The sequence below is a fragment of the Nocardioides imazamoxiresistens genome (assembly GCF_032378595.1).
GTDB classification, from domain to species: Bacteria; Actinomycetota; Actinomycetes; order Propionibacteriales; family Nocardioidaceae; genus Nocardioides; species Nocardioides imazamoxiresistens.
Genome location: NZ_JAVYII010000001.1, coordinates 168,150 through 225,820, shown reverse-complemented (window position 1 = coordinate 225,820; position 57,671 = coordinate 168,150). Strand labels below are relative to the sequence as shown.

The following is a 57,671-nucleotide window of genomic DNA, read 5'->3' as shown; positions in this document are numbered from 1 at the left end:
TAGAACTCGCCGTCGTGGCGCAGCGGCGCCTCGCGGGCCCAGGCGGCGCGGAGGATCTCGACGTACTCCCGCGTGCGGGCCAGCGGCTTGGGGAAGGGCCGGCCGTACCAGCCCTCCACGATCTGGGGGCCGGAGACCCCGAGGCCGAGACGCAGCCGGCCGCCGCTCAGCGCGTCGAGGGTCATCGCGGCCATGGCCGCGTTGGCCGGGGTGCGGGCGTCGATCTGGCAGATGGACGTGCCGAGCCCGATGCGGGAGGTGCGGGCCGCGTACCAGGTCAGCGGCGTCAGGGCGTCGGAGCCGTAGGCCTCGCCGACCCAGACCGAGTCGTAGCCCAGGGACTCGGCCGTCTGCACCGCCGCGGTGTCGTCGGCGGGGCGTGCCTGCCAGTAGCCCAGCCCGATCCCGAGCCTGAGGTCGTCGACCATCTCGTTCCTCCTGACACGACGCTGTGTGCGCCTCATTATGATCAGGGATCTCGGACCTAGGCAACCGTACGTTTGGTTGTGTAGCGTCGGCCGTACCGACGACGAGAGACGGGCGGGTGAGCGGGATGGACATCCTGACGGCGGTCACGCACTGGGCGCAGCGACGTCCCGACACACCGGCGGTGCGCGACGACGACGGCGAGCTGACCTGGCGCGAGCTGGAGCGGGCCGCGCTGCGGGAGGCCGCGGTCCTGGCGGGCCGGGGCGTCGCCCCCGGCGACCGCGTGGGCGTCGTGATGGCGAACTCGCGGGCCTTCTGCGTCGGCGTGCTCGCGACCCTGGCGGCCGGCGGCGTCGTCGTGCCCCTCAACCACCGCCTGCACCCGCGCGAGATGAGCGACCAGCTGGTCGACGCGGGAGCCCGCCTGCTCCTGCACGACGAGGCGTACGCCTCCGCTGCCGCCGACGCGGCCGTCGGCCCGGGAGCCCAGCTGCACCGCGTCACCGCGGACGGCGACGCGGCGGGCGCCGAGGGCGGTGCGGAGGAGGGGTCGCTCCGGGTCGTGCGCGAGCTCGACGACGTCGCCGCGATCCTCTACTCCTCCGGCACGACCGGGCGTCCTCGCGGCGCCGCCGTGACGCACCGCAGCATCTTCGCGATGGCCCACGACCGGATCGTCAACGACGCCTGGGGCCGTCACACGGTCACCTACGTGCCCTACCCGCTCGCGTTCTCCGCGGGCCTGCTCGCCTCGTGGTTCGCCACGACGGTCGCCGGGGGGCTGCTGGTCACCGACGCCGCGTTCGACCCCGGGCGCGCGCTGCGCCGCTTCGAGGAGGACCGGATCACCGTCTTCATGGCCGTCCCGGCGGTGTGGCAGGCGATCGCCGTGCACCCCGACATCGAGCGGACCGACGTCTCCAGCCTCGACACCGTCTCGGCGGGTGGGGCCATGGTGACCCCGGAGCTGATGGCCACCCTGCGGGCCCGGGGGATCCGGCTCTCGCAGGGCTACGGCCTCACGGAGTCCTCGGGCGTCGCGACGGCGCTCGCCCCCGCGGACGTCGAGCGCAAGGAGGGGTCGGTCGGACGGCCCATGATGCTGACCGAGTCGCGGATCGTCGCGCCGGACGGCAGCGACTGCGCCGTCGGGGAGCCCGGCGAGCTGTGGCTGCGCGGGCCGGCGGTGATGGCCGGCTACTGGAAGGACGGCGCGCCGGACCCGGACTCGCTGGTCGACGGCTGGTTGCGCACCGGTGACGTGGCCACGAAGGACGACGAGGGCTACCTCGCCATCGTCGACCGGCTCAAGGACATGATCATCACCGGTGGCATCAACGTCGTGCCGGCCGAGGTCGAGCGCGCTCTCGAGGCGCTGCCCGGGGTGCGCGAGTGCGCCGTCGTCGGGGCGCCGCACGAGCGCTGGGGCGAGACCCCGCACGCGTTCGTCGTCGCCGACGACCCCGCCCTGACCCCCGTGACCATCTCCGCGGCCCTGCGCGAGCGGCTCGCCGGGTTCAAGATCCCCACCCGCATCGACGTGCGGACCGAGCCGCTGCCCCGCAGCGCCAACGGCAAGGTGCTGCGCCGCCGGCTCCGCGACGAGGTCTCCGCACCGGCGCCCGGCCCGTCCGTCCCGTCCGCGGCGTCCGCGGTGGCAGACGTGACCGCGCTCGTCGAGCGCTACTTCGCGGCCGTCAACGCCCGCGACTGGGAGGCGTTACGCGCCACCCTCCACCCCGACGTCCGGATCCGGCAGGGCGACCTGCTCCACGCCGACGGCGTCGAGCGCGTCACCCGGCTGTACCAGGCCATCGTGGCCCAGTGGGACGAGCACGAGGACCGACCGACCCGCATCCTCGTCGACGGCGACCGCGCCGCGGTCGAGATCACCTTCACGGGTCGGCGCCCCGACGGCACGCCCGTCACCTTCCCGGCGATGGACGTGATCACGGTGCGCGACGGCCGGGTCCTGCACGTCTCGACCTGGTACGACACCGAGGTCGTCGTGCCGCTCGTGACCGGCCGGGTGCCCGACGCGGTGTCGTCGTGAGGACGGCGGAGGAGCTCGCCGACCTGGCCGACCTGGACGACCTGGACGCGCTGCTCGCCGACCGGCACAGCTGCCGCGCCTTCGCGCCCGAGGGGGTGCCGGAACCGGTGCTGAGAGCGGTCCTCGCGACGGCCCAGCGCACCGCCTCGTGGTGCAACACCCAGCCGTGGCAGGTCCACGTCGTCAGCGGCGCCGCCCGCGACCGGCTCTCGCGCGCGCTGCGCGAGCGCGTCCCGGCCGGGCCGCCGGCGCCCGACCTCGACGTCCCGCCGGGCTACACCGGTGTCCACGACGAGCGGCGGCGCGAGAGCGGCCTGGCCCTCTACGCCAGCCTCGGCATCGAGCGCGGCGACCGGGCGGCCCGCGACGAGCAGGCCCTGCGCAACTTCGACTTCTTCGGCGCCCCCCACGCGCTGGTGGTCACGACCGACCGGTCGCAGGGCACCTACGGCGCCGTGGACTGCGGCGGCTACGTCGCCACCCTGCTGCTCGCCGCCCGGGCCGCCGGGCTGGCCACCTGCGCGCAGGCCGCGGTCGCCATGTACTCCGACGTCGTGCGCACCCAGCTCGGCCTCGCCGAGGGCCGCGCCGTCGTCTGCGCGGTCGCGCTCGGCCGGGCCGACCCGACCCACCCGGTCAACGCGTTCCGCACCTCCCGCGCCGACGTCGACGACGTCGCCACGTTCGTCCGCTGACTGACGCGACCGGCCCGGGGTCGCACCCCGTCTACGAACCCAGGAGCTCCTCGGCGCGGAGGAGGAGGCCGGAGAGCACCGCGATGACGACCACGGCGCCGGTGCCGACGAGGATGACGCCCCGCTTCACGTCCGTACGCAGCTCGCCGCGGCCGAGGTCGCGACGCTGACGGCTGAGGAAGTCCGTCATCCGCGGATCCGACATCCTCAGCACGAGGTCGTCGACGAGCTCCCGCTGCCGCTGCAGTCGTCTCTCCGAGCCGGACGCGATCGACCTCCGGGACAGCAGGTAGACGCGGTCGCCCCGGATCTCCACGTCGTAGGACCGCCCCACAGCGCGGAACGCGCGCACGACGTCGGGGGTGAAGAACGTCCGGGCGAACTGCTCGCCGCCGTCGGCGACGAAGAGCGGGAACCGGCGTCCGCCACCGACGTCGACCCGTTGGGACCTGTGCCACGACGTCGGCACCACCCGCACGCCGAGGATCTGCCTGAGGTGTCCGAAGTCGACGACGAGGTGCGGCACGCGTCGGGGGAGACGGATCGCGACGTACGCGTTGAGCTTGCGCAACCCCGCCGTCTTGTGGGTGCTCAGATGGCCGACCTCGACGGCCACCCCCTGGTCCACGTAGTTGACCACCGCGAAGCAGTCCGTCCCCGCACTCTCCGTGAAGGGATGGGCGGTGTTGTCACCCACGCCCGTCCTCCACGGCGTGAACCGACCGCCGGTCCGGTCCGCGAGGCGCTCCAGCCGGGCCAGCACCGCGGGGGAGAAGGTGACGGCCTGGTGGATGCTGAGCGCGCAGACCATCAGGGCGATGGTCACCATCAACCAGAGGCCCGCGGCGACCTCGCCCACGTCGATCGCGGCGGCGATCCCGCCCAGCGCGGCGATGCCGCTGACCACCGCGGCCACCCTCGGGCCCCGTGAGATCTCGGACAGGCGCTGCTGCTCGTCGTGACCGCCGGGACCCGTGCGGCCGGTACTGCCTCGCGTCACTCGACACCCCCGTACGAGTGCTCGTGCGGTCCGGTCGGACCAGCTCGCGTCCCGATCACCCGAGGGCGATCCTCGCAGGGGCGCCGGGAACGCCGACGCGGCCCGTCCGGTGACCACGTCCCGGACGAGCCGCGCCGAGCCTCAGACCGCTGCCGCGCCGCCCAGGTACGCGGCTGACAGCTTGTCGTCGTCGAGGAGGTCGACGGCCGGGCAGGCGGTCACGACGTTCCCGTTCGCGATCACGACCGCCTGCTCGCTGATGCTGAGCGCCAGCCGGGCGTTCTGCTCGACCAGCAGCACCGTGACCCCCTGCGCGGCGATGTCCGCGATCGCGGTCGCGATCCGCTCGCCCATCAGGGGAGAGAGGCCCAGGCTGGGCTCGTCGAGCAGCAGCAGACGGGGCAGCCGCAGAGTCGCCCGGGCGATGGCCAGCATCTGCTGCTCGCCGCCCGAGAGGTAGCCCGCGCTGGTCGTCGCTTTGTCGCGCAGGGCGGGGAACTGCTCGTACGCCCGCTCGACCGCGTCGGCGACCTCGCGCCGCGGCAGGCCCTGGCCGCCGACGACGAGGTTGTCGCGCACGGTGAGGTCCGTGAAGATGTGCCGGCCCTCCAGCACCTGCGCGAGCCCACGGCGTACCAGCTGCCACGGGGGCAGGGCGGTGACGTCCTCGCCGTCCAGGGAGACGCTGCCGGTGCGCACCGACGCGCGGTACTGGGGGAGCAGGCCCCCGACGGCCCGGAGCAGGCTGGTTTTGCCCGCCCCGTTGCCGCCGAGGACCGTCGTGACCCGCCCCGTCGGGACGCTGAGGCTGACGCCGTGCAGCGCCTCCGCGCCCCCCGGGTAGGTGACCGTCAGGTCCGTGATCTCGAGCACGAGCCCGTCCTCACTGCAGCTCGACCGCGGAGGCGGCCTCGCTCTCGAACCAGTCGGCCAGCTGCGTCACGCCGTCGTCCTCGTCGGCGTTGACGCTGCACAGCTGGCTCGCCCGGAACGGGGTGCGGTCGTTGATGTCCTCGCCGAACGTCATGTCCGGCGTCAGCCCGTCGGTGCTGACGGTCGCGCCCTGCGCGGCCGCCACGATGCCCGCCGGGGTCGCGTCGCCGGCGTCGATGGCGTCGCGGATGAAGTCCTCGATCATCATGCCCGCGATCCAGCCGAGCACGATCGTGCCCTGCGGCTCGACGTCGTCGCCGAGCGCCTCGTGGAAGGTGGTGTTGCCCTCGCTCTCGGAGTCCCACAGCGGGTAGGAGCAGCTGACGATCATGTTCTCCTCCATGGCCGGGCCGACCGGGAGGTCGAGCAGTGCGCGGTTGTACGCGGTGCCCGGCGAGAGCAGCTGCGCGTCGTAGCCCAGCGACGACGCGGCGCCGACCGCCGCGATGGTGCCGCCGGGCCCGACGCCGAGCACGACCGTGTCGGCGCCGGCGCGGCGCATCGCGGTCACCTGGGCCGTGAGGTCGTTGGCGGTGGCGTCGGCGCTGGCCTCGGCGACGATCTCCGTCCCGGTGGCCTCCTCGACCGCCTCGACGCCGCGCAGGATCGCGTCGCCCATCGCGTCGGCCTGGTAGATCACGCCGACCTTGGCGCCGGGGTTCTCCTCGAGGGCGTAGGTCAGCAGGTTCGCCGTGTCGACCTCGAACGCGGTGCCCTGGGCGAAGGTGTTCGTCTCCTGGTAGGGGCCCTTGAAGCCGAGCGAGAGCACCTCGTCGTCGGCGGTGAAGGGCCGGATCGCGTCGGTGGTCGGCGTGCCGTAGGTGACCAGGGCGGCGATGTCGTTGCTGTGCGAGCGGTACTGCTGCACCGCCAGCTGCGGGTTGTACTGGTGGTCCTCGGTGATCAGCTCGACGTCGCGACCGTCGATGCCGCCGTTGGCGTTGAGGTGCTCGACGTACGCCTCCAGCCCGGCCTGCGCGGGACGCCCGCCGGAGGCCGCCGGCCCGGACAGGTCGGTCAGGGACAGCACCGTGATGGTGTCGTCGGTGACGCCGTTGCCCACGGCGAGGTCGCCGGAGCCGCCGCCCGGCGCGGCGGCGCAGGCGGAGCTGACGAGGAGGCCGGCGGCGAGGAGCGCGGCCGTGGTCGGACGGCGGGTGGGTCGCATGGTGGTTCCCTTCGAAGTGGTGCCGTGCGGTGGGGGTGAGCGGGGGGTGCGGGGCCGAGCAGGTGTCCGAGAGGGGACCGGCGGCGTCAGTCGACGCCGGCGGCCTTGTGGGCGCGGCCGGCGCGCAGGCGGCGGCCGAGCTTGCGGAAGCCGCCGGCGATGCCGTGCGGCGCGAGGACCATGACGAGGACGATCACGAGGCCGTAGGCGATCAGCGAGAGCGTCCCGGTGTTGAAGGTGCTGCTGGTGCCGCTGGCCTCCTCGACGAGGCCGAGCGCCGAGGTGAGCTCGCCCAGCAGCGTGGGCAGGGCCGTGATGAGCAGGGCCCCGACGACGGCGCCGCCGACCGACCCGAGCCCGCCGATGATGACCATCGCCAGGTACTGGATCGACTGCTCGAGCCCGAAGGACTCGGGGTTGAGGAAGCGGAGGTAGCCGGCGAGCAGGGCGCCCGACAGGCCGCCCAGGGCGGCGGAGATGGCGAAGGCCATGACCCGCGCGCGGGTCACCGCGATGCCGGCGGCGGCCGCCGAGCTCTCGTTGTCGCGGATCGCGTTCAGCGCGCGACCCCAGCGCAGGCGCTGCATCGCCGCGACCATCACCCCGACGAGCAGGGTGACGATGACCAGGAGCACGAACCACTTCATGTCGCTGGTGACCAGGCGGCCGCCGAGGGCCGAGTCGCGCGACATCTCGACCCCGAGGATCACGGGGGCCTCGACGATGCGTCCCGCGCCGCCGCCGGTCAGGCTGCGCAGGTTCACGAAGAGGTGCTCGCCGACGTAGGCGATCCCGATCGTGCCGACGGCCAGGTAGAGCCCGGACAGCCGCAGGGCGAGGGGACCGATCGTGAGGCTGGCGAGGGCGGCGACCGCCATCGCGGCGACCGCGGCGAAGAAGTAGGGGACGCCGTGGTCGGCGAGCACGGCGGCGGTGAACGCGCCGAAGCCGACGAAGACGCCGTGGCCCAGCGACATGATCCCCGTGGTGCCCATCGCGACGTTGAGCCCGATCGCCGCGACGGCGGCGATGAGACCGAAGTTGGCGACGGCGAGGATGCGGTCGTTCGCGGAGGCCAGCGCGGCGACGGCGGCGACCGCGACCACGACGGCGAGGATCCGCGACTCCCGGGTGCCGAGCAGCCGGGTGGCCGAGCGGACGTCGCGGGTCGTCGGGGCGGCGGGGGACGGGGCGGCCGACGGTCGGTCGGCGACGGAGGTCTCAGGCACGGATCACTCTCTTCGTTCCGAACAGCCCCTGGGGCCGCACGAGCAGGACGACGACGAGCACGAGCCACGGCACGATGACGTGGAAGTTGTGGCCGACGACGCCGGCCCAGGGGGCCTCGTAGCCGGCGACCAGGGTCTGCACGATGCCGATGGTCACGGCGCCGACGACGGCGCCGTTGATGGAGTCGAAGCCGCCCAGGACGGCTCCGGGGAAGGCGGCGAGCGCGATCAGGCCCATGTGGGGGTCGATGCCGCGCGGGTAGCCGGCCAGGAAGATGCCCGCGACGACCGCGAGCGCGCCGGCGATGGCCCAGACGATGACGGTCATGCGGCGGGTGTTCACCCCGAGCGCCGCGGCGGCCACCGGGTCCTGCGACATCGCGACCACCGAGACGCCGGCCCGGCTGCTGCGGAACCAGACGGTCAGCGCGCCGATGATGATGCCGGTGACGGCGATCGCCCAGAGGCTGGAGGTCGTCACCGAGACGCCGAGCAACGTGGTCGTCGAGCTGCCCCACGGGTCGCCGATGCCGAGCTTGTCGGTGCCGAACCCGGCGGTCAGGGCCGCCCGGATCAGGATGCCGAGCCCCAGGGTGCCGATGAGGACCGCCTCGTGGGAGTGCGCGGCGAGACGGCGCACGAGCGCGAACTCGACGAACACCATGAACGCGCAGGTCCCGACCAGTGCGAGCAGCACCGCGAAGGCGAACGAGAGCTCGAAGCGGCCGGGGCCGAACCAGTAGACGAGGAAGGCGCCCATGGCCATCACGTCGCCCTGGGCGAAGTTCAGCTGGCCGGTGGACTTGTAGATGAGCACGAAGCCGACGGCGATGAGGGCGTACACGGACCCGAGGGCCGTCCCCGTCACCGCGAGCTGGAGGAAGTCCTGCACGTCACGCCTCCCCGGTCGTCTCGGCGGCGGCCGGCGCGGCGGGGGTGCTGCGCTCGACGGAGTTGCCGAGGTACGCGTCGCGCACGCGCTGGTCGTCGCGGATCGCGGCGGGCGTGCCCTGGGCGATGACCTGGCCGAAGTCGAGGACCGTGATCTGGTCGGCCACCTCCATCACCATGGCCATGTCGTGCTCGACGACCAGGACCGACAGGCCGCGGCGACGCCCGAGGTCCTTGACGATGGCGGTGAGCTCGGCGGTCTCCGCGGGGTTCATGCCGGCCACCGGCTCGTCCATCAGCAGCAGCGTCGGCTCCATGGCCAGCGCGCGGGCGAGCTCGACGCGCTTGCGGGTGCCGTAGGGCAGGCCGCCCACCTCGACGTCCCACAGGTCCAGCAGGCCGAGCAGGTCCAGGACCTCGCAGACGGCCTCGCGGTGCGCGACGTCCTCGCGCCGCGAGCCCCGCCACCAGGCGAGGTTCGCGACCATCCCCGAGCGCATCAGCGAGTGGCGGCCCACGAGGGCGTTCTCGAGCACGGTGGCGCCGGGGAAGAGGGAGAGGTTCTGGAAGGTGCGTCCGATCCCGGCCCGGGGCACGGCGTGCCGCGAGGAGCGGGTCAGGTCGAGATCGCGGAAGCGCAGGGTGCCGCTGGTCGGGCGGGAGAACGCGCTCACGCAGTTGAACAGCGAGGTCTTGCCGGCGCCGTTCGGACCCACCAGGGCGACGGTCTCCCCGGCGCGCACGGTGAAGCCGACGTCGTTCAGGGCGGTCACGCTGCCGTAGCGGAGGGTGAGGCCCTCGACGCGCAGCACCACCTCCTCGGGGCGGCCGTCCGCCGCGGCGGGGACCGCGGCGGGAGTGGCGGCGGACGTGGGCATGGAGCTCCTTGGGCGCGAGGGGACACCGACCGGGTGCGGGAGGCACGGGGAAGCGGTCGCGGGGGTCCGCGCGGCTTCGTCGACTGCTGGCGACGGCGTCGCTGCGAATGATGCGCATCGTCGCCGGTGACCTGCATCACACCACAGTCAGGGCGGGTCGACAAGGCCCTTTCCAAACGAATGGTTGGCAGATTACGTTGCGCTTCATGTCCGCCACCACCCCCGCCGCCAGCAAGCGGATCCTGCAGTTCCAGCCGAGCGCGCTCCGGCCCCGCGAGGAGTCCGAGCGGCACTACCTCGAGGTGCACAGCCCGTGGGCGGTGCGGGTGTTCCGGGACCATCCGGGACTGCTGGCGTACCACACCAACCTGGTGCTGGGGCAGTGGGACATCGACGGTGGCTTCCGGCGCGTGCCCGACCTGTGGCGCTACGCGACGATGCGGTTCGGGCCCGAGGGCGGCGAGTTCTCGGCGTCGGTCGGCCGGATGCTGGCCCACGACCACCAGAACTTCCTGCGTGACCTGCGACGCTTCGACGTCACGGAGACGGTGGTGCTCGACCGGGGCACCGGGCAGCTGAGCTCGGACAAGTACGTGGTGGTCGTCGACCGGCCGGAGCGGCTCGACCCGCGGGCGGCCGCGACGGCTCTCGAGGAGCTCGTGGCACGGGTCGCGGACGCGTTCGCGGAGCAGTACGGCGCGCGGCGCCTCGTCGACAACCGGGTGCTGCGCGAGGGGGAGAACGTCGCGCTCGCCGAGCCCGGCCAGAAGCCGACCGGGCGCACGGTCGAGGGGTCGCGGCGGATGGCGTACCTCGAGCTCTACCTCGACCACCAGGTCTGGGGCGAGGAGCTGTTCGCGGGGCCGGCGCTGCGCGGTCTGCTCGAGGACTCCCCGTTCGCCCCCGACAGCGTCACCGCGTACCACCTCGCCGAGCGCGCCCCGCACGACCGCCGCTGAGCGGCCGGGGCGTGCCGGGGCGCGAGGTCAGATCGCGGCCCCGACGCTCGCGTTCCCGTCGCCGTCGAAGCGCAGCTCGCTGAGTCCCTCGCGCGGAGCGACCTCGATGCGCAGCGCGACCGACGCCTTCTGCTGGCTCCACTTCACGACGTCGAGCAGGATCTCCGCGATCTCGGACTCGGAGAAGTGGCGGCGCGCGTCCTCGCGCAGCCGGGCGTCGGCCGTCGTCGGCGCGAGGATGACCGCGTCGGCGAGCCGCAGCGCGACCTTGGCGCGCTCGGGCAGGTCGCTGGTCTCGTGGTGGTCGACCTTCGCCGCCAGCTCCTCGTCCACCTCGGTGGCGGCGACGTCGCGCACCGAGCGGCACAGGCGACAGTCGTGCACGCGTGCGCAGCGCAGCCGGACCAGCTCGGTGATGGTGGGGTCGAGCGCGTCGCGGCGCACGACGGCGGCGGCGAAGCGGGCCACCGCGTGGTCGATCGGGAGGCCGTACTTCGGCTGGGAGCGGTCGGTCGGCAGCGGGATCCGCGGCGCGACGGCGTCGCTGCCCCGTGCGCCTGCGGCGGCGTCCGCCTGCGCGCTCATCCGAGCACCACCCCGGCGACGTGGTCGACCCGGGCGCCCAGGTCGACCGCCCACACCGCGTTCGCCAGCTCGTGGACCTGCGCGGGCGAGCGGTCGACGAGCAACGCGTCCACCTCCGCGTCGCCCATGCTCGAGACCGAGAAGACGAACTGCTCCACGAAGGCCAGCACCGCCCGGTCCCGCTCGTCGAAGGCGGGGGAGGAGTGCCAGCTGTCGATGCTCGCGGCCCGCGCCCCGTCGAGCGCGTCGTCGGGGGCGGGCGCGGGCAGGTCGAGCAGGGCGGCGACGCGGTCGCGCACCATGGCGAGCGTGGCCGGCTCGACGCTGTCCGCCGCCACCCCCTCCACGTGCTCGAACGCCTCGACGACCTCGGGCGCCCGACGCCGTAGCGCATCGCGGCCGACGGTGAGAGGATCCATGTTCATGATCATCATCTCGGGGTGGTCGGGTGTCAACGACGGCGCCGGAGACTCAGGGCTGGGCTCAGGGCGGGGCTCAGGGCTGGCCGCCGTCGACGGTCAGGATCGACCCGGTGGTGTAGGACGAGAGGTCGCTGGCCAGGTAGAGCGCGGCGCCGACGATCTCGTCGGGCTGCCCCCCGCGCTTCGCGGCGAAGCCGTCGGCCCGCCGGGCGAACGCCTCCGCGTCCCACGACTTGCTGACGTCGGTGAGGAACGTGCCGGCCATGATCGCGTTGACGCGCACCGACGGGCCGAAGGTGTGGGCGAAGCCGACCGTGAGCGCGTTGAGCCCGGCCTTCGCGGCGGCGTACGGCAGCACGTGCGGCTTGGGGTGCACCGCCGCCGCGCTCGAGATGTTGATGATCGAGCCGCCGTCGCCCTCCGCCATCCGCGAGCCGACGAGGGCGGTGAGGCGGAACGGTCCCTTGAGGTTCACGCCCAGGACCTTGTCGAACAGCTCCTCGCTGAGGTCGGTGACGCTGTCGTAGAGCGGGGACATGCCGGCGTTGTTGACGAGCACGTCCACACGGCCGAGCTCGTCGTAGACGGTGTCGACGAGGCCGTCGAGGGCGCCCCACCGGCCGACGTGCGCACCGACGCCGAGCGTGCGGCGGCCCGTGGCCTCGGCCAGCTCGGCCGCGAACTCCACGCAGGCGTCGCCGTTGCGGCTCGCCACCACCACGTCGGCGCCGGCGCGGGCCAGTCCGAGGGCCATCTCGCGGCCCAGGCCGCGGCTGCCGCCGGTGACGAGCGCGACGCGGCCCGTCAGGTCGAAGCCGGGGGCGGGGACGTCGCTGCGGATGTCGGACACGTGAACTCCTCGTCGTCGAAAGGCGCCGATCGGGTTGACGGCGCCGAATCCATCGCTATGGTGATCATAGTTATCATCCACTCAGGTGTCAGCACCGTGACACCGCTAGGTCCAGGGGGCCGAAGTGCTGGGTTTCCAACTGACCCCGGAGCAGCAGCAGCTGCGCGAGCTGGCCGCCGAGGTGGCGCGCGAGGTGTACGCCCCGCGGGCCGACGAGTGGGACCGCGAGCGGACTGCTCTGCCCGCCGAGGAGGTCCGCCGCCTGGCGGACCTCGGTTTCCTCGGCATCGCCATCCCCGAGGAGCACGGGGGCCACGGGGGAACGCTCCTCGACGCCCTCATCGTCCAGGAGGAGCTGGCCAAGCAGTGCCGCCCCGCCGCGTTCCAGGTCTTCGAGGCCAACGTCGGTCCCTGCCGCGTCATCGAGTTCTTCGGCACCGAGCAGCAGAAGCGCGACTACCTGCCGCGCGTGGTCTCCGGCGAGGTGACCATGGCGATCGGCATCTCCGAGCCCGACGCCGGGTCCGCCGCGACCGACATGAAGACGCGGGGACGCCGCGACGGTGACGACATCGTCATCACCGGCAACAAGCGCTGGATCTCCAACGGCGGGCACGCGGACCACTATCTCGTCTACTGCCGCCTCAACGACGACCCCGGCGCCAAGGGCATCGGCGCCGTGATCGTCCCGGCCGACACCCCGGGCGTCTCCTTCGGTGCCGGCGAGAAGCTCATGGGCTTCCGCGGCATCCCGAGCGCCGACATCTACTTCGACGAGGTGCGCGTCCCCGCGAGCAACGTCGTGGTCGACGCGGGCGGCTTCCACAAGCTGTTCGGCGTGTTCTCCATCGAGCGGCTCGGCAACGCGACCATGTCGCTCGCCATCGGCCAGGCCTCGCTGGACCGCACGGTGTCCTACGTGGAGCAGCGCCACCAGTTCGGCCGTCCGCTCGTCGAGTTCCAGAACGTGCAGATGACCGTCGCCACGATGGCCACCCAGGTCGAGGCGGCCCGCCTGCTGATCTACCGCGCGGCGGTCAACGGCGGAACGAGCCTGCCCGTGCCGTTCGAGGTCTCCGTCGCCAAGTGCTTCGCCAACGAGATGGCCAAGCAGGTCTCCGACCTGGCCATGCAGATGCACGGCGGCAACGGCTACTCGGAGGAGTACGGCATCGAGCGGCTGCACCGCGACTCCCACGGCTGGGCGATCGCGGGCGGCACGCCGGCGATCCAGCGTGTGAGGATCGCCTCGGAGCTGTTCGGACGCAACTTCAACCAGCGACCCCCGGAGGCGATCGGCCAGTGAACGACAGCGGAACGACGGCGCTCTTCTCCCTCCCGCAGCGCTACGTCGACCTGCAGGAGGAGGCCCGCAAGCTCGCCCTGGCCTGCGAGGACGTGGCCGCGCGCGCCGACGAGGCCGACCGCTTCGACCCGGACGTGCGCGAGCGGCTCGCGGCCTCCGGGCTGGCGAAGGTCGTCGTCGCCGCGGAGTACGGCGGCCGCTTCGAGGCTGTCGACTCTCTGGCGGTCACGGTCGTGCGCGAGGCGCTCGCCAAGGTGAGCGCCCACCTCGACTCCATGTTCGCCATGCAGGGCATCGGCTCGTTCGCCGTGTCGGTGGCCGGGTCGGAGCGGGTGCGCGCGCACTGGCTGCCGAAGGTCGCCACGCTGGAGGCCGTCGCGGCCATCGGCCTGACCGAGCCCGACGTCGGCTCCGACCTGCGCGCCATCACGACCACGGTCGTGCAGGACGGCGACGAGCTCGTGGTGAACGGTCACAAGTCGTTCATCACCAACGCCCCCGACGCGTCGTTCTTCGGCATCCTGGGCAAGGAGGGCGACGACTTCTCGCTCGTCCTCGTGCCGGCCGACGCCCCGGGCGTCACGGTGACCACGCCGCACCAGATCGTCGCGCCCCACGTGCTCGGCGACGTCGTCCTGGAGGACGTGCGCGTGCCGCTGGACCACCGGCTGGGGGAGCGCGGCCAGGGCTTCCGCCTGATGCTCTCGACGCTGGCGACCTTCCGGGTCTCGGTGGCCGGCGCCTCCGTCGGCCTCGCCGAGGCGGCGCTCGAGGAGGCCCTCGGCCACGCCACGACCCGCCAGCAGTTCGGCGGTCCGCTGGCCCGTCTCGGCGGGGTCCCCGCCGCGCTCGCCACGTGCTGGATCGACATCGAGATGGCCCGGTCCCTGACCTACCGCGCCGCCGCCGCGGCGGCGCAGGACCCGCTGGCCGGCCTGCACCTGTCGTCCATGGCCAAGGTCGGCGCGACCGAGGCCGCGGGTCGGGTCGTCGACCGCTGCGTGCAGGTGATGGGCCGCTTCGGCCTCGTGCGCGGCGGCAAGATGGAGCGCTTCTACCGCGAGGCACGTCCCATGCGCATCTACGAGGGCTCGACCGAGGTCATCCTCGACTCGCTGGCCAAGAAGCTGGTGAAGGACCACGAGGGGGGCGCCCGATGATCATCGACTGCCACCTCCACGTCTGGCCCGACCACATCGCGCACGCGATGCAGGCCCAGCGGCCCGCCGGGATGAAGCTGCGCTTCGACGGCACGCTCGACGGCCTGCTGCGCACGATGGACGAGTCCGGCATCGACAAGGGCCTCGCCCTCGGGGTCGGGATCAAGGCCTCGGTCGTCGCCAAGACCAACGAGTTCATCGGCTCGGTGCCGCGCGACCGCCTCGTCCCCTTCGGCACGGTGCACCCCGACCTGTCGGTCGAGGAGAACCTCAGGCACCTGCGCGACAACGGGATCGTCGGCGTCAAGCTGCACCCGCTCTTCCAGACCGTGTCGCTGGCCGACCCCAAGGTCCACGAGATCCTCTCGGCGCTGGGCGACGAGGGCATGCCCGTCGTCACCCACGTCGGTGCCGGCGCGGACGAGGAGGCCAACGAGCGCGGCGCCCCGGCGCTGCTGCGCAAGCTGGCCGACTCCATCCCGCACCTGCAGCTGATCGCCTGCCACTACGGCGGCTACCACCGCCTCGAGGAGGCCGAGCAGCACGTGGTGGGCTCGCGGGTCACCCTCGAGACGTCGTGGCCTCCCACCATGGCCGAGCTGGAGCCGGAGAAGGTCCGTGACCTGATCCGAGCCCACGGTGCCGACCGGGTGGTCTACGGCTCGGACTGGCCGATGGCCGACCCCGCGGCGGAGATCGCGGCGATCCGCAACCTCGGGCTCACGCCCGAGGAGGAGGCGGGCATCCTCGGCGGGAACCTGGCGCGGATCCTGGGCCTGTGAGCGGCGCGGGCTCGGCGGCGTACCTCGTCGGCGCGGTCCGCACCGCCACCGGCCGCCGCGGCGGAGGCCTCGCGCACGTCCACCCCGCCGACCTCGGCGCGCACGTCCTGCGCGCGCTCGCCGAGCGCACGGGCGTGCCGACCGAGGAGGTCGACGACGTCCTGTGGGGCTGCGTCGGCCAGGTCGGCCCGCAGGCATCGAACATCGGGCGTACCACCGTGCTCTCGGCCGGCTGGCCGGAGAGCGTGCCCGCGACCACGATCGACCGCCAGTGCGGGTCCTCGCAGCAGGCGCTGCACTTCGCCGCCCAGGCCGTGCTGGCCGGGGTGCAGGACCTCGTGGTCGCCGGCGGGGTCGAGGTGATGAGCCAGGTGCCCATCGGCTCGCCCACCCTCGTCGGCGTCGAGGCCGGTCTGGGCCACCCGCGCGAGGGCCGGGGCTGGGTCGAGCGCTACGGCGACCAGGAGGTCAGCCAGTTCCGCGGGGCGGAGCTCATCGCCCGGCGCTGGGACCTGACCCGGGAGCGGATGGAGGCCTTCGCCGTCACCTCGCACGAGCGCGCCCTCGCCGCCCGCGACGCGGGCGAGCTGGACGAGGAGGTCGTCGAGGTCGACGGCGTGGCCCGCGACGAGGGGCCGCGGCCGGGCACCACGCCCGAGCGTCTCGCGGGTCTGGCCTCGCTGCGCGAAGGGGGCCGGATCACCGCCGCCCTCGCCAGCCAGATCTCCGACGGCGCCGCCGCCGTGCTCGTCGCCTCCGAGGCGGCGGTGCGCCGCCACGCCCTGATGCCGCTGGCGCGCGTGCACTCCATGGTCGTCACCGGGTCGGACCCGGTGCTCATGCTGACCGGCCCGATCCCGGCCACCGAGCGGCTCGTCGCGCGCTCGGGCGTACCGCTGGACCAGGTCGGCTCCTACGAGGTCAACGAGGCGTTCGCGAGCGTCCCGCTCGCCTGGCTCGCCGAGACCGGCGCGGACCCCGACCGGCTCAACCCGCAGGGCGGTGCCATCGCGCTCGGGCACCCGCTGGGCGCCACGGGTGCGCGGCTGGTGACCACGCTGGTGCACCGCATGCGCCGCCGCGGCGAGCGCTACGGGCTCGTCGCGATGTGCGAGGGCGGCGGGATGGCGAACGCGACGCTGCTCGAGGCGGTGTGACCACCGCGCCCACGCGGACCCGGGAGCGCAGCGACACCGGGCTCGTCGCCTGCCTGGCCTTCGCAGCGCTGACCGGCGCGATCGTCGCCGGGCTCGGCAGCCCCATCGTCTTCGAGGTCGCCCAGGACCGCGACGTCGCGATCCCGGACGCGCAGTGGAGCCTCATCGTCACGCTGATCGTCGGGGTCGTGGGTACGCCGGTGCTGTCGCGGCTGGCGGACGGCCGGCTGCGCCGCAACCTCCTCGTCGTCGCGCTGCTGCTGGTCGCCGGGGGCAGCGCCCTCGCGCTGGTGCCGACGTTCCCGGCGCTGCTGGCGGCCCGCTGCTTCCAGGGGTTCGGCTACGCCATGGTGCCCCTGACGGTCAGCATCGCCCGCGAGCAGCTCTCCGGGCCCGTCCTGGCCCGCACCCTCGGCGTGCTGTCCACGAGCGTCGCCGTGGGCGTCGGGCTCGGCAACCCGGCGATCGGCCTGTGCGTGATGGTCGGCGGCTACCGCGCCGCGTTCGTCCTCGCGCTCGTCGTGGCGGGCTCGGCGGCCTGGTGGGTGTGGCGGCGCGTACCCGTCTCGGGCGAGGGCGTGGGGGAGGTGCGCATCGACCTGCCCGGGGCGCTGCTGCTGGGCTCCGCGCTGACCGCGACGCTGCTGTTCGTCGCCCGCGGCGACATTTGGGGCTGGACCTCGGCGCCGGTCCTCGCGCTCGCCGGCGTCGGCGGCCTGCTGCTCGCCGCGTGGGTCGTCGTCGAGCTGCGCACCCGCGAGCCGCTCGTGGACCTCCGACTGACCTGCGCGCGCGGCGTGCTCGGCGTCAACGTCGCCGCGTTCCTGCTCGGCATCGGGGTCTTCGGCGGCGCCACCGTCGTGATCCTCGTGGTGCAGCGGCCGGTGGAGACCGGTGTCGGCCTGGGGCAGTCGGTGTTCGTGACCGGCCTGCTGATGCTCCCGATGGCCGTCGCCAGCCTGGTCTCGCCCCCGTGGGCGCGAGCGGCCGAGCGGGTGGTCGGGTCGCGCTCCGTGCTCGCCTTCGGCTCCCTGCTCGTCTCGGCGGCCTTCGGGTTCTTCGTGCTGTGGCACGACACGTGGTGGCACGTCGCGGTGATGATGCTGCTCTTCGGCATCGGGATCGGCTTCGCCTACTCGGTGATGCCGGCGATCATCGTCGCCCGCACCCCGGAGAACCGGACCGCCAGCGCCACCGGGATCAACCAGGTGCTGCGGCTCATGGGTGGCGCGGTCGGTGCGGCGATCGTGGCGGCCGTGCTGTCGACGTACACGCCCGTCGGGGCGGTGCACCCGCACGAGGTCGGCTACGAGGTCGCCGCCTCGTTCTCCTGCGGGGGCGCGCTGCTCGCCGCCGTGATCTCGCGGCTGCTGCTGCCGCGCCGCTACGAGCCGGCCGCCGACCGCGACGGAGGCGTTGCCGAGGCACCGGACGCGCCGATCGTCTGACCCACGGACGACGACGGGACCGTGGCCACCACCGCCACGGTCCCGTCGTCGGGTCAGGCCGACGTCACTTCGCGGTCAGACCGCCGTCCACCGGGATGGTCACGCCGGTGACGTAGCTGGACATGTCGCTGGCCAGGAACAGTGCGACCTGCGCGATCTCCTCCGGCTGCGAGGCGCGGCCCAGCGGGATCGTCGAGAAGAACGCGGCCTTGCGGCGCTCGATCTCCTCGGGGTCGTCGATGCGGAAGAAGCCGGGCAGGCCGGGGGTCTCGACCGAGCCGGGGGCGATCGCGTTGACCCGGATGCCGTCGGCGGCGTGCGCCAGCGCCATGGAGCGCACGAGCGCGATCACGCCGCCCTTGGTGAAGGAGTACATCGGGCTGAAGGGCGAGCCCACGAGCCCCGACGTGGAGCTGGTGAAGATGACCGACGCGTTGCCCGACGCCTTGAGCGCGTCCATGAGGTAGCCGGACAGGAAGAAGCTGGCCCGGCCGTTGATCTCGAGGCCGAAGTCCCACTCGTCCTCGCTGAGGTCGAGACCGGCGGCGCCGGGGATGCCGACGTTGTTGTAGAGCACGTCGAGCTTGCCGTGGTCCTTCGTGACGCCGGCGGCGAGCTCCTTGAGCGCGGCCAGGTCGCGCACGTCGACGGCGGCGTACGCGGCGCTGCCGCCGGCCTCCTCGATGCCCGCGACGGTCTCCTTCGCGGCCTGCTCGTTCAGGTCGACGACGACCACGTGGGCGCCCTCGCGGGCGAACGCCTCGGCGCCGGCGCGGCCCATGCCGGAGGCTCCGGCGGTGACGAGCGCGACCTTGTCCTTGAGCAGCATCTGTTCTCCTCGTTCTCGGTGGTGCGGGTGGTCTCGGGTGGTCTGGGGTGGTTCTCGGGTGGTTCTCGGGCCTCAGCCGGACGTGACCAGCTGCTGGGCCAGGGCCCAGGCCTGTCGGGTCGCGAAGACGAGGCGCCGCGGGGCGTACGCGTCGCCCAGCAGGTGCAGCTCGGCGCCGCCGGAGCCCTCGGTGCGCAGGGCGTCGTAGAGCGACGGGTCGGCGACGCTGCCGCAGGCGAGCACGACGGAGTCGAACTGGAACGCGTGGGTGCGCTCGCGCCACGAGTACACGTTGCGCGTCGTCACGGTGTGCCGCTCGATGCCGACGACCTCCTCCATGAACGTCATCTGCACGTCCTGCGCGTCCAGCCGGCCCAGGATGCCGCCGATGATGTAGCGGCCCAGCAGGGGCGCGGGCTGGTGCGTCGCGTACACGACGTGCACCTCGTGCCCGGCGCCCGCGAGGTGGTCGGCGACGGTGAGGGGCGCGACGTGGTCGTCCTGCGCCACGACCAGCACGCGGCGGCCGGGGGAGGCCGTGCCGGCGAGGACGTCGCGGACGTCGAGCACGTGCTCCGCCTCGACCCCGCGGATCTCGGGCCGGCGCGGGCCCGCACCCGTCGCGACGGCCACGACGTCGGCCCCGGCCGCGCGGACGGCGTCGGCGTCGAGGCGCGTGCCGAGCCGGACGTCGACGCCGAGGCCGGCCAGGCGGCGCGTCTGCCAGTCGAGGTACTTGCCGTAGTTCTCGTGGCGGGGCGCCTTGGCGACGTAGCGCAGCTGGCCGCCGAGCTCGTCGGCCGCCTCCACGAGCTGCACGCTCATCCCGCCCTCGGTGGCCAGCGCCGCGAGCTCCATGCCGGCGGGCCCGCCGCCGACCACGAGCAGCCGGCGGCCCGGGGCGGGGTTGGTCCAGGGCGCCTCGTCCTCGTGGCTGGTCGCCGGGTTGACGGCGCAGCCGAACGGCAGGTTCTCGACGTAGCGCCGCGAGATGCACTCGTTGCCGCCGACGCAGGGCCGGATGTCGGCCTGCCGCCCGTCGCGGGCCTTGGCGAGCAGGTCGCCGTCGGCGATGTGGGCGCGGGCGATGCCGACCACGTCGGCGTGCCCGGCCGCGAGCACGCGCTCGGCCACGTCGGGGTCGTTGATCCGTCCGGTGTGGACGACCGGGAGCGAGATCGCGGCGCGCAGCTCGCCGGCCAGCTCGGCGTACTGCGCCGGGTCGAAGTAGGTGGGCTGGATGTAGCTCGGGTTGCCCCACGGGCTGCCGACCACGCCGTGCACGTAGTCGATGAGGCCGGTGGACTCGAGGTACTGCGCCAGCTCGATGCCCCCGTCGACCCCGTAGCCCTCCGGGACCTCCTCGCGGATGTTGAGGCGCACCCCGACGGTCATGCTCGTGCCGACGACGTCGCGGATCGCCCGGATGCACTCGACGGCGAACCGCGCGCGGTTCTCCAGGGACCCGCCGTACGCGTCGGTGCGGCGGTTGGTGAAGGGGGAGAGGAACCACTCGTGCAGGTCGTCGTGGTTCAGGTGCAGCTCGACGCCGTCGGCGCGGCCCTCCTGCGCGAGCCGGGCGGAGTGGGCGTACTCCTTCACGAACTCGTCGATGTCGTCGGTGTCCATGACGTGCGGCATCAGGTTGATCACCGGGGCGCTCATCACGTTCGAGGCGCCGTGCGGCATGCCGCCCTGGTGCACCATCTGCACGGTGACGCGCGAGTCCAGCGCGTGCAGGGCGTCGCAGTAGGCCTGCACCCGCTCGACGAAGAAGGGGAGCCGGAAGAAGCCGAGGGTCGCGGCGCCGACGCCGGTCGGCTCGAAGCCGGGGATCAGGTGGTTGCGCACGTGGGTGGACAGGCTGCCCACCCACGCGGGGCCGTCGTCGCGGCAGCGGTCGACGAAGTACGCGATGTTGCGCGCGGCCTCCTCGTCGGTGCCGTAGATGTTGCCGATGGCGGAGGCGTGGGGCGGCATCATCACGCGGTTGCGCAGCTGCATCGTCCCCACGGTGACCGGCGAGAAGATGTGCGAGTACGTTGCGTGGGCGGTCGTGCTCATCGGCCCTGCTCCTCCTCCACGACCTCCCGGAACCGGTCGCGCCAAGTTGATGTGCATGATTAGTATGGTTCAGGTCACGTTAGGACGGAAGAGGGTCTCGCGCAACGGTGCGGGCCGATCGAGCACGACGAGGAGCGGACATGACCTACGTCATCACGCGCAGCTGCTGCAACGACGCGTCCTGCGTGCCGGTGTGCCCGGTCAACTGCATCCACCCGACGCCGGACGAGCCCGACTACGGCACGGCCGAGATGCTCTACATCGACCCGGACGGCTGCATCGAGTGCGGTGCCTGCGTCGACGCCTGCCCGGTCAGCGCGATCTACGCCGACTACGAGCTCGAGGGCGACGCGGTGCGCTTCGAGGAGATCAACGCCCGCTACTTCTCCGACCCGGCGCACACCGGCTACGACGAGACGCCCCCGAACCCCGAGCGTCGTGACTTCTCCGGCTTCGAGGGCACGCTGCGCGTCGCGGTCGTGGGCACCGGGCCGGCCGCCTTCTACGCCGTCGAGGAGCTGACAACGCAGCGCGGGCTCACCGTCGAGGTCGACATGTTCGAGCGGCTGCCGACGCCCTACGGGCTCGTCCGCTACGGCATCGCGCCCGACCACCAGGACACCAAGGCCGTCGGCGACGCCTTCGCCACCCTGCTGCGCAAGCAGAACGTCCGCCTGTTCCTCAACACCGAGGTCGGCGCCAGCGTCACCCACGACCAGCTCGCGGAGCGCTACCACGCGGTGGTCTACGCGGTGGGCGCGATGCACGACCGCCGGCTCGGGATCGAGGGGGAGGACCTGCCCGGCAGCCACTCCGCCACCTCGTTCGTCGCCTGGTACAACGGCCACCCCGACTACGCCCACCTCGACTTCGACCTCTCCTCCGAGCGCGTCGTGGTGCTCGGCAACGGCAACGTGGCGCTCGACGTCGCCCGTGTGCTCACCCAGGACCCCGAGGCCCTCGCCCGCACCGACATCGCGGACCACGCCCTCGAGGCGCTGCGCGCGTCCAAGGTGCGCGAGGTCGTGGTGGTCGGTCGCCGCGGGGCCGCCCAGGCGGCCTTCACGAGCCCCGAGCTGCTCGGTCTGCGCGGCGCCGAGGGCGTACGCGTCGTGGTCGCCGCCGACGAGGTCGCCGACGTCGCGACCACCGACGTCGCCGCCGAGACCAAGGTCGAGCTGCTCCAGGAGATCGCGGAGGGTGCCGACGGGGCGGGCACTTCCGGCGGCTCCGGCGAGCGCGACGTGCTGCTGCGCTTCCTCGCCTCCCCGACGGCCCTGCTCGGCGACGACCACGTCGAGGCGGTGCGTCTCGAGCGCAACGACCTCGTCGAGGCCGAGGGGATCGTCCGCGCGGTCGGGTCGGGGGAGACCGAGGACCTCGCGTGCGGGCTCGTGCTGCGCTCGGTGGGCTACCGCGGCGCCCCGGTCGCGGGTCTGCCGTTCGACGAGGAGCGCGCCGTCGTGCCGAACACCGACGGGCGGGTGCTGGACGGCGACGAGGCCGTGCCGGGCGTCTACGTCACGGGCTGGATCAAGCGCGGTCCCTCCGGCGTCGTCGGCACGAACAAGGCGTGCGCGCGCGAGAGCGTCGGCGCCCTCTTCGACGACCTGATGGCCGGCCGACTCGGCGAGCCCAGCGGCGACGACGTCGCCGAGCTGCTCGAGGACAGCGTCGACGTCGGCGGCTGGCGCGCGCTGGACGACCACGAGCGTCGCCAGGGCCGCGAGCAGGGCCGACCCCGCGTCAAGGTCGTCGACGTCGCTGCCATGCTGTCGACCGCCCGGGCCTCGGCCTGACGGTCGCGACGTCCACCGTCCGGCCCGTCGGCCGGCCACGGTGCGGACGGCGTGCGTACCACCCCCACCGGGTCGGCCATGATCGGTCGACCCCGACCCCAGAGGAGCAAGCGTGAGCACCGTGCCGGAGAGCCTGCAGGGCAAGACCATCGCCGTCCTGGGAGGGACGGGTCCGCAGGGTCGGGGGTTGGCGCGTCGGTTCGCGCTGGCGGGCCTGTCAGTCGTGCTGGGCTCGCGCACCGCGGAGAAGGGCGAGGCCGCGGCCTCGGAGCTGGTCGCCGGCCTGGGCGACGCGGCGGGTGCGGTGTCGGGTTCGGACAACGCCGGCGCCGCGGCGGCCGGTGACGTGGTGCTGGTCGTGGTGCCGTGGGACGGGCACAAGGAGCTGCTGGAGTCGCTGCGCGAGCAGCTGGCCGGCAAGGTCGTGGTCGACTGCGTGAACCCGCTGGGCTTCGACAAGCAGGGCCCCTACGCGCTGGAGGTGGAGGAGGGCTCGGCCACCGAGCAGGCCCAGGCCGTGCTGCCCGACTCGACCGTCGTGGGCGCGTTCCACAACGTCTCCGCGGTGCTGCTGGAGGACCCCGAGGTCGCCTCGGTCGACACCGACGTGCTGGTGCTGGGTGACGAGCGCGAGGCCACCGACCTGGTCCAGGACCTGGCGGGCACCATCCCGGGCGTGCGGGGCGTCTACGCCGGCCGGCGCCGCAACGCGCACCAGGTCGAGGCCCTGACCGCGAACCTGATCGCGATCAACCGCCGCTACAAGTCCCACGCGGGCGTGCGCGTCACCGACGTCTGAGCGGGCGTACGCCCCCACCACCCGCACCACCCGCACCACCGAGGTCGCGGTACCTCCGATAGTCGAGAACTATCGGAGGTACCGCGACCTCGTGCGTGTGTGCATCAGTAGGTGGTGCGGCGGGCGACGACGGGGCGGCCGATGCCGGCGCCGATCTCCTCGAGCTCGGCGACGGTCTTGGCGGAGCCGTGCTCGGAGCCGGCCATGCGCGAGATGGTCTCCTCCATGAGGGTGCCGCCGACGTCGTTGGCGCCGGCGCGCAGCATGAGGCGGGTGCCCTCGACGCCGAGCTTGACCCAGCTGGTCTGGATGTTGTGGATCCGACCGTGGAGCAGGATGCGGGCCATCGCGTGCACGGCGAGGTTGTCGCGCAGGCTGGGCCCGGAGCGGGCGACGCCGGCGAGGTAGATCGGCGAGGAGGAGTGCACGAACGGCAGGGGCACGAACTCGGTGAACCCGCGGCTGCCGTTCTCCCGCGCCGTGTCCTGGACGCCCTTGAGGACGTTGAGGTGCCCGACCCAGTGCCGCGGGTTGTCGACGTGGCCGTACATCATCGTGCTCGTGGTCGGCAGCCCGATGCGGTGCGCGGTGGAGATGATCTCGACCCAGGTCGCGGTGGGCAGCTTGCCCTTGGTCAGGATCCAGCGGACCTCGTCGTCGAGGATCTCCGCGGCCGTGCCGGGCAGCGAGTCCAGGCCGGCCTCGCGGGCCTTGATGAGGAAGTCCTCGAACGAGAGCCCGGTGCGGTTCGAGCCGTTGAGGACCTCCATCGGCGAGTAGGCGTGCACGTGCATCTCGGGCACGCGGGCCTTCACGGCGGCGGCGATGTCGAAGTACGCGGTGCCGGGCATCTGGGGGTCGATGCCGCCCTGCATGCAGACCTCGGTCGCGCCCAGGTCCCACGCCTCGGCGGCGCGGTCGGCGACCTGGTCCAGCGAGAGCGAGTACGCGTCGGCGTCGGTGCGCCGCTGCGCGAACGCGCAGAAGCGGCAGCCGACGTAGCAGACGTTGGTGAAGTTGATGTTCCGGTTCACCACGTAGGTCACGTCGTCACCGACGGTCTCGGCGCGCAACTGGTCGGCCAGCGCGCAGACCTCGGCCAACAGGTCGCCCTCGGCGGTGATCAGCGTGTACGCGTGGGCGTCCGACAGGTTGCCGGGGTCGCGCTCCGCCGCCGCCAGGGCCTCGCGGCCCTCGGCGAGGTTGACCGCCGGCGCCCCCGTCCCGTCGCCGCCTCCCGAGGCCGCACGCGCCGCCTCCCGCACGGCGTCCCAGTCGCCGTAGACGGTGTCGAAGTCGCTGCGCCGGTCCTCGGTGCGTCCGGTGGTGTCGACCTCGGCGTGCAGGTCCACGCGCCCGAAGCCCTGCCCGAACCCGTCGCTCTGGGCGAGGCTCGGGTCGGGCTCCTGCCACGGCAGGCCGACCGGGCGTACGCCGTCGCGCGCGAGGCCGTCGGGGGCCGCGAGCGCGGTGACGTGCGCGGCGACGCGGGGGTCGAGCCAGGGCTCCTCGGCCCTCAGCGCGCCGGTGACGTACTCGGGGTGCACGGTCAGGCGCGGACGCAGGGTGAACCCGCAGGACGCGGTGATCGAGCGCAGCCGCTCCAGCGAGGGCCAGGGCCGCTCGGGGTTGACGTGGTCGGGCGTCAGCGGCGAGACCCCGCCCCAGTCGTCGACGCCGGCGTCGAGCAGCGCCCTGCACTCGGCTGCGCCCTCGGAGTGGTCGACGAGGTTCGGCGGGGCCTGCACGCGTGCCTTGGGGCCCAGCAGCACGCGGGTGACGGCGATCGCGGCGCGGTACTCGTCCAGGCCCAGGTCGTCGCTGTGACGCATCGCGGTGTCGGGCTTGGCGCGGAAGTTCTGGACGATCACCTCCTGGACGTGCCCGAAGGTGCGCATCACCTGCCGCAGCGCGAACACGGTCTCGGCGCGCTCGGTGAGCGTCTCGCCGATCCCGACCAGCAGCCCGGTCGTGAACGGCACCGCCAGGCGCCCGGCGTCGGTGAGGGTGCGCAGGCGCACCGCGGGGTCCTTGTCGGGCGAGCCGTGGTGGGCCTCGCCCTTGGTGGTGAACAGCCGCGTCGAGGTGGTCTCCAGCATCATCCCCATCGACGGGGAGACCGGCTTGAGCCGGTTCATCTCCTCCCACGTCATCACACCGGGGTTGAGGTGGGGCAGCAGGCCGGTCTCCTCCAGCACCCGCACCGCCATGGCCCGCACGTAGGAGATCGTCGAGTCGTAGCCGCGCTCGTCGAGCCACTGCTGCGCCTCGGGCCACCGGTCCTCGGGACGGTCACCGAGGGTGAACAGCGCCTCGAGGCAGCCGACCTCGGCACCCTTGCGGGCGATCTCCAGGATCTCGTCGGGCTCCAGGTACGCCGCCCGGCCCGCCCGCTCGCCCTGCTTCGGGGTCTCCACGAACGTGCAGTAGTGGCACCGGTCGCGGCACAGCCGGGTGACCGGGATGAACACCTTCGGGGAGTAGGTGACCACGTCCGGGCGTCCTGCGGCGAGCAGGCCCGCGTCGCGCACCCGCGCCGCCACCGTGCACAGCCGGTCGAGCTCCTCGCCCCGCGCCGCCAGCAGCGCTGCCGCCTCGGCGACGTCCAGACTCGCCCCCCGCTCCGCCCGCACCAGAGCGCGTCGGACCTGCTGGGGAGTCGGTGCGTCGGTCACCTGTGCAGCCTACTGACGGCCCGAGTTCCTGTAAATGATACGCATCAATTAGAAGCGCTTCACAGGCCCAGCATGCGACCGATGATCTCCTTCTGGATCTCGGTCGTGCCGCCGTAGATCGTCTGGATCCGGCTGTCCACGAAGGCCTTCGCGATGGGGTACTCCATCATGTAGCCGTAGCCGCCGTGGAGCTGGACGCCCTGGTCGACGAGCTTGGTCTGCAGCTCCGTGGTCCACCACTTGGCCATCGAGGCGAGCGCGGTGTCGACCTCCCCGCGGTTGAGCTTCATGACCGTGTCGTTGACGAAGACGCGGGCGATGTGGACCTCGGTGGCCATCTCGGCGAGCGTGAAGCGGGTGTTCTGGAACTTGCTGATCGGGCGCCCGAACGCCTCGCGCTCCTTGACGTAGTCCATCGTGATCCGCAGGACGTGCTCGCAGGCGGCGACGGCGATGGCCGCGATCGAGACGCGCTCGCGGGGCAGGTTCACCATCAGCGAGACGAAGCCGGAGCCCTCCTCGCCGAGCAGGTTCTCCTTCGGCACGACGACGTTGTCGAAGAACAGCTCGGCGGTGTCCTGGGCCTTCATGCCGACCTTGTCGAGGTTGCGGCCGCGGGTGAAGCCCTCCATGCCGCGCTCGACGACCAGCAGGCTGATGCCGTTGTGGCCGGCGTCGGGGTTCGTGCGCGCGACCACGATGACGAGGTCGGCCAGGATGCCGTTGGAGATGAAGGTCTTGGAGCCGTTGAGGACGTAGTGGTCGCCCTTGTCGACGGCCGAGGTGCGGATGCCCTGGAGGTCCGAGCCGGCGCCGGGCTCGGTCATCGCGATGGCGGTGACGATGTCGCCGGAGACGCAGCCGGGCAGCCAGCGCTCCTTCTGCTCCTGCGTGCCGAGCTCGGCGATGTAGGGGACGATGATGTCGGTGTGGACCGGGAAGCCGAGCCCGCTGGCGCCCACCCGGCTGATCTCCTCCGCGACCACCATGTTGTAGCGGAAGTCGTCGAGGCCGAGGCCGCCGAACTCCTCCGGCACGTCGAAGCTGAGCAGCCCGGTCGCGCCCGCCTTGCGCCAGATCTCGCGGTCGACCACGCCGTCGGCCTCCCAGGCGTCGTGGTGGGGCACGACCTCCTTCTCGAGGAACGTGCGGATCATCGCGCGGAAGTCCTCGTGCTCGGTGTCGAGGATGTCGGCGGCGCTGGCGAGGGACATGCGGGCTCCTGGGTCGGCGGACCATGCGACAGCGCAACTGTTACAGCGAAACTGTCATGGTGCAAGGGGTGGCGGCGTACGCCCTCGCGGGCGTGGTCGCGTTGCCCCCGGAAACCTGACAGCACTACTGTCGCGGTCGTGACCGAGCAGCCGAGCGACCTCGCCGACCCCGCACCCGCGGCCGGCATGACCATCGACGAGCTCTCGGCGAAAGCCGGCACGACGGTCCGCACGACGCGCTACTACGCCAGTCTCGGCCTCATCCCGGCGCCCGAGCGGCGCGGGCGGGTGGCGTACTACGGCGACGCGCACCTGGCGCGCCTGGAGATGGTGCGGGCGCTGCAGGACCACGGGTTCACGCTGCAGGCCATCGAGCGCTACCTGGGCTCGCTGCCCGAGGGCGCCAGCGTCGAGGAGCTGGCGCTGCAGCGCGCGATGCTGACCTCCTGGACGACCACGCCGCCCGAGCGGCAGAGCCGCCGCCGGCTCGAGAAGCGGGCGGGGCGCGCGCTGTCCGACGAGGACATCGAGACGCTCGCGGCCGTGGGGGCGGTCGCGGTCGACGGGGACGGCTACGTCGTGCTCGCCGGCTTCGACCTCGGCCTGGAGATGCTCGACCTCGACGTGCCGCTGACCAGCATCATCGCGTCGACCGACGCCATCAACCGGCACATGAGCGAGCTCGCCGACGAGCTCACCGAGATCCTGCGCACGCAGGTCGTGCGTCCGTTCCGCGCCGAGCAGCACGGGCCGGAGGAGGCCGCGCGCATGGAGCGCACCGTCGCCGCCCTGCGCCGCGTCACGCTCGAGGGGGTCGTCGTCGGCTTCCAGCGCGCCGCCAACCAGGTCATCGAGCGGTCCCTGCGCCGCCGCTGACCCGCCGCCCCACGCGGGGGACGCGGGGTCAGGGCGTCGCGCGGACGTCGACGGTCGTCGCCGCGCTGCTCGTGCTGCCGGAGGCGTTGGTCGCGACGAGCACGAAGGTGTGGCGACCCACCGGCACGTCGTAGAGGGTGAGGCTGCGACGCCCGGCGGCGAGCTCGACGCGGTGCACGTCGTCGCGCACGAGCGTGTAGCCCGTGATCGGACCGCCGGAGTCGTCCGCGGCCGCCCAGCTGACCGTCACGGTCGTGCCGCTCGCACGCACCGTCGGAGCGGCGGGGGTACGCGGGGGCGCGGCCGTGACCACCACGGTGCGCGCCGCGCTCGGCGTCGACGACCCGGCCACGTTGCGGGCGGTCACGGTCACCGTGTGCCGGCCCTGCGTCAGCCCCGGCACCGTCGCCCGCGTGGTGCCGCCGGGCACCTCGATCGTCGTGCCGCCCACGGTGACGACGTAGCCGCTCACGCTCGCCCCGTTGGGGTACGCGGGCGACCAGCTCACCTGCAGCGTGCTGGCCGTGACGCTCGTGCTCACGCCGCCGACCTGACCGGGGACGCCGCGGGGCACGACCTGGCCGGCGGCGGTGGCCGGCACGCTCGTGCCGACGGCGTTGCGGGCGCGGACCTGGACGGTGTAACCGGTGCCGTTGGCCAGGCCGTCGAGGACGGCCCGCGTGGTGCCGGCCGCGGCGTCCAGGGAGACGGGCGTACCGCCCCCGGCGGGGGTCGCCGCCACCGTGTAGCCGGTCAGCGGGCGGCCGCCGGTCTGCGTCGGCGCCGTCCACGACACCTCGGCGCTGCGGTCGCCCACGACGACCTGCGGCGTGCCGGGCGCGGCGGGGGCCGCCAGGGTGCACGGGTGGTCGTAGTCGTTGACCTCGACGGTCCCGGCCGGCGCGGAGGCCACCGGGGAGCAGCCGCCCGCGCCGTCGAAGCGGAAGGCGCCCGTGGTCGGCAGGAAGCGCACGAGGGTGCCGGCGGCGGCGTTCGGGATCCAGTCGGTGTAGGTGGCGTACGCCTGCCCCGTGACGCCGCTGGCGCCCGCGCAGCCGGGGAACCGGGCGCAGGAGGAGAGCCCGAACAGGGCGCGGCCGGCGGCGCGGGCGGTGCCGGCCGACGGGCCGTCGAGGACGCGCACGAAGGTGCCGTCGTAGGGGGTCTTGCGCACGTGCCCGCCCCACGGTTGCGCCGTCGTGCCGCGCTGGGCGAGCGCCTCGGCGTCGACGTGCACGCTGCGGCTCGGCCCGCCGTAGGGGTTCCAGCTCTCGACGAAGAACGCCGCTCCGCCGACGAAGGTGTAGACGCCGCCGGAGTGCGCGTACACGAACGTCCCGTCGGCCGGGGTGCCGAGCAGGTTGCGGTGCCCGCGCCCGGACCACCCGGCGCCGTCGACGACGGTGTCGGCCACGGTGGTCACGGGCACATCGCTGCGCTCGAGCAGCGACAGCGAGCGCACGTGCAGCGGAGCGCCGCCGGCGACGCGGTAGAGCCGGCCGTCCGAGACCGTGCGGAGCACCGTGCCGTCGGCGGGGTAGACGGTCAGCCGGTCCCAGTCGCCGCCCTCGCCGACGCGGTCGATGGTGGCGTCGTCGACGGTGACGGTGGGCTGGCGGCCGCCGAACGCGGTCCACGAGTCGACCCACTGCGGCGACCCGCCGGCGACGCGGAAGACCGCGTTGGAGGGCTTGGCGATGAGGAACGTGCCGTCGGCGGGGCGGGCCAGCAGGCGGTCCCACGGCGCGCTGGTGCTGATCCGGTCGAGCGCGGCGTCGTCGACCTCGACGACCGGTCCGTCGGGAGCGGAGGTGAGCAGCAGCGGCGATCCGCCGGCCACGCGGAAGAGGCGCTGCGAGGGCAGGCCGCGCAGCAGCGTGCCGTCGGCGGGGTAGCGGGCGAGCTCGGCGAACTGGGAGGCGGAGTACGTGATCGTCGGCTTCTGGCCGCCGAACGGCGCCCAGGAGGACACGTAGACCGGGGCGCCGCCGGCGAGGCGGTACGTGCGCCCGCCGGAGACCACGAACTGGCCGTCGACCGGGGCGGGGAGGACCGCGTCCTGCAGCTCGGCGGCGCTGCACTGCGCGTTGCGGCTGGTCGCCGAGGCCGTCGACATGACGGCGATCGGGGTCGTCGCGCCGACGGTCACGTTGGTGCCGAAGCTCGCCCAGCAGGAGCGCTGGAGGTCGGTGTGGGTGTGGATGCCGTTGGTGGTGCAGACCCGCCACGAGGAGGAGTAGGGCCACCCGTCGGAGGTGCCGTCGGCGCAGCCGGCGTAGGGCGCCGTGCCGACCGCGAGGCTGCCGATCTGCGTGCCGGGGGAGAAGGGCCCCGACGAGGTGGATACGCGCAGGTCGCGCAGGTGGCCGAAGCGGATCTGGCCCACGAAGGTGCCCGCGACGCTGACGTCGAGCGTCACCATCGTGCCGGCGCCGTTGTTGTTGCTGTCGATCCGTGCGACCCGCAGCGAGACCTCGCCGTCGGGCGAGGACATCTGCGGCCGCACCGCCGCGCCGGGGGCCTTGTGCAGGTCCCAGGAGAAGCCGCCGAGCAGGCGGGGGGTGTGGTCGCGGGGCAGCACGATGCCGGTGCGGCCGCCGTTGTCGAACGGCATGTAGACCGCGACGCGGACCGGGGAGGCCGCGGTCGCGGTGGCGGTGGTAGCGGCGGTGGTGCTGGCGTCGGCGGAGGTTCTCGCGGTGGCCGCGGTGGCCGCGGTGGTGCCCGGGGTGTCGGTGGAGCTCGCGGTGCCGGTCGTCGAACCGGTCGCCGCGTCCAGCGTCACGACGTCGGCGGTCGCGTCGGTCGGGGGCGTCGCGTCCGGCGGCAGCACCGCGTGCAGGCCGGGGGCGAGCAGGAGCGCGCCGACGGCGAGGGCCGCCCCGAGGCGCAGGCGCGACACGCGGGCGAGATGTTTGACCGGCACAGCCGAGCAATGTAGTGGGACGAGTGTGGTCTGTGTGGCGGAAGGGGTGTATTGGTCGCGATCCGGGCACCCCGGAGGCTCTGCGGCCGCGAGCGTCAGGCGAACGCCTCGGCGAACTCCGCGCTCGGCGCGATCGGCTGGATGACGTCGAGGAGCACGCCGTCGGGCGCGGCGACGATGAAGTGCCGCTGGCCGAAGTCCTCGTCGCGCAGCGCGAGCACGGGCTCGTGGCCCAGGTCGTCGACGAGGTGGGCGTGCAGGGCGTCGACGTCGTCGATCTCGAGGTTGACGAGGACGCCGCGGGGGAGGTGACGGTACGCCGCGGGGACCGTCGGGTGGTCGTGGGCCACGATCGCCAGCTCGAAGTCGTCGAGGCGCAGGCTGACGTACCAGTCCGAGTCGTAGGTGGTGGTGAAGCCGAGCGCGTCGCGGTAGAAGGCGGCGGCGGCGGCGGCGACGTCGTCGGACATCAGGACGGGGTAGAAGCCGGTGGTGGGCATGACGCGCTCCTTTACGTACGATCCGAATGTAAGAGCAACATACATACGTTGTGCACGTAAAGGAAGAGCCATGCCCCGAGCCACCGCGGCGGCTGCCGCGCAGACCGCCGCCGACGTACTGGCCGCGGCCGCCGACCTGTTCGCCGAGCGGGGCTTCGCCGGCGTCTCGCTGGACGACGTCGCCGAGCGTGCGTCGGTGACCCGGGGCGCGGTCTACCACCACTACCGGAACAAGGCGGGGCTGCTCGCGGCCGTCGTGGCGGAGCACCAGGAAGGGGTCGCGGCAGCGGTCGTCGTCGCGGCGGAGGCGGCCGGGGCGGACCCGGGCGACCAGCTGCGAGCCGGCTGCCACGCCTTCGTCGACGCGGTCACGGCGCCCGGCGTCGCGCGCGTGCTGCTGCGCGACGCACCCGCGGCGCTGGGCTGGGAGCAGTGGCGCGAGATCGACGCCGCCCACGCCGTCGTGCACCTGCGCGAGGCGCTGCAGGCCGTGGGGGTCGAGGCCGACCTGCTGGACGCGACCACCGCGCAGCTGTCCGGCGCGATGAACGAGGCGGCGCTGTGGGTCGCCCAGGGGGCCCCGGGCCAGCGACGCCGGGAGTCGGCGCACGACGCGCTCGACCGGCTCCTCGGCAGCGTCGTGCGGTGATCCGACGTCGGCGCGGTTGTCCACAGATTCGGTGAAATCGTGACCTGACGGTTGCGATCGGCGAATCGGTTGGCGTCCAATGAAGTCCGCTATCGCACAGGACCTCTACTCGGGACGAGGACACCGTCATGACGATCGCCGATGCCGACGCGCGTGCGCACGAGGCAGCGCGCCAGCGTCCGCCGACCGGCGTACGCCCGCTGCGTCCTGCCCCCGCGGACGTCGTCGACGCCCTCGACGCGCGGGTGCGCGAGCTCGTGCGGGCCCACGGGGTCGACCCGCAGCGCGACGGCCCCGCCGTGCGGCGCCTGGCCGAGGACGCGGCGCGCGAGCACGACGACCGTGCCCTGGCCGGCACGGTGGCGCGACTCGCCGACCCCGCCGGCGTGGTGGCCGAGCTCGTGGCGCGGGTGGCGGGGTTCGGGCCGCTGCAGGCGTACCTCGACGACCCGACGGTCGAGGAGATCTGGATCAACGACCCGAGCCGCGTCTTCGTCGCGCGCGACGGTCGCCACGAGCTGACCCCGCTGATGCTCAGCCACGAGCAGGTCGCCGAGCTGGTCGAGCGGATGCTGAAGACCAGCGGCCGCCGCCTCGACATCTCCCGGCCCTTCGTCGACGCGACCCTGCCCGACGGCCACCGGCTGCACGTCGTGCTGGAGGGCATCAGCCGCGGGTTCACCGCGGTCAACATCCGCAAGTTCCTCCTCAAGGCCGCGACGCTGGGCGACCTGGTGGAGCTGCGCAGCCTCACCCCGCAGGCGGCCGCCTTCCTCACCGCCGCCGTGCGTGCGGGCCTCAACGTGCTCGTCGCCGGCGGCACGCAGGCGGGCAAGACGACCATGCTCAACTGCCTCGCGGCCGCGATCCCGGGCGGTGATCGCGTCGTGTCGGCCGAGGAGGTCTTCGAGCTGCGGTTCCCGCACCCCGAGTGCACCAGAGGGCGAACATGTCGGGTCCGAAAGGCGGCGACCGATCATCCCCGCCGTGCCTTCGCCGACTCTTGCCATCTCACGCCAAAAATGCCCCGGCCAGAGGAGGTGCGAGCAACCCCGGTGCAATGTCGTCGGCATCGGAGCAGTTGGAAGGGGCTGCGACCTGTCCCTGCTGTTCCGATCTACTTGCGCCGGCATCGAAGACTGAATGCGGGCCTAGCTGTGCGTCGGCTGGCGAGAGTGGGCGTGGCGGTCGGTTTGCTGGGTCCGGCGCCCCGGATCACTTTGCTTGCGACAGTAGGCGGGAAACAAACACTGCCCCTGGCGAGAAGTGCGGCGTGACGGGAGAGGGGTCCGGTGTCCCTGGGATCACTCATGTCCGTTCCGACGCCGGGCCTCGGCCAGGTCGACTGCGGTCTTCGTTCGAACCGCTCGTCCTAACCCGGTTTCCACGACTACGAAAGCGCGGTTGCGGTGCTCCTCGACGCCTGTCGACGCGTGAGCCAAGCGTGTTGCTCGTTCCATGGGCGCCATCCACATCGCCGATGCGCCAGGATCGATGGTGTGGGGGAGCGTCGGGCCAACGGCCTCGCCGTGCACGTGATACCTGACGGTGCCGCCTTCGAGCGCGAGGCTGTACCCCGTGATGACGAGTGGGATGCGTCCAACGTTCGCGACTTGAACGGCAACGACCTCCTCGCCGCTGATGCCCTGCCGTGTGAGCGCGTAGAGATCGGCGGGTGCGCCGGACTTCGGAACGTAGGACAGGTAGCTACCGACCGGGGAGGCGAGGCCGTGCTTGAGCCGCACGCGCGGACGGCCGGCGGTCAAGAGCCACATCGAGACCTGCCAGCCAAGACTGGCGGTCGCGATAACCAGGCTGCACAGGGCAAGCACGAACGCTGCGATCGACACGAGCCGTAGTCTGCCGATCGTGTCCGACAACGAGATCGCGGCGCGAGAGTTGCTCGGCCACATTCTGATCGAACTTCGGCAACGAACCGCGGCTGACAACTCCCGCTACGACGTCATCAGGGCGGCTGGGTTACTCCGACTGCTGCTCGTCGACCGACGAGCCCCGACCCTGCTTCAGGACGCTCTCGGGGCGGAGGTGGACGGCCTTCGGTTCGAGGTCCGAACCCCGGTCAGCGTCACGGTAGTCGGCACCGGAGATGGAAATGGGGCCACCATTCTGTCCCGTGGCTTGGTTCCGTACGACACGGAGACGAACACGGCCTCGCTGACGCTAATGGAGTTCTGCGCGCTCGAGGCTGCCCAAATCGCCGTCCGCGGCGCGCAGGCGTCCGAATCGCGGTCGGTTGATGACGTAGTGCGGTACGCGGCGAACGTCCTGGGCGGCGTCCACTACCGCCAACCCAAGAGCGCACGAGAGAAGGTGACGGCTGAGCTGCTTGCCTCGCACGACTGGGATGACCTGCCCTGGACCTTGCGAGACATCGCCGGCGTTGTGCTGAACGCGCTCTGCTCCTACGAGCCCGAGTCGCCCGGGGTAGTACTGAAGTCCTCTGCCGACTTCAACGCCGCCGTGCCTCCGCAGACTTGAAGGCCATCCGCGCGTAGTGCGCCTTCCGAAGGTGTTCGGCGCGGATGGGGTCACCGTCGGCCTCATCGAGGAACTTCTGCTCGAGGGCCGCTCGTGCCGGCGCTGTACGAGCGGAGCGGTCGGTGGTGCGGGCCCAGGACTCGTGGGCTCCGATCTGGCCGATCAGGCGTCTACGACTGGAGTGCATCCCGCCATGAAAGCGCCGAGCTCAACAGCACGACGCATCGAGGCCACCTGGTGCTACGACTTCCATAGGGCCCACCTAGGGTGGTTCTTCAAGCGACTTCCGTCGTTCTCGCCTTGTGCGCACAGGAGACCTGCTTCCATGAGCGTTATGCACACGGGGGAGTTCGCCTGGTGACCGCTACCAAGGGTTCGCACACCAATCCTGAGGGATCGCTGCCGGTCAACGCGATGCGAGAAGAGATCAGCAAGGCGTACATCAAGGTGCTCGCCAGCGTGACCGGCTTGACCGTTGGCGAGTGGGGCCAGGATTACGACTGCATGGACGTGACGTTGTCGTCCGGCGTGGACTACTCGCCCGACCGCTATGGGCCGAAGATCGACGTGCAGTTGAAGTGCACTGGGCGGAAGAACGCGACCAAGCAGAACACGATCGCGTGGTCGCTCGACACGCGCTCGGTGGCCAAGATGAGCAAGCTAAACCGGGGAACGCCGGCGCTACTGTGCGTCATGGTAACAGCGGTGGACTATTGGGACTGGGTCCACCTCGACCAGACGGGCCTGCTTTCGAAGAGTCACATGTACTACCTGTGGGGTCACGATCTGCCGGCCTTGAAGTCGTCCCAGGGCCATCAGACCGTGCATCTTCCCAAAGCCAACTTGCTCTCGCCGGCGAAGGTTCTTGAGCTGATGGAGGAGGCGAGCAAGTGGCAGCCGCAGACCGTCTGAGTCAGCAGTTCGGTGAGTACACGGACATCCTCACCGACGCCGCCATCGCGCAGTTCTTGGGGACTGAGAATTGGACGTGCCAGCAGGATCTTGGGTTTGAGCAGGTGTGGTCGCATCCCGACGTGACATCGGGGTTCCCCTCTCTCATCCACCTCCCGCGAAACTCAGCCCTAGACGACTACAGCCGACGGTTGGCGCAGGCTGTCAGCTCGATCTCGTCGGTCTACGACTGGACGCTTGCGGCGGTGGCGGAGCATGTGGCGTCTGTCCGGGCTGATCTGTTCTTTCTTCGTCTCGACCAGACGTCACGTGACGGCACCATTCCGCTCCGGCAGGCTAGCGTGTTGCTTGACGGGATCGACACGATGATTCGATCGTCCGCCCTGGTGGCGCACAACCCGAGCAGCAGTGCTGTGGGTGGCCGGATCCCGAACTACGTACAGGAGTTCCTCAACGAGGACGTTCGCATGGGGCACACCAAGCGGGGTAGTTTCATCATCACTGTGGCGGCCCGCCTCAACGTCCCAGAGCACTCGGCGTCAGACTCCAGTGACCCGCGGTCCGCAGAACAGCAGCAAGGAAAGAACGCCGATGCGGCGGCTCCAGGAACCGAGAATTACACGCGGCGCGTCATGACGACGCTGGCACGCAGTCTCGAGGTCACGAGGGATCTGGCACGAGACGAGAAGCAGGCGGGGGCGTTCGAGGATGCTCTTGCTGGCGGTATGCGCCTGCCTTTGGTCCGTGCCCTTCGATCGGTTGGATCCACCGAGGGTGTCGCGGGTCTCGGCCTCAACTTCGAGTGGTCAGCCCTCGAGCCCGTGGACAACACCGTTGCGAGCGAGCTTCACATTGATCGGGAGTCGATCATCGCGCTTGAGTCGATTGAGGATCGTCTGGTCAAGAGGGTCGAGCCGCGCGAGGAAGAAATCGTCGGACCGGTGATCGGACTGAAACTGTCCGAATCGGACAAGTCGCTCGATGTCGAGGGTGACGTGGTCATACGCGCAGACATCGACCACCGTTCAGCCAAGGTCTCGGTCTCGTTGCGTGGAAACGACTACGACTGGGCCATCTGGGCGCATCAGAAGCGGCTTCCGTTCTCGGTGCGTGGGATCCTAGAGAAGACGGGCAGCGGCTGGAAGTTGGGTGGCCACGTCGTTGCCGACCTGACCTTTCTGCAGTTCCGAGCCGCATCAGAAGGCGGCGGGCCGACGCAAGCGGACTGAGCGGAGCGCCTGACCGTCTCTCACCGTGGCACCGGGAAGTTCTTGTTCGTCAGCCCGCCCGTGGGTAGCTGCAGTTTGGTCCTGGTCTCGCCGGCTCGGTAGACGTTCCAGGCGAGGATGAGCAGGGCGACGGCGTCGGTCTCGCTGATGCGTAGCCCGCCGACTCGCATGAGCACGTCGCGGTCCCCAAAGGCTGCGATGGGGTGCCTTTCACCGACGACTCGGGCGGGAACCACGCAGCGTCGTCGGCATCGTCGGCGCCGTGTGGCCGGCGGGCGCTGACGACCAATTAGAGACGAGCGCGATGGGCCCGTCGACACCGCCTGCGCAACGGTTGTGCGGCGTCGATGGGTAGGCCTGCCGACTGTCAGAACTCCGATCTACGCTGCTCGCGTGCGGACAGATGCAGCGGTGTACGGGGGACCGAGAGAAGTCTCCGACTGGGAGATCGCCGAGGGCCTTGGCGCAGCTTGGCTGGTGTATCTCGGCTACTCAGACGCGCGCGTAACCGCCGGCGGTGCTGACGGGGGCCTCGACGTTCTCGGCGAGGACGTGGCGGCACAGGTCAAGTTCAAAGCACATCAGGTAGGCGCGCCAGCGGTCCAGCAGCTGTACGGAGCCGGCGCTCGCGGTGGGTCACGGGACCTCCATTTCTTCACAGGTACTTCCTACTCGCAGCAGGCGATCGACTACGCCGACGCCACGGGTGTGGCGCTGTGGTTGTTCGATTGGCCGGGAGGCGTCCGACCAGCGAATGAGGTCGCGAGCCTTGCACTGTCGGACCGGGCACGTCGTGCTCATACGTCTACAGATGGGTCGCCAACTCGCGAGGTGGCAGCGGACGTCAACATCTCGGAGCGGACGACACAGGACGCCAGGTCGCTGTTCGAACTCGACGAAATTGCGGAGCGCGCGGCTGCGGGAACGCAGACCTCGGCCGATCTCGCTCAGGCGCATGCAGTTTTCGCCGCGATAGCAGGCCGCGAGGCAAACAACCGGCTCGCACGAGCAGTGACCGAGGACGGGGCCGCAGCCCCCTCGCCGGGCCTCGCTGCTGGCCACGAGAGTGAGCGTCTGGGGCGCCATCCGTTCCCGCACCCTCATGGGCTGCCTCAGGTGCCCTATGTGCCGCCTGTGCGTGTGGACCGCCGTTCACGTTGGACGGTCCCGCCGGGCGTAGAGCTCGTTGTGGCTCTTCCCCTGTGGGTAGCCGTCTATTTGGCGATCGCCGCCATGTGGGCCGCCTTCGCCGCTGACACCGGCGCAGAGGTAGCTCGCGTGACGTTGGGCCTAGTTGTCGCCGTAGTGGTGTCCGGCGGCCTCGCGTGGGCCACTGGTCAGGCCGCGGCCAAGTACGGCCGCCCCACCAGATGGTCGGCCATCGGCGTAGCCGTCGGGGCGATGTCCTCGTTCGGCCGGGGTGTGGATCCCGTCGCTGGGTCGCCGAGTGAAGAGACGCAGGAGATGGTCGGGATGCTGTGTGCCCTTGTGCTCGCAGTTGCCGTCGTCGCAACCACCTTCGTGGCGTCTCGCCGTCAACACGACCCCGATGAATGAGCAGGAGTCGGGAAACGCTGAGCGTGCTCCTACTGCCTACCGCCTACTGCTTACGCCCGCGAGTGATGTGCGTTTGAGACGACGCAAGGCCAGGCACGGTCAGCATGGGCGTCGCGGTTCAGGCGCTTCTCTCATCTTTCAAATCCCCACTCATCGAACCCAGGGAACCGACAACCGCAGGACGTGTGTGTCGGGGCGACTTCTCCCAATCCCTCTGTAGAGGAGGTCTCACTGTCTTAGTGTCGCGCACGAAGCGCCAGAACACAGTGAGGTAGTAGCGTGAACGGTTGGTTGAGGGTCGCCGCGGTGACCGCGTGCATGACCTTGAGCACGGCTTGTGGTGGAGAGGACCCCGCTGGGTCTGACGTGGTGGGCATGAATCTCGTCGACGCACGAGCGCAGCTCGAGTCGGAGTCGATCGAGCTGACCATTGGCGATTCCGATGCGGCCTTCGGGGTGCTCGTCGAGTCCAACTTTGTGGTCTGCGATGCTCACGCTGTCAACGACAAGATGGTTCGAGTCGACGTCGCCAAGCGCGGCTGCTGACCCATATCTTCCGCACCGGGGGACAACAGACGCGAGTCCAAGCGGCTCGGAAATCCCGACGTTCCACCTCGGGCAGGACTCGCGCGCATCGTCCAGACGAAACGACCGCCGAGCGAAGGTCTACTTGGAGACCCTTCCGTTCTCGTTCCACCGTGGCGGACGTGGTGGCGCGGGCGAATCGAACGCGCAGACCACACCGATTAAGAGGACCCAAAGTGGCGGCCGTTACCGCCGCATGGAGAGTTGGCGAGCCTCGTCGAGCGAAATTGTCTCCGCGTCAGCCGGGGTAGGGCCGACGACCAGCGCCATGAAGTCGCGCTCCGCTGGTTCGGCCGACCGCGCGGACGAGAGGCTGAAGAGCCTGATCCTCGTCTCACAGATGCGAAGAGCGACCGAGACGGCTTCTGTGTCCCCTGTGATCGCGCGGTCCCATACGGCGTTCAGGAGGGCATCGAGCCGGCCCCCCTCCAGACGGCGGTGAAGATCGGCCTCCTGGGCTTCGTGCTCGTCAAGCGCCCGGAAAACTGCCCGATGCGCCGACCCGCGGTGCGAGAACCCAACCTGGCGCGCGATCTCATCGAACGACGCACCTAGACGCGCTAGCTCGAGAGCTCGCGCTCGTTTCAGTCGAGCCTGAAGAACAGGTTGCATGACTACCTCCTGCCTTAAGGAGAACCCCCACCGCAAGTCATCAGACGGTATGAAGTTCGTACGCCTCACGAGAAGCCGACCCACGCACCTTGTGCGGCGTGGAACGCCCACGTCCACGGGCGGGGTCGAGCTGGCGCCGCGTGGGCGGTCGACGTCGGGGCCGATTCCGAGAAGCGGCAGTTGCCCGCGACCTTTTAGTCCCTTGTCCCCGACCGGGCGCGCGAGGCCGCCTGCGACTGTCGCCCATCGGCGGGACCCGTGGGCAGGACCTGTATGGTACGCGCTGTGTTCACCGACTCTTTGTCCCTGGCCTGCCGCCTAGCGTGAGCCACGGCGCCTCACACGGGGGCGCTTGATATCACTCGCGCTGGGGAGCGCAACAGATGATCATCACCCCCAGCCCACAGTCGGCCTCCAACCATGCCGCCCGGCGAGTTTTTGGGTCGTGGGAGCCAGTCGACCTCGGAATGGTCTTGGATGGCGACTTCACGCCGGTCCAGCCGACCCTCGGCGTCAGGGACGACGGAGTTTTCCTGCTGTACGCCGGAAAGGTCCACACCGTCGCGAGTGAACCGGCTGCCGGAAAGACGTGGCTGGCCCTGTTGTGGGTTGCCGAACAGCTCGGTCTTGGCCACGGTGTCGTCTACATCGACTTCGAAGACGATGCCTCTGCGATCACGGGGCGGCTCATGGCTCTGGGCGTTGATCGGGACGTCATCCTCGACAGGTTCATCTACATCCGGCCCACGGAGGCCCTAAGGGCCGCGGAGCGCGAAGAGTTCATCAACCGGGTAGTCGAGGCGAGGATCTCGCTGGTCATCATCGACGGCGTCACCGAGGCGATGACGATCGCTGGCAAGAGTCTCGTCGACAATGCTGACGTTGCACAGTTTTTCAACTCGCTCCCCAAGCCCATCGCCGATGCGGGGCCCGCCGTGGTTCTGCTCGATCACGAGGTGAAGAGCGCCCAGGATCGAGGACGTTTCAGCCTCGGCGCCCAGCACAAGCTTGCCGCAGTTGACGGGGCCGCTTACAAGATGACCAGCGTCGAACCGTTCGCCATCGGTCGTCCCGGACGCTCCCACCTGCGACTGGTCAAGGACCGCCCCGGCTCTCTAGGGCGCTACACCCTCGGCGGCGAGAAGGAGCTGATTGCAGAACTGACGGTCCATGGACACTCTCCTACTCGAGTAGAGATCTCTTTGACGGCTAGCCCCGGTGAGAGCGAGAGGCTCGGCAAGGAGGCTCGGTTGCAGGAGGCAATCCTTCGAGCGGTAGCGGAAGCCACGGAACCGCTGTCGACCAAGACCGCCGTGAAGGACCTCGTTCCTGGAAACGGGCAGGCCAAGGGGTGGGCCGTGAACGCCCTGATCGAGAGAGGTCATCTGAGGAAGGTCAACAACTCCTTCGTCGCCGTAGCCGAGCCGGAGGTGCAGGCCGCCGAGTAGCCCTCCCTCCGTCTGCTGGGCCTCCTGTGTCCGTCAGGGACCCACGCAGGTGAGCAAGGGCTTCAACGCGAAGTGCCGGTCCGCGGACGTCGCCCGCAGGAGGCGACGTCCGCAGGCATGCTCCTGTGAGCGTTCCCGTTCCGCCCTACGGGCGGTAGAACGGAAGAACGAAAAAAAGCCATCGGGCCCTATATATAAGAATAGATGCTCGAAGGACGCCGATGGCGTCCGACTCGAGCAATCAGCACGCAGGCTCGTGCCATCCCCGAGTGAACTCAGACTTCTTGATCGTGGCTTACAGGCGCAGGGCCCACGCTCCCAAGAGGTCGCGCATCCAAATCACGTAACCTCAGTCGAGAGTTCAGATGCGCTCGTTGGTCACTAAGAGCAGTTGAAGGCAACCCTGGGGAGGCAACGCGATAGCGGATAAGCGATTCATTTGCCGCAGAAGTTGAGGCCGATGTGGTTGCACAATTAGAACTGCATCGTGGATGTGGATCAGGTCTGAATCGCACGTCTCTGGAAGGGGTCAATTGGGCATTGATCTGGTCGCTCGAACATCTGCTTCTCCTCAGGGGTGATCCTTGCTTGAGAGCACGCTGCGGCGAGTAACCATGGTGAAGTCGTGCAACCGAGCAAGACCGCCATGGGTAGCCATCAGGTCGTCGAAGAGTCGCTTGGGGTAGCTCCGATGATTCGCGACATAGGAGAGCAGGATGAGTTCGAACGCTGCGCCCGAAATGAATCCGACCTCCTCTCGGTAACCCATCAGTGCGGACACCCCGGTTCGAGCCACAAACTTTTTTGCCTCGGCTTCAGCGAAGAGGGTGAGACACGAACCGAGATAGACATAGCAGTGTTGCGTGTTGCTGGGCATCAGGTCGGCAAGGTCGGCAAGCGAGGTCGTGTGCTTTCGTGACCATGACAGTGTGCCTAAATCGCCGTGGGTGGCGAGAAAGAGGACTTGGTAGTCGTCGTACCGCGCCTGACCCCATTGATCGAGGTAGTACGCCAATTCTGTTGTCGTGGCGACGTCGCGGTGGACGTACCGGGTCTCCCGCATTCGTTCGAGGAATTCCAGTACGGGCTCGACGCTGTGCCTGCGTCTGAGATCGGTGTCCCACTCGCCCTCCAGACAAAAGATTCCGTTAGCGGCCATGGGATTCCCTCTTGTGGTCGGTTCGCTTGGCTGGCTGTGGGGTGCTGCGTTCGAAGTGAAGTGGGTGCGGTGGCTGGTTTACTCCGGGCCGTCGTACTTCTGGGCCCAGTCGGCCATCTGGGCCACCAGACTCTCGCGGAGGCCAGCGGAGGGACTGGCTGATTGCAAGTAGTGCTCAGCTCTGCGCACCACGTCCGAGAGATCGTGGGTCCACAGGTTGATCATCATCGCGAAGGCCACGTCGAACCCGGTCCACTCGCTGGTCCGGGCCTGGCCGTGTCGGTGCAGGTGCTCGAGCAGGGCGTGCTCCTCCAGGGGGTGGCTATGTAGCCGTCCGACGCCAAGACCAACAACGTCGAGGGCCCGCAGAATGCCGAACTGGTGGGTGGGGGTCGCGGACGGGCCGGGGGAGTCCGCAGCGGGTTCAAGGAGGGCGAACCAGTCGCCGGCATTCTGAACGCCGCTCAGGACGATGAGGGAGCCTGGCAGATGAGCTGCCGCAGCTAAGCCGGCGACGACTCCGAGATCACTGACATCGGCAGCGACGTGGAGCGTGAGATCGCCGCCCGGGGCACTGCTGATCGCCACGTCTTCGGAGGAAGGCAGCAGGTTGACGCTGGTGATTCGTGCGCTTTCGCTGAGGTCGAGCAATTCGGCCATGCTTGGAAGGGCACGGGTCACGGGAGCAGTCCTCGAAGATCGTGTGCCGCGCCGATCAGGCTCGCGCGTTCGGCCTCGAAGTGAACGTGGTCGTGGTCGCGGACGTCGGCACCCAAGGCGACGACAACGGTGACAACTAGGTCGACGGTCGTGGGTGACGAGCCGGTGATGTCGATCGTGATGCCGGCAGCATTGTCGGAGACGCCGCTGACGGACTGTTCGGGGTGGTGCGCAGCAGCGGCTTCGATGCAGAAAACCTCTAACTCGCGAATGAAGTCAGGTGTGGTTGGGCGGGCGAGGAACCGTACGAGCCGTTCCGGGGAGAGCATCTCCACATCGAGGCTCAGCGGTCTGGTGGGATGCGGTGCCGCAGGCTGAGCCCGCATCAGCGCGAAGGAGGCGCCCCCGGGGCCGGTCAGCCGGACGTCGCCGCGACGCGAGACTTGAGCGGTGCCACGAGGCCCGGCGGCTTCATCGGCCCGCCATGCCAGACCGCATGCGCCGCATACACGGTCCACGCGCAACGGGTCAGTGACACATCCAGTGAAGGTCACCCAGTCCGGGGCGGTGTTCGAGTCGGTCGACAGCCCGGGCACGACATGGGTGACCGTGTGAGATGCGCAGCGAACGCAGACGTCTCGATGCGCTCGGTGATCGGGTTCTAGCAAATTTGGTCACGCTCCTGACTCATCCATCGCTGCGGTCCGCCATGGGCTTGCGGGGTCCCTAGGACGCGCGGCGATGGTGCGCGGGCGCCAGTTCGTACGTCGGCTGCTCGGATCCTACGAGTGACCACCGACAACGCACCGCCCCCGTTTCCGACCGAGCGGATGGCGCCACTGAGCCGGTTGCGCAGCGATAGTGAGGCAACTGAGCCCGGCGTCGGTGCGGATGTTGAAGCAGAGCTGCACGATCAAAGAACGCATCCGGTACTCGACTTAACGGCACCGTATGGTCCGAGAGGGTCGAACTCGACTGGCATTTGTTCGAGCCGTTCCTAGATCGAGCGACCGAGCTCGGCGGATGACCGATTGCGTCGGGAGCTGGGATGTTTGACGCACCGGGGCTGGCCGAAGGGCCCGAGCCAAGCGGCTGAGGTCCCCATCTGGCTCAAAAAATCCACCAGTCCTCGTCGTCCGCCCACGGCCTGGGGCTGCGCTGCCGGCCGCGCCGGCGTACCCCGTTGACCGCTGACTCCCGAAGGTTCCTAAAGCCTCGGACCCTGGGAAGCCCAGTGACCGAGAGCCTCGAGCAACAATCTCGCCTGATCCTCGGCGTCGGCGACTGAATCCGCTCTCACTGGCACGTCGGCGTCGCTATCCGACCTTGCCCAGGCAGCGAGTGCCTCGGCGTACAGGTCTCCGCCAGCGCGTCAATCCAGCGCGCTAGGTGTGCGTCGCGACGTCCCAGAGCCGGCAGGATCGATGCTCCTTCGAAGCAAGGTGTTAATTGATCGGCCGGGCTGCCCGCGAACCGCTGGCGGACTGGGCTTACTAGAACCACAGTGCGTCCTGCTGGCAGGTGTCGTGGTCGGAAGGCCGTCCATTGGAGCAGTCCGAGCGCGCGAACGGCTCATCAGCCTTCTAGTTGACCGAACCGCAGTGCTAGTTTCGTTGCATGGCGCACGAGAAGACGGTTGACGACCCGCTGGCCCACGCTGCAAACCTCGCGCGCGCCGCAACGCGCCTTCAGCACGAGGCGGTCGCCGTCCGCATCGCTCGCAACGACGCCATCCGCACCGCGTCAACGGCGGGCGTACCGAAGGAAGCGGTGGCGAGGGCATGCGGCATCTCTGGCGCGCTCGTTCGTCGAATCGTGAAGGGAACCGAACAGTGACACGACCTGATGTCGTAGTCCGCCGGAACTGGAACGGGACGGACGGCGCTCGCTACCGCTGGGAGGACCTCAGCCGGTGGCACTGGCGGCAGACGAGCGGGGGCAACGTGTCGGGTTTTGCCCGCCGAGCACCGCGGCCGTTCCTGCACGCGTACGTCTCGTGTGACGTCGAGCCGATCGCGGGCGAGGTCGCCCACTCCTGTCTCCATGGGCCGGCGCCGCACCGCATCCTCGTGTGTTTGGTACAGAAGGACAACCTGAAGACGACGGTCGATCTGGTGAAAGCCGTAGCGGCGCCCCAGCGGGGATCGTTGTGAGTTGATTTCCCCGGGCCCGGCTGGAGGGCCTGACGTCGCGTCAAGCTACGACGCACGTGGCGGTGCGAGAGGCCGGTGGATCGTCGCGCCACCGCGGCGTCAGAATGCATGTTGAACGCTTCGGAGGCTTACGGATGAGGCGTACGGGGATCCTCAGGTGACTTGCGACGTCGTCCGAGTAGACCAAAGGAATTCAGCAGCATGCTGCCCGGTAGTGAAGCCCTCACCTATTAAGGCGAACACGAGATCGTTGCTCCACAACACAAGTCGGCCGATGGTCCACGTCGTCCGTTCGGGATCGGGAAGTTCCATGCCCCACAATGCTCTCGCAATCTCGCGCTTACCCGCCTCGCCGGTGTACTTGGTGATAGTCAAGAAGCGTTCGGGATAGACGATACACAGGACTTTCGTCAGGAGCGATTCTCGGAAACCTTTGAAGCCGATGGAGATATCGCCCGCGATGAGGTTCGTCAGTCGGTCTTCAAGTGGGATGTGCTCGGGGCCCCGTAAGAGGTACTCAATAGACTCTCGCACGTCGACGGCTGATTGTTGCGCGCCCAATCGGTGCCACTCCTTATTGAAGACCGACATGTTGCCTGGATTTGCGCCAACGTTGGAGTTGGCAAAGTCTTTGAGGTCTTGGGGTGCAGCGTCTGGGAGGCCCTCCGCGCTGAAAATTGCTCGATAGCGATCCCAATAGGCGGTGACCTCAGGAGCCGGGACGGGGTTGCGTCGGAGAAAGTCCTCCTTGAGCACCTGAGCGTGCGCGAGTCTTTTTGGGTCGACATCCTCGGGCCGTGGGAACCGACGGCGTATGTCCGCCAGGGTGGGCAGAGACGGTTTCGGACGCGTCGGCTCGCCTCGCAGCCACTCGACACCGCAGGTCTCGCAACGCAACCGTCGCTGCGTGCCCGTCAACTTCTCGGCGAGGACTACCTCCTCGTCCGTGTTGCACTGCGGGCAGTCAAGGTCAATGACCATGAATCAGTTCCTTTCAAAACTCCGGGCGACGGGCACATCGTTCGAGACGGCGCGCGTCTCCGTTCGCTCGAGCGGGGCAAACGCGATGCACGCGGTCCATTGCCTGTCCATCAAGTTCGTGCGGCTCGTGCGTGACAACTCCGGACCGCATCGAAGCTGACGAGCGCAGGCTCATAGCGTCGGCGCAGGGCTGTCCCAACGTCGGGGTGATGCGCTGCTACGACTTCGGCGGGCAGCCGGGCCGTTCGTACGCGTGACGTGTCGCCGAACACGGTCTGGAACTCCTCGAAGCGTCGCCAGATGGTGGGGTGCTTCTCGGGGGCGCACAGTGCAAAGACTGCTGCGTCGAGTTCGCCTTCGCTCACCAGCATGTGCGCGAGCGCGAGGTTGCGCATGGGTTGGCTGCGGCCTTGGCGCACGACGCAACCGCCGTCGGTGGCGCGGGTGCTGGGCGTTGAGATGGGGACGTCGCCTAGGTAGCGGTCGTAGGTGCGTCGGCCACGGCCGTGGTTGTTGAGCTGGAAGCACTTGTCCGGGGCGTCGCCGAAGAGTCCGGGCGTTCGACACGGTGTCCGGTCGGGGTTGGTGTTGCTGTCGTAAGCGCTGCAGGCGCCGAAGTCGTGTTCGCCCAGCTTGACCTCAATCAGTGCACCGACTCGGCGCCCGTCGTTGGTGGTGCCGCGGATCAGGACGTCCACCTGAGTTCGGTGCGGGCTGCAGGGAGAGGCTTCCGCGAGGCGGTCGAGCTCGTCTTCCCATTCGAATGCGACCGCGTCGGGGTGGGACACCATTCCCAGTCCGAGGAGCTCCAGCAATTCACTTCGAGCGATGTGGTTCAGGGGAGCGAACAGGTTGAGGGCGAAGGCTTGTGAGCTGCGAACGTGCCGGACGTAGCGATGGGTCGACCCGCGTGCGCGTAACTCGGCAAGTGCATTCTGCGCGCCTGGAAGGACGGCCGAGGCGTCGTCGTTGAAGTAGAGGTCACGCAGCGTCACTGCTGGTCTCCCGCAAGTCCAGTGGTGAGCCGTTCAGGCCAGCGGGGGCCGGTCACCGCCGCGGACACGAGACCGGTGGGGTGCCACATCTGCCGTTTCGGCAGGGTGACGATGTCCAACGGGGTTTTGAGGTCCTTGATGAGGTGGATGCGCACGTCGACGTCTCCGGCGATTGCCTCGATCTGCCCGGCGAGGTAGGGACTGAACGCGGTGCCGCCTTTGGTACGGCCCAGAACGAGGTGGAGCGTTGCCGGAGCGGTCGATGCTCGTTTGCTGTGTGGCCGCTCGATGACGTGCCCGTTGGCGGCCAGCGTGGTTCGGACGAGGTCGTCGTTGGCGGCGACCCAGATCGCGTAGTCGAGTGCTTGGAGGACTACACGAGGGTCGTGTCCGATCTTGGTCTCGACGACGTGGAGTCCGCCTTGCGCGTCGGCGCCGAGGAAGTCGATGTATCCGGCTCTTCCCACGACTTGCGGTGCGGACGCGATCAGTCCGCGCCATGCAGGGAACTCGCGCCACAGATGTGTCAGACCGAAGGTGGAGGCGGCGCCTTTTAGGTCGGCTTGCAGCTTGTGCTCGCGCATCTGCGAGGTCTGGCTGCCCTGGTCCTCCATCGCGAGCCTGATCTTGGCGTTGATTACGGCGATCTCGCCGGCGGTCGGCGTCTTGTTGAAGGTCTTGTCGAACGGCTCGCGGCCGGCGGGGGCGGTCTTGTACTGGACCCCGGCTTGCACGCGGAGCCCGCCTCGTCGTGTGCTGACTTTCAGCACCTGCAGACCTTCGTGGTGCCAGGAGAGGTAGCTGCGGTTGTTCTCGGCGAGGCCGGCCGTGTCGATCGAGTCGATCCATGACGAATGCTCGTCGGTCAACGATGTGGAACGAGATGCGCGGTGACGAAGGCTTCGCAGGCGTTCGAACAGTTCGGGCCGGCTCGGGGTGACAATCGCGTCGGGCGCGCCGGCGCCGGCGTAGTGCCACATCTGGACGTGCGTCTGCAACCAGGCGACGCGGGTCTCGGTCACCGCGATCAGTTCGTCGGGCAGAACCAGGTGCAGATCGCGATCGCCCTGCCATGCCAGCGCGTAGGCGAGCACCTCATCAGCGGCCGTGACCTTCTCGCCCGGAGTCACGACGGCAATGAGCGCAGTGTCGGAGGCATCGGTGAACCAATGCGCGTACTTGGTCATCCGCTGCGGCGTGAACGCCGATGGCGCTTCACCCAGGATGTGCTCCGCCGCCGCACGTGCCACCTCGGCGTATTGCGCCCGCTGATCCTTCATGACCCCACTGTGCATCGGTCCACTGACACTCGTCTCCTGGTTGATGAGGATGACACCGTCGTGCGCCAATGGGTCGAGAGTCATCAGGCGACTGGGGGGTGGCCCCAGAGGTGTACTTCCTCACTGGTCCGGTGCATCAGCTTGGTGGTGGGGCTTTTCTCGTAGGTCCCCATCCAGCCGGTGGTGCGCACGGAGACATCGACCGGCGCGTCGGGTGCTGCGGTGAAGAGTTTGCGGTACCAGCCGCCGTAGTTGTCGACGACCAGCACGCAGCGTCCAGGTCCGTACGCCCACACGGTCCCCGGGCGGAAGTCGACCGTTTGCTGGGATCCGTCGTCGAAGTGCTCCTCGAGAGGAGTCCTTAAATGGGGTGGCAGGTGCATCTCGTACCCGCCGGTCTGCCACGTCGTCGACGCGATCGGCGCCGTCCGCCGACGCTGCCACAGCTCGGAGTCGCGAAGCGGCCCGGGAAATGGTGTTGCCGTCAGGCCGAGTTCGTCGCGGACCTGAGCATCGATTGTCTGGAAGGCGTACGAACCCTCGGTGGGTGCCCACATCAAGATGTCTTCGACGTCCGAGGGACGCCACCACCGCGCTACGACGTCGAGGACTGGCTCCCCTGAGGCGAAGCCGTTCGCATGCCACGCGGCCAGACCGAGATCAGGCCGAGACCAGCCGAGGCCGTAGACCAGCAAGTGCAGTGGCGCTGCCGCATAGGAAATGGCCCTGCCAAATGCGTCCCAGTCGTCGGGGGAGTGCGTGCGCGGCTTCGGGGGCGTCCGGACGTCGTCGGTCGCGGCGGTACCGCACATGCGCCAGGCTCGCCTCACGTGGCGCACCCACGGTCCGTTGTCGCCCATCTCTTGTGCCAGTGCTGCTGACACGTCCCACGCCATAACTTGTCCTTTCGCCCGACTGCAGCGAGTCCTACGTTCTAGATGGGTCCCGTGCCAGAGCGGAGAGTTTGCGTTGCAGGCGGTTCGAGCGCCTTCAGTCAAGCTGAATCAGATCCGTCAGAGTCCGCAACGGCGCTCTGAGCCGCGATGGACGCCGCGTGCCTCCAAGCCTGCCGGGCGGCTTCGGGACGCAGGTTTCTGTTCCTGGGCAAAGGCGGCACCTGTTCAGTTCCTCTCTCGACGACGCGAACCAGTGGCGGTGACCTCATTCGGCCGTAAGGCTGACGTACAGAACGATGCGAGACCCGTCGGCGTCTAGGAGAGGGCGGATCGGAATGTGGTCTGATCGCTCCGCATCGCGCTGCTTGCATCGGTACTAGCCGAACTTCGCACGCGTCCACAGGACTGCGTCGAGCAGCCGAAGGCGGTGCCGGTCGACAGGGAAGGGCACCTCGCGTTCCAGCTCCTGCAGCCCGTCCAGCACCTCGGGATGGGTCATCAAGTGAGCGAAGAGTTGCAGGTCGACACTGAAGTCGCCCGGCCATCCCGCGCCCGTCTGATGCCGACGCCCGCCGCTCAGGTAGTCGCGGACCAGAGAGTCGCGCACGGGGAAGAGTGCTGTGCGCTTGCGCGCGCAGAGCTTCGCCGCGAAGACCCAATGCTCGGAACGCTTCGCCTCGGTGGCCAGCAGCGTCTTGAACGTCTCATACAGGTCCCACATCCGATTCAGCGTTCCGTCGGCGCCAAGCGGAGTGTGGTCCAAGTCGGTCAACGCCGCATCGTGCGGGAGGACGGACAGCAACGAGCCGATCCGAGCGCTGGCGGTCCCAAAGATCATGCGCGCCTGACGACTGTTCACCTCGATGGACAGCGTCGCAACCGCCCAGAGATCTGCGGGGGTGACCGAGGCAACCTGGTTCTCCCCGACCTCAGCGAAGAGCAAACCGGAGTAGTTGCCCTGGGGGTCGTAATAGGCAGTCAACCGCTCGGCTGCACGTGGCGCCGCAAGCGCATCCATCGTTTGTCGGAGTGCCATCTCGACGACTTCGGCTCGCGCCTTCCTCCACCCTTGCGGCAGCTGGAACGTACGGCCGTCGCCGTATTCACCAAGCTCTGACATCTTCGCCCCCCTCGCTCTACGCCGCCATGAACGTCAGTATGGGACACAGGCGGCGGACGCGGTTCGCGGGCGGGTGGGCCGGATGGTGGTCCAGTGCTGGCTGCCGATGATGTCAGCGATTGCGACAAGGGATGGGGCCACTGCACTAACGTCTGGCAGGAGTGGCCGATCAGACGGAGGCGCATATATGTCGGACGACGAGATCCAGATTCTCGGAGTGCACATCCCCGCTTATAAAAATCTGGTCGACGTCTGGATCCCTTGGCATGACGCATTTGCGCTTGTAGGAGCCAACGGCGCCGGTAAGAGCAACGTGCTCGAGGCACTGACGCTGCTCGCAGGATCGGACGAAAGCGTCGCGGCCATGCGGGATCGGGCTAATCTGGCCGCCATCCAGGGTGCGTCGTTGATCGTCGCAAACGACAGCAACGGTCTCCCAGGCGAGCCCGCCGACTTCGATGACGAGGTCATGGCGGCGCAGCCGGCTCTCGCCCAGGTGAGGAGAGACCAGATGTGGTGGCGCCGGGAGGGCGTCGCCCACGGTCTGACCTTCGCTGAGGCCGTTGCCGCCTGGGAGTTGCCCGATGAGGTCAAGATCGCCTGCTTGGCGGCGTCAGCGCGTCCACTCATCCAATACACGCTGGTGGCTCTCAAAGAACAAACGGATGCGCCTTGGGTTTGTCCACACTGCGGTGTCGGTAGCGGCGGCATGTGCCATCTTTGCGGGGCGAACGAGGACTTCGTCGCGAGCGGATCGCCCACCTACGAGCGTCTGTACAGACGAACTCTGCTGACCCGGGTCGGCTCAACCCGAATCGACCTGGCCGATGCATCTAACGCGTCTCCGGCCTTCGCCGTGGCTGGAGAACCCGTCGCTGGCCTCCCAGACCTCCAAGCTCTAGTAGAACTACCGCTCACCAACCAGGTCCCATGCCGGGTCCAGCGGCTCCCCCCGCCCGGCGAGTTCAGAGTTCCCAGACTTGAGCGCGCGTTCGACGAGGCCTTGGCGGCCAGCGGTCCGCTGATCCAGGTTATGGAGGATCGTCTACCAGTCACTACACCAATCTCGATGTCGGATATGCAGTGGTGGTTGCATGAGGTGGTTGCGAGACACGTCAATACGGAACTCTCACTGACCCAGCCATCGCTGTACATCGAAAGTTACGGCGGTTCGAACGCGGACTGGAGGTTCGGCGTCGAGCACCCGGACGGTCAACGCGTGGAACTCGGTGAAGTCGACGGGAGCAAACTCGGCAACCTGTCGGCCGGCCAGCGTCGCTGGATGGATGAGGCCCTCGCGTCGGCGATGGGAGTAGTCGAGCAACTTCGGATGCGGTTGACCTTGTTTGGACGAGCCGCCAACAACCTAGAGGACGAAGTCGTGTTCGACGCGCTTGCACGGGCGAGTGACGTCGTAGTTGAGGCAGAACGAGACTTCTCATGGTCAAACGCGGCCATCGATCGCCTACTGCAAGAGCTCGAGCCAGCGCTCGTCAAAGCGTCCAGAGAGGTCGCTGGCAGCAATCCGACGGTGACCCGACGTGCAGTCTTCGAGGCGCTGCTGCCGGAACTACGACACTTCGAGGAGAAGGTGGTGATCCGTGTCTTCGACGAGCCCGAGGCGCATCTCCACGTCGGTGCCCAGAACTCGGTCGCTCGGGCGCTTGAGTCTTTGCGACGCGGAGGCCAGAACGTGGTCATCGCCAGTCATAGCCCCACATTCCTTGACCTTCCCGACTGGACCACGTTTCGTCTGACAGGCGGACAGCTTCAACAGGTGCCATCCATCCCTGCGGGTGCTGGGTCCCCGATCGCGTCCGACCTTGGTCTCACCCGAGGCGAATTGCTGTCTGGAATCGGTCACATCCTCATCGTGGAAGGTCTGCACGATCAACTGTTCCTGGAGGCAAATTTCGGGTTGGAGCTACGCGAGCAGCGGGTCGCAGTCATCAGGATGCATGGCACGTCAAACTTGCTGGCGACAGCCGAACTCGATTTCATTGATCGGTACCTCGACGTGCCCGTCACAGTGATGCTCGACTACTCTCGGGCCGACCGCATCTCGAACAACGCGCTGCGCAACCTGACGAACGAGGAAAAGGCGGTCCGTGAACTAAAGAAAGCGTGCCGGTCCAGAGGGCGACGCATTGACGTCATCGGTCTGCGGCGTCCCGACATCGTGTGTTACATCAGCGAAGCAGCAATCCGCTCATCTCATCCCAACTTCCCCGGCTGGGCGAAGATCCTCGAGCGATTCGCCGGCCGGCGGAGCCGCCCGCCGTTCAAACCCTGGCTCGAAGAACAGTTCGGGATAGGCATGAAAACTCCGGACGTCAGGGCCTTCCTGTCCGTCATGCAGGAGCAGCAGCTATCGCCAGCAGGCGAGGTCGTCAGAACGATCAACGAGTTCCTAGCCCATGCATGAGACGGATCGCCCCTCGTGCAACGCGGGCGACCCACGTTCCGTTTCCTAGCAGTCGTTGGCTCCGCCCTTGCCGCGCGAAGTTGTGGTCGAGCTTCAACGCGCCAAGGCCATCGCGAGATTGCGGCGAGAGCAACGGACGACGACGCTTCGAGCTGCGGGTGTCGAGACCAGAATTCGCTGCACCGAGGGCGCGAGCACCTCGTTGCCGGACCGTCGCAAATCCGCGTAGCGTGCAGTGGAGCGATCGGACATCAGATCCGATCGCCACGCGGACGCACGCCCTGGCACCCTCAATGGTCCGGCCCACGCGACGGCCGCATGGCGCCCCATCCTGGCTAGCTGCGCCCAAAGTTCGGCCGGCTCCCACACATAGTCGCCGGTCTCGCCTTCTCCCTGTCGCGTGCCGGGTTCAGTGGAGGCTCTGAAGTGACGCGCTGACGGTAGTCGGCGCAGGGTTGTGCCGGTAGTAGTCGTCCTCGAACTCGACCGGTGGGACGAGCCCGATCTCGCCGTGCAGACGTCGATGGTTGAACCAGTCGATGTACTCGGCGACCGCGATCTCGAGGTCGTCGATGTTCTTCCACGGCCCCTTGTTGCGGACGAGTTCGGCCTTGAATAGCGAGTTGAACGCCTCGGCCAGGGCGTTGTCATACGAGTCGCCCGTCGACCCCACCGACGCGACAGCACCGGCCTCGGCCAGTCGCTGGGTGTAGCGCACTGCGAGGTACTGGACGCCCTTGTCAGTCGAGTCCCCGATAGTGGTGTAGCGCGGTCGCCGAGATCGTCGCCGGCGTGTACGTCAGACGTAGACGCGGCCACCGCGCGATCCTTCGAGTTCACCTCCTACAGCTCACTCGAACGGAGTCATCACGATGACCGCTCCGCACATTGTCGACCCTGCACGCCTGCTCGGCGAGGCCCTCGCCGAAGCATCTGGCCGCCGAGGCCGTCACCCGCGGCGCACCCGGCTGGCTGAACCTCCTCGTCCTCGTCCTCGCATGGGACGCGATCAAGATCGGTTTGCTAGCGATCGCGGTGCTGCTCCGCTGGGTCGGCCTCGCCGCCAGGGGAACGGTCGGACGCCGGAACGACCGGCGCCCTGCCGCTTCCTACAGTTGACCTGTGTCCGACGATCTCTCCCTCTTCGGCGACGACCCGAGACCAGCGCCGGTCGACGCTCCGAAGACGCCGACTCCAATCGCAGACTGGCAGGTTGACCTTCTGCGCAGGGCCCTCGACGCCCGTGGCCTGACGTCCATGGCTGACCGGCAGCAGGCCATTGAATCGGCCGCCGGACGTGCCGTGGAGTCGCTGCGCGCCCTCACCCTCGATGAAGGTCTTCAGGTGTTGTCACGCCTCGGTCAGCAGCCTTCGGCCGGTCGAAGCGCCACCTCGCAGTGGGATGACCGCGAGGACGATACTTGGATCGACCGCCTCTGAGTCCCCGTTTAGGCGAGTAGGCGCTCACGCTCGGCAGCGACGATCTCCCGTGCGACTTCCGCGTCGCTGATGTCGAACGCCTCGGGCGCGCTGTCCGCGGTCTCGGAGACGCGGGCGAACTCGGCGAACAGCTCGCTCTTTCGCGCGAGGATCTCCGTGACACGCTGGTCGACGCCTTCCTCGGACAGGAGTCGGTGGACCTGTACGGACTCGAGCTGCCCCATCCGGCGCGAGCGTGCGATTGCCTGCCACTCGGTCGTCGGCTTGAGCTGTGGCTCGCAGATCACCACGACAGACGCAGCCTGGATGTTGAGGCCGACTCCGCCGGCGACGATCTGGGCAACGAGCACGGCGCCATGGCCCGCGCGCGAGAACTCGTCGACCATCTGCTGACGCTTCGCAGCTGGGACCGAGCCGGTGAGTGGTCCGAAGACCCTGCCGGGGAGCAGGGACGCGATGTCATCGAGGACGCCTCGGAAGTGCGAGAAGACGAGCACTCGGCGCTCGTTGTCCTCGGCCTCCTCGACGATGTCCATGAGCCGCTGCATCTTCTGGGAGCTGGAGCCGGCGCGTAGAGCGGCCTGGCGCATGGCCATGAAGTTCCCATCCATGACTGCGGCGCGATAGTGCTGTTCGTCTGCCGCCGACATTGGCATCCATTCATCAACCTCGACCAGCTCAGGGAGCTCGGTAAGGACGTCTTCCTGGTTGCGGCGGAGGTAAGCCGGAGCGACTTCTTTACGGAACTGGCGTGGAGCAAACTCGGTGGCGCGCACCATCAGATCAGGGCGGAGATAGCCGACGAGGTTGCGGAACTCCTCGATCCGGTTTTCCAACGGCGTGCCAGTGAGCAGGATCGTCCGATCGCTGGCTCGGATGAGTTGGAGGGATCGTCGTGTGCGCTGGGCATCGGGGTTCTTGATGTAGTGGGCCTCGTCAAACACGAGGCATGCGGGCTTCGCACGTCCAGGTATCTGGCCGTCCAGCCAGCCGAGGCTGTCGTACGTCGTCACAGCCACCCCGCCGTTGCGAATCCACGAAGTGAGCGAGCCGTCGCGCCCGGGGCCGTGGAGTCGGTGGGCACGCAGATGGGATTTGGTGCCGACCTCGCGGACCCAGTTCGTGACGACCGCTGCTGGGCAAATGACGAGGAAGTGGTGGGCGCCCTTGGCGCGGAGATGGGTGAGGACGGCGAGGGACTCCACCGTCTTTCCGAGACCCATCTCGTCGCCGATGATCACCTTGCGCTGCACGACGGCGAAGCGGGCGCCGAAGGACTGGTAGCCGCGCAGCGATGCTTTGAGGTGAGTCGTATCGAACTTGAGCTCGCGGATCGCGTCGACGATCTCAGTCGGCAGGTCGCCCTGACTCTTCTCCTCGTCATCGGAGAGGAAGCCGAGCTCCGACAGCATCGCGAAGTAGTCGGCCGGTCGACTGACGAAGTCGTCCCATGGGTCGCCGGCCGCTGAGCCACCGGTGCCAGCGAGGAGAGAAGCACGGTGTTCGACGGCTGCGATCGCTGACCGGAGATCCTTGACCGAGCGACCTTCGGGAACGACGGCGACGTGCGAGACGCTCGGATTCAATGCCGAAATGATCGGCTGGAGCGCCTGCGCAGCCTCGAGGTCGGACGTGGCGCTCTTGATCGACCGTGCGGTGTCCCAGGCGCGCATGGCCTTGAGGAAGTCCGTCGCGGCTGACGAACGGTTCCTGATGTCGATCCGCACGGGCATCTCATCGACGGTGGTCTGCCAGATCGTGCGGGCAGCACCAACCATGCGGTTGCAGGTCGTCTCGCCAACTCCTGGAAGAGCGAGAATCCGGCCACCTTGGTCCAGAACCTGCTGAACGTTCTTGATGCCGGCAGACGTGAGTGCGCTGATCCGTACCTGGCCGTTGGTGGCGTCCTTGAGCCGCTCGACAGGCATTTCGGAGACGAGCTTGCGTGCCTCGGCCTGGCGGACAGCACTGCCGGCATTGGTGACCGCGGAACGAAAGTCGCCTTCGCGTTGCAGGGCTCGATCGATCGCGGTCGTAGCTGAGGCGGCCGAGTCGAACGCGTGTCGATCCATGAGCTCGGACCCGTTCGCCAGAAACGATGCGAAGCCCGCCTGGTCCGTCAAGAGTGCGGACGTCCCGATCGCGGGAACCGACTTCTTGTCCCAGCCTTCGAGGCGTTCCAGCTCGCTTGCGAAGTTCGTGGCGCCCAGCCAGGAGTGAAACCCGGAGATCCACTCAGCCGCTCTGACGCCGGTGTCCTTCTTGTCCTTACTGGAGAACATGCGCCGCGCGCCGAGCACCGATTTCGCGTCTGTCATCGCGCGGGCGAAGCCGTCGCCGCCCATCTCCTCGGTCGCTCGGGCGGCGTCGGGGGAGTACGTGGGCATCTGGTGGCCGCGCGCCATTGCGGTGACGAGGTCACTGTCGCCAGGAGTCAGAGAGAGCGTCCGCCAGGCGACGCCACGCTGGCCCGAGACAGGCATCAAGCGGGCCATGAGGGCATCGACTGCAGCCCGGCGCTCGTCCGCGATCTGCTGTCGCTCCTTCGCGAGCTTCGCCGCTCGCTTCGCCCACCCGGTGACCTCTTCGGCAACGCTCTTGAGGCGCTGACGCTCTTCTCGTTCCATGTCCCCTGCTGACTCGATGTGATCCTTGCGAAGATTAGTAAGGACCGCCGACGGAATCGGCGGGATCCGGAAAACTGTCGGCCCTGCCCAGTAGCGTCCGCAGGCTGTCAACCAGGAGGTCCATCGTGCAGCTTGAAGAGCTGAAGCCCGGTCTGCGAATCGATGGGCTCATCCCCGCCGAGGTCATCACGGTCATCGCCGCCCAGTGGCACGGCACGGACGCGCTCGAACTGACCTACAAGAACTCCGGCGGCGGTCTCGGGCAGCAGGTCGTGTTCCGCAAGGACCAGGACAAGCTCTCAATCGCCCAGAGCGGAAGCCGAGACTTCGACGCTGCGGCCAGCGACTTCAAACTCGTCGCGGAGGCGCAGCGGATCTCGCTGGCCGGACTGTTCGACCCGATGCTCGCCGTCGCGACGAGCGACGTACAGCCGCTGCCGCACCAGATCCGCGCCGTGTACGGCGAACTGTTGCCGCGCACCCCGCTCCGGTTCCTCCTGGCCGACGACCCCGGTGCCGGCAAGACGATCATGGCCGGCCTCTACATCAAAGAGCTGCTGCTTCGCGACGACGTGAAGCAGTGCCTGATCATTGCGCCTGGCGGACTGGTCGAGCAGTGGCAGGACGAGCTGTTCTTCAAGTTCGGCCTCCGGTTCGACCTGCTCACGAACCAACTGATTGACGCCCAGGTCAACTTCAACGTGTTTGAGACCAACCCGCTGCTGATCGCGCGCATGGACCAGTTGTCGCGCAATGAGCGGCTTCAGGCCCAGCTCAAGGAGACCGAGTGGGACCTGATAATCGTCGATGAGGCCCA

At 69.4% G+C, this 57,671-nt stretch carries 50 protein-coding genes and 1 pseudogene (2 of these 51 cut by a window edge); 24 read left to right on the top strand and 27 right to left on the bottom strand.

Annotated features, from left to right (window positions below; genetic code table 11):
- A protein-coding gene (locus RDV89_RS01110; RefSeq protein WP_315730605.1) for an LLM class F420-dependent oxidoreductase crosses the window boundary here: on the bottom strand, positions 1-428 show its beginning. Its footprint begins 592 nt before the window's first position; the window shows 428 of its 1,020 coding nt (coding positions 1-428); the start codon lies at positions 426-428; the stop codon falls past the left edge of the window.
- A gap of 125 nt (positions 429-553) precedes the next feature.
- Between RDV89_RS01110 and RDV89_RS01105 the strand changes: the two genes are divergently transcribed.
- Both RDV89_RS01105 and RDV89_RS01100 read left to right on the top strand, forming a co-directional pair.
- On the top strand, positions 554-2,482 hold the full coding sequence (locus RDV89_RS01105; RefSeq protein WP_315731502.1) for an AMP-binding protein: 1,929 nt from the start codon (positions 554-556) through the stop codon (positions 2,480-2,482).
- On the top strand, positions 2,479-3,177 hold the full coding sequence (locus tag RDV89_RS01100; RefSeq protein WP_315730604.1) for a nitroreductase: 699 nt from the start codon (positions 2,479-2,481) through the stop codon (positions 3,175-3,177). The genes RDV89_RS01105 and RDV89_RS01100 overlap by 4 nt, the downstream gene beginning before the upstream one ends.
- A gap of 31 nt (positions 3,178-3,208) precedes the next feature.
- Here RDV89_RS01100 and RDV89_RS01095 read toward each other — a convergent pair whose 3' ends face one another.
- From RDV89_RS01095 to RDV89_RS01070, 6 genes are all read right to left on the bottom strand, one after another.
- Positions 3,209-4,084: a hypothetical protein gene (locus RDV89_RS01095; RefSeq protein ID WP_315730603.1), complete on the bottom strand. Its 876-nt coding sequence runs from the start codon at positions 4,082-4,084 to the stop codon at positions 3,209-3,211.
- Between the two features lie 234 nt (positions 4,085-4,318).
- Positions 4,319-5,050: an ABC transporter ATP-binding protein gene (locus RDV89_RS01090; RefSeq protein WP_315730602.1), complete on the bottom strand. Its 732-nt coding sequence runs from the start codon at positions 5,048-5,050 to the stop codon at positions 4,319-4,321.
- Between the two features lie 10 nt (positions 5,051-5,060).
- On the bottom strand, positions 5,061-6,278 hold the full coding sequence (locus tag RDV89_RS01085) for an ABC transporter substrate-binding protein (protein WP_315730601.1): 1,218 nt from the start codon (positions 6,276-6,278) through the stop codon (positions 5,061-5,063).
- A gap of 86 nt (positions 6,279-6,364) precedes the next feature.
- On the bottom strand, positions 6,365-7,507 hold the full coding sequence (locus RDV89_RS01080; protein ID WP_315730600.1) for a branched-chain amino acid ABC transporter permease: 1,143 nt from the start codon (positions 7,505-7,507) through the stop codon (positions 6,365-6,367).
- A complete protein-coding gene (locus RDV89_RS01075; RefSeq protein WP_315730599.1) occupies positions 7,500-8,399 on the bottom strand; it encodes a branched-chain amino acid ABC transporter permease in 900 nt (299 codons plus the stop codon). The genes RDV89_RS01080 and RDV89_RS01075 overlap by 8 nt, the downstream gene beginning before the upstream one ends.
- Position 8,400: 1 nt before the next feature.
- Complete coding sequence (locus RDV89_RS01070; protein ID WP_315730598.1) at positions 8,401-9,276, bottom strand: ABC transporter ATP-binding protein; 876 nt, start codon at positions 9,274-9,276, stop codon at positions 8,401-8,403.
- A gap of 206 nt (positions 9,277-9,482) precedes the next feature.
- Between RDV89_RS01070 and RDV89_RS01065 the strand changes: the two genes are divergently transcribed.
- Positions 9,483-10,235, top strand: a complete 753-nt coding sequence (locus tag RDV89_RS01065) for a hypothetical protein (protein WP_315730597.1) — start codon at positions 9,483-9,485, stop codon at positions 10,233-10,235.
- A 27-nt stretch (positions 10,236-10,262) separates the two neighbouring features.
- Here the strand turns inward: RDV89_RS01065 and RDV89_RS01060 are convergent, their stop codons facing one another.
- The 3 genes from RDV89_RS01060 to RDV89_RS01050 form a co-directional block, all read right to left on the bottom strand.
- Entirely contained in the window at positions 10,263-10,820 is a 558-nt protein-coding gene (locus RDV89_RS01060) for a carboxymuconolactone decarboxylase family protein (RefSeq protein ID WP_315730596.1), read from the bottom strand.
- Positions 10,817-11,239: a carboxymuconolactone decarboxylase family protein gene (locus RDV89_RS01055; protein ID WP_315730595.1), complete on the bottom strand. Its 423-nt coding sequence runs from the start codon at positions 11,237-11,239 to the stop codon at positions 10,817-10,819. Before RDV89_RS01055 ends, RDV89_RS01060 begins: the two co-directional genes overlap by 4 nt.
- Positions 11,240-11,315: 76 nt before the next feature.
- On the bottom strand, positions 11,316-12,092 hold the full coding sequence (locus RDV89_RS01050; protein ID WP_315730594.1) for an SDR family NAD(P)-dependent oxidoreductase: 777 nt from the start codon (positions 12,090-12,092) through the stop codon (positions 11,316-11,318).
- Positions 12,093-12,216: 124 nt separating this feature from the next.
- On the opposite strand from RDV89_RS01050, the gene RDV89_RS01045 reads away from it, so the two are divergent.
- From RDV89_RS01045 to RDV89_RS01025, 5 genes are read left to right on the top strand one after another with little or no spacing between them, the layout of a single operon-like run.
- Positions 12,217-13,398 (top strand): acyl-CoA dehydrogenase family protein, encoded by a 1,182-nt coding sequence (locus RDV89_RS01045; protein WP_315730593.1) that lies wholly within the window; start codon positions 12,217-12,219, stop codon positions 13,396-13,398.
- Positions 13,395-14,558 (top strand): acyl-CoA dehydrogenase family protein, encoded by a 1,164-nt coding sequence (locus RDV89_RS01040; RefSeq protein WP_315730592.1) that lies wholly within the window; start codon positions 13,395-13,397, stop codon positions 14,556-14,558. Before RDV89_RS01045 ends, RDV89_RS01040 begins: the two co-directional genes overlap by 4 nt.
- Entirely contained in the window at positions 14,555-15,340 is a 786-nt protein-coding gene (locus tag RDV89_RS01035) for an amidohydrolase family protein (RefSeq protein ID WP_315730591.1), read from the top strand. The genes RDV89_RS01040 and RDV89_RS01035 overlap by 4 nt, the downstream gene beginning before the upstream one ends.
- Positions 15,337-16,497, top strand: coding sequence for an acetyl-CoA C-acyltransferase (locus tag RDV89_RS01030; protein ID WP_315730590.1), 1,161 nt, complete (start codon positions 15,337-15,339; stop codon positions 16,495-16,497). Before RDV89_RS01035 ends, RDV89_RS01030 begins: the two co-directional genes overlap by 4 nt.
- The gene (locus tag RDV89_RS01025; RefSeq protein WP_315730589.1) at positions 16,494-17,945 is read left to right on the top strand and encodes an MFS transporter; all 1,452 of its coding nucleotides are present in this window, start codon (positions 16,494-16,496) and stop codon (positions 17,943-17,945) included. The genes RDV89_RS01030 and RDV89_RS01025 overlap by 4 nt, the downstream gene beginning before the upstream one ends.
- 64 nt (positions 17,946-18,009) lie before the next feature.
- Here RDV89_RS01025 and RDV89_RS01020 read toward each other — a convergent pair whose 3' ends face one another.
- A complete protein-coding gene (locus RDV89_RS01020) occupies positions 18,010-18,774 on the bottom strand; it encodes an SDR family NAD(P)-dependent oxidoreductase (protein WP_315730588.1) in 765 nt (254 codons plus the stop codon).
- 72 nt (positions 18,775-18,846) lie between these two features.
- A complete protein-coding gene (locus RDV89_RS01015; protein ID WP_315730587.1) occupies positions 18,847-20,838 on the bottom strand; it encodes an oxidoreductase in 1,992 nt (663 codons plus the stop codon).
- Positions 20,839-20,978: 140 nt separating this feature from the next.
- On the opposite strand from RDV89_RS01015, the gene RDV89_RS01010 reads away from it, so the two are divergent.
- Together RDV89_RS01010 and npdG are read left to right on the top strand one after the other, a co-directional pair.
- On the top strand, positions 20,979-22,637 hold the full coding sequence (locus RDV89_RS01010) for an FAD-dependent oxidoreductase (protein ID WP_315730586.1): 1,659 nt from the start codon (positions 20,979-20,981) through the stop codon (positions 22,635-22,637).
- Positions 22,638-22,749: 112 nt separating this feature from the next.
- Positions 22,750-23,436: an NADPH-dependent F420 reductase gene (npdG, locus tag RDV89_RS01005; protein WP_315730585.1), complete on the top strand. Its 687-nt coding sequence runs from the start codon at positions 22,750-22,752 to the stop codon at positions 23,434-23,436.
- 104 nt (positions 23,437-23,540) lie between these two features.
- Here the strand turns inward: npdG and RDV89_RS01000 are convergent, their stop codons facing one another.
- Both RDV89_RS01000 and RDV89_RS00995 read right to left on the bottom strand, forming a co-directional pair.
- Positions 23,541-26,111 (bottom strand): bifunctional FO biosynthesis protein CofGH, encoded by a 2,571-nt coding sequence (locus RDV89_RS01000; RefSeq protein WP_315730584.1) that lies wholly within the window; start codon positions 26,109-26,111, stop codon positions 23,541-23,543.
- 59 nt (positions 26,112-26,170) lie between these two features.
- On the bottom strand, positions 26,171-27,325 hold the full coding sequence (locus tag RDV89_RS00995; protein ID WP_315730583.1) for an acyl-CoA dehydrogenase family protein: 1,155 nt from the start codon (positions 27,323-27,325) through the stop codon (positions 26,171-26,173).
- 138 nt (positions 27,326-27,463) lie between these two features.
- Here RDV89_RS00995 and RDV89_RS00990 point away from each other — a divergent pair, with 138 nt between their 5' ends.
- The gene (locus tag RDV89_RS00990; protein ID WP_315730582.1) at positions 27,464-28,201 is read left to right on the top strand and encodes a MerR family transcriptional regulator; all 738 of its coding nucleotides are present in this window, start codon (positions 27,464-27,466) and stop codon (positions 28,199-28,201) included.
- Between the two features lie 28 nt (positions 28,202-28,229).
- Here RDV89_RS00990 and RDV89_RS00985 read toward each other — a convergent pair whose 3' ends face one another.
- Together RDV89_RS00985 and RDV89_RS00980 are read right to left on the bottom strand one after the other, a co-directional pair.
- Positions 28,230-31,127, bottom strand: coding sequence for a fibronectin type III domain-containing protein (locus RDV89_RS00985; RefSeq protein WP_315730581.1), 2,898 nt, complete (start codon positions 31,125-31,127; stop codon positions 28,230-28,232).
- Between the two features lie 95 nt (positions 31,128-31,222).
- Positions 31,223-31,627, bottom strand: coding sequence for a VOC family protein (locus RDV89_RS00980; RefSeq protein ID WP_315730580.1), 405 nt, complete (start codon positions 31,625-31,627; stop codon positions 31,223-31,225).
- Positions 31,628-31,697: 70 nt separating this feature from the next.
- Here RDV89_RS00980 and RDV89_RS00975 point away from each other — a divergent pair, with 70 nt between their 5' ends.
- Together RDV89_RS00975 and RDV89_RS00970 are read left to right on the top strand one after the other, a co-directional pair.
- On the top strand, positions 31,698-32,276 hold the full coding sequence (locus RDV89_RS00975) for a TetR/AcrR family transcriptional regulator (protein ID WP_315730579.1): 579 nt from the start codon (positions 31,698-31,700) through the stop codon (positions 32,274-32,276).
- 128 nt (positions 32,277-32,404) lie between these two features.
- On the top strand, positions 32,405-33,553 hold the full coding sequence (locus RDV89_RS00970; RefSeq protein ID WP_315730578.1) for an ATPase, T2SS/T4P/T4SS family: 1,149 nt from the start codon (positions 32,405-32,407) through the stop codon (positions 33,551-33,553).
- A 27-nt stretch (positions 33,554-33,580) separates the two neighbouring features.
- On the opposite strand, the gene RDV89_RS00965 is transcribed toward RDV89_RS00970, so the two are convergent.
- Complete coding sequence (locus tag RDV89_RS00965) at positions 33,581-34,126, bottom strand: hypothetical protein (RefSeq protein ID WP_315730577.1); 546 nt, start codon at positions 34,124-34,126, stop codon at positions 33,581-33,583.
- Positions 34,127-34,145: 19 nt separating this feature from the next.
- Here RDV89_RS00965 and RDV89_RS00960 point away from each other — a divergent pair, with 19 nt between their 5' ends.
- The 6 genes from RDV89_RS00960 to RDV89_RS00935 all read left to right on the top strand — a co-directional run bounded on the left by RDV89_RS00960 (position 34,146) and on the right by RDV89_RS00935 (position 41,118).
- The gene (locus tag RDV89_RS00960; RefSeq protein WP_315730576.1) at positions 34,146-34,775 is read left to right on the top strand and encodes a hypothetical protein; all 630 of its coding nucleotides are present in this window, start codon (positions 34,146-34,148) and stop codon (positions 34,773-34,775) included.
- 357 nt (positions 34,776-35,132) lie between these two features.
- Positions 35,133-35,687, top strand: a complete 555-nt coding sequence (locus RDV89_RS00955) for a DUF4365 domain-containing protein (protein WP_315730575.1) — start codon at positions 35,133-35,135, stop codon at positions 35,685-35,687.
- Positions 35,666-36,916 carry a hypothetical protein gene (locus RDV89_RS00950; protein ID WP_315730574.1) on the top strand — a complete coding sequence of 417 codons (1,251 nt, stop codon included), beginning with the start codon at positions 35,666-35,668 and terminating at the stop codon, positions 36,914-36,916. The genes RDV89_RS00955 and RDV89_RS00950 overlap by 22 nt, the downstream gene beginning before the upstream one ends.
- 393 nt (positions 36,917-37,309) lie before the next feature.
- On the top strand, positions 37,310-38,473 hold the full coding sequence (locus RDV89_RS00945; protein ID WP_315730573.1) for a restriction endonuclease: 1,164 nt from the start codon (positions 37,310-37,312) through the stop codon (positions 38,471-38,473).
- Between the two features lie 375 nt (positions 38,474-38,848).
- Positions 38,849-39,019 carry a hypothetical protein gene (locus RDV89_RS00940; protein WP_315730572.1) on the top strand — a complete coding sequence of 57 codons (171 nt, stop codon included), beginning with the start codon at positions 38,849-38,851 and terminating at the stop codon, positions 39,017-39,019.
- Positions 39,020-40,053: 1,034 nt separating this feature from the next.
- Positions 40,054-41,118, top strand: a complete 1,065-nt coding sequence (locus RDV89_RS00935) for an AAA family ATPase (protein WP_315730571.1) — start codon at positions 40,054-40,056, stop codon at positions 41,116-41,118.
- A gap of 571 nt (positions 41,119-41,689) precedes the next feature.
- Here RDV89_RS00935 and RDV89_RS00930 read toward each other — a convergent pair.
- The 3 genes from RDV89_RS00930 to RDV89_RS00920 all read right to left on the bottom strand — a co-directional run bounded on the left by RDV89_RS00930 (position 41,690) and on the right by RDV89_RS00920 (position 43,533).
- Entirely contained in the window at positions 41,690-42,277 is a 588-nt protein-coding gene (locus tag RDV89_RS00930) for a DUF6642 family protein (RefSeq protein ID WP_315730570.1), read from the bottom strand.
- 78 nt (positions 42,278-42,355) lie between these two features.
- Entirely contained in the window at positions 42,356-42,937 is a 582-nt protein-coding gene (locus RDV89_RS00925) for a hypothetical protein (protein WP_315730569.1), read from the bottom strand.
- Positions 42,938-42,954: 17 nt separating this feature from the next.
- A complete protein-coding gene (locus RDV89_RS00920; protein ID WP_315730568.1) occupies positions 42,955-43,533 on the bottom strand; it encodes a hypothetical protein in 579 nt (192 codons plus the stop codon).
- Positions 43,534-44,554: 1,021 nt separating this feature from the next.
- Between RDV89_RS00920 and RDV89_RS00915 the strand changes: the two genes are divergently transcribed.
- A complete protein-coding gene (locus tag RDV89_RS00915) occupies positions 44,555-44,773 on the top strand; it encodes a hypothetical protein (RefSeq protein WP_315730567.1) in 219 nt (72 codons plus the stop codon).
- Positions 44,774-45,243: 470 nt separating this feature from the next.
- On the opposite strand, the gene RDV89_RS00910 is transcribed toward RDV89_RS00915, so the two are convergent.
- The 5 genes from RDV89_RS00910 to RDV89_RS00890 form a co-directional block, all read right to left on the bottom strand.
- Complete coding sequence (locus tag RDV89_RS00910; protein WP_315730566.1) at positions 45,244-46,071, bottom strand: hypothetical protein; 828 nt, start codon at positions 46,069-46,071, stop codon at positions 45,244-45,246.
- A gap of 110 nt (positions 46,072-46,181) precedes the next feature.
- On the bottom strand, positions 46,182-47,066 hold the full coding sequence (locus RDV89_RS00905; RefSeq protein ID WP_315730565.1) for a PGN_0703 family putative restriction endonuclease: 885 nt from the start codon (positions 47,064-47,066) through the stop codon (positions 46,182-46,184).
- Positions 47,063-48,346, bottom strand: coding sequence for a hypothetical protein (locus RDV89_RS00900; protein ID WP_315730564.1), 1,284 nt, complete (start codon positions 48,344-48,346; stop codon positions 47,063-47,065). Before RDV89_RS00900 ends, RDV89_RS00905 begins: the two co-directional genes overlap by 4 nt.
- An 83-nt stretch (positions 48,347-48,429) precedes the next feature.
- Positions 48,430-49,230, bottom strand: a complete 801-nt coding sequence (locus tag RDV89_RS00895; RefSeq protein WP_315730563.1) for a hypothetical protein — start codon at positions 49,228-49,230, stop codon at positions 48,430-48,432.
- A 388-nt stretch (positions 49,231-49,618) separates the two neighbouring features.
- Positions 49,619-50,362 (bottom strand): DUF6308 family protein, encoded by a 744-nt coding sequence (locus RDV89_RS00890; protein WP_315730562.1) that lies wholly within the window; start codon positions 50,360-50,362, stop codon positions 49,619-49,621.
- 187 nt (positions 50,363-50,549) lie between these two features.
- On the opposite strand from RDV89_RS00890, the gene RDV89_RS00885 reads away from it, so the two are divergent.
- Positions 50,550-52,787, top strand: coding sequence for an ATP-dependent nuclease (locus tag RDV89_RS00885; protein WP_315730561.1), 2,238 nt, complete (start codon positions 50,550-50,552; stop codon positions 52,785-52,787).
- Positions 52,788-53,196: 409 nt separating this feature from the next.
- On the opposite strand, the pseudogene RDV89_RS00880 reads toward RDV89_RS00885, so the two are convergent.
- Positions 53,197-53,532, bottom strand: a pseudogene (locus RDV89_RS00880) (integrase core domain-containing protein); the annotation flags it as partial.
- A 143-nt stretch (positions 53,533-53,675) separates the two neighbouring features.
- On the opposite strand from RDV89_RS00880, the gene RDV89_RS00875 reads away from it, so the two are divergent.
- Together RDV89_RS00875 and RDV89_RS00870 are read left to right on the top strand one after the other, a co-directional pair.
- Positions 53,676-53,906, top strand: a complete 231-nt coding sequence (locus RDV89_RS00875) for a hypothetical protein (RefSeq protein ID WP_315731528.1) — start codon at positions 53,676-53,678, stop codon at positions 53,904-53,906.
- 3 nt (positions 53,907-53,909) lie between these two features.
- A complete protein-coding gene (locus RDV89_RS00870; protein ID WP_315731526.1) occupies positions 53,910-54,227 on the top strand; it encodes a hypothetical protein in 318 nt (105 codons plus the stop codon).
- Positions 54,228-54,235: 8 nt separating this feature from the next.
- Here RDV89_RS00870 and RDV89_RS00865 read toward each other — a convergent pair whose 3' ends face one another.
- Positions 54,236-56,854, bottom strand: a complete 2,619-nt coding sequence (locus RDV89_RS00865) for a DEAD/DEAH box helicase (protein ID WP_315730559.1) — start codon at positions 56,852-56,854, stop codon at positions 54,236-54,238.
- Between the two features lie 125 nt (positions 56,855-56,979).
- On the opposite strand from RDV89_RS00865, the gene RDV89_RS00860 reads away from it, so the two are divergent.
- Positions 56,980-57,671: the start of a helicase-related protein gene (locus tag RDV89_RS00860; protein ID WP_315730558.1), read on the top strand. 2,719 nt of this gene lie beyond the right edge of the window; only the first 692 of its 3,411 coding nucleotides appear in the window; the start codon lies at positions 56,980-56,982; its stop codon lies beyond the right edge, outside the window.

Bases quoted from the DNA above. Each gene is read 5' to 3' on its own strand.
- RDV89_RS00910 (WP_315730566.1), bottom strand. From the start codon at position 46,071: ATGGTCATTGACCTTGACTGCCCGCAGTGCAACACGGACGAGGAGGTA.
- RDV89_RS00900 (WP_315730564.1), bottom strand. From the start codon at position 48,346: ATGAAGGATCAGCGGGCGCAATACGCCGAGGTGGCACGTGCGGCGGCG.
- RDV89_RS00970 (WP_315730578.1), top strand. From the start codon at position 32,405: ATGACGATCGCCGATGCCGACGCGCGTGCGCACGAGGCAGCGCGCCAG.
- RDV89_RS01085 (WP_315730601.1), bottom strand. From the start codon at position 6,278: ATGCGACCCACCCGCCGTCCGACCACGGCCGCGCTCCTCGCCGCCGGC.
- RDV89_RS01070 (WP_315730598.1), bottom strand. From the start codon at position 9,276: ATGCCCACGTCCGCCGCCACTCCCGCCGCGGTCCCCGCCGCGGCGGAC.
- RDV89_RS01035 (WP_315730591.1), top strand. From the start codon at position 14,555: ATGATCATCGACTGCCACCTCCACGTCTGGCCCGACCACATCGCGCAC.
- RDV89_RS00930 (WP_315730570.1), bottom strand. From the start codon at position 42,277: ATGGCCGCTAACGGAATCTTTTGTCTGGAGGGCGAGTGGGACACCGAT.
- RDV89_RS01055 (WP_315730595.1), bottom strand. From the start codon at position 11,239: ATGGATCCTCTCACCGTCGGCCGCGATGCGCTACGGCGTCGGGCGCCC.
- RDV89_RS01060 (WP_315730596.1), bottom strand. From the start codon at position 10,820: ATGAGCGCGCAGGCGGACGCCGCCGCAGGCGCACGGGGCAGCGACGCC.
- RDV89_RS00865 (WP_315730559.1), bottom strand. From the start codon at position 56,854: ATGGAACGAGAAGAGCGTCAGCGCCTCAAGAGCGTTGCCGAAGAGGTC.
- RDV89_RS01010 (WP_315730586.1), top strand. From the start codon at position 20,979: ATGACCTACGTCATCACGCGCAGCTGCTGCAACGACGCGTCCTGCGTG.
- RDV89_RS00995 (WP_315730583.1), bottom strand. From the start codon at position 27,325: ATGTCCCTCGCCAGCGCCGCCGACATCCTCGACACCGAGCACGAGGAC.
- RDV89_RS01020 (WP_315730588.1), bottom strand. From the start codon at position 18,774: ATGCTGCTCAAGGACAAGGTCGCGCTCGTCACCGCCGGAGCCTCCGGC.
- RDV89_RS00940 (WP_315730572.1), top strand. From the start codon at position 38,849: ATGAATCTCGTCGACGCACGAGCGCAGCTCGAGTCGGAGTCGATCGAG.
- RDV89_RS00980 (WP_315730580.1), bottom strand. From the start codon at position 31,627: ATGCCCACCACCGGCTTCTACCCCGTCCTGATGTCCGACGACGTCGCC.
- RDV89_RS00890 (WP_315730562.1), bottom strand. From the start codon at position 50,362: ATGTCAGAGCTTGGTGAATACGGCGACGGCCGTACGTTCCAGCTGCCG.
- RDV89_RS00935 (WP_315730571.1), top strand. From the start codon at position 40,054: ATGATCATCACCCCCAGCCCACAGTCGGCCTCCAACCATGCCGCCCGG.
- RDV89_RS00915 (WP_315730567.1), top strand. From the start codon at position 44,555: ATGGCGCACGAGAAGACGGTTGACGACCCGCTGGCCCACGCTGCAAAC.
- RDV89_RS00975 (WP_315730579.1), top strand. From the start codon at position 31,698: ATGCCCCGAGCCACCGCGGCGGCTGCCGCGCAGACCGCCGCCGACGTA.
- RDV89_RS01015 (WP_315730587.1), bottom strand. From the start codon at position 20,838: ATGAGCACGACCGCCCACGCAACGTACTCGCACATCTTCTCGCCGGTC.
- RDV89_RS01065 (WP_315730597.1), top strand. From the start codon at position 9,483: ATGTCCGCCACCACCCCCGCCGCCAGCAAGCGGATCCTGCAGTTCCAG.
- RDV89_RS01105 (WP_315731502.1), top strand. From the start codon at position 554: ATGGACATCCTGACGGCGGTCACGCACTGGGCGCAGCGACGTCCCGAC.
- RDV89_RS00925 (WP_315730569.1), bottom strand. From the start codon at position 42,937: ATGGCCGAATTGCTCGACCTCAGCGAAAGCGCACGAATCACCAGCGTC.
- RDV89_RS00885 (WP_315730561.1), top strand. From the start codon at position 50,550: ATGTCGGACGACGAGATCCAGATTCTCGGAGTGCACATCCCCGCTTAT.